At 71.7% G+C, this 56,100-nt stretch carries 53 protein-coding genes (2 of these 53 only partly in view); 27 read left to right on the forward strand and 26 right to left on the reverse strand.

All coding sequences use genetic code 11. The features are described 5' to 3' along the window. From F4553_RS36225 to F4553_RS36235, 3 genes are all read right to left on the reverse strand, one after another. Positions 1 to 1,670: the 5' portion of a non-ribosomal peptide synthetase/MFS transporter gene (locus tag F4553_RS36225; protein WP_184845586.1), read on the reverse strand. Its footprint begins 7,129 nt before the window's first position; 1,670 of the gene's 8,799 nt are visible here — the first part of the coding sequence; the start codon lies at positions 1,668 to 1,670; its stop codon lies beyond the left edge, outside the window. Between the two features lie 101 nt (positions 1,671 to 1,771). Further along, positions 1,772 to 2,986, reverse strand: coding sequence for a glycosyltransferase (locus F4553_RS36230; RefSeq protein WP_184845588.1), 1,215 nt, complete (start codon positions 2,984 to 2,986; stop codon positions 1,772 to 1,774). After that, a complete protein-coding gene (locus tag F4553_RS36235) occupies positions 2,983 to 5,037 on the reverse strand; it encodes an HAD-IIIC family phosphatase (RefSeq protein ID WP_184845590.1) in 2,055 nt (684 codons plus the stop codon). The genes F4553_RS36230 and F4553_RS36235 overlap by 4 nt, the downstream gene beginning before the upstream one ends. A gap of 144 nt (positions 5,038 to 5,181) precedes the next feature. Here F4553_RS36235 and F4553_RS36240 point away from each other — a divergent pair, with 144 nt between their 5' ends. The 4 genes from F4553_RS36240 (at position 5,182) to F4553_RS36255 (ending at position 10,603) form a co-directional block, all read left to right on the forward strand. Next, positions 5,182 to 5,598 carry a VOC family protein gene (locus F4553_RS36240; protein ID WP_184845592.1) on the forward strand — a complete coding sequence of 139 codons (417 nt, stop codon included), beginning with the start codon at positions 5,182 to 5,184 and terminating at the stop codon, positions 5,596 to 5,598. Positions 5,599 to 5,768: 170 nt separating this feature from the next. Continuing rightward, positions 5,769 to 8,930 (forward strand): fibronectin type III domain-containing protein, encoded by a 3,162-nt coding sequence (locus F4553_RS36245; RefSeq protein ID WP_184845594.1) that lies wholly within the window; start codon positions 5,769 to 5,771, stop codon positions 8,928 to 8,930. A 204-nt stretch (positions 8,931 to 9,134) separates the two neighbouring features. Then, on the forward strand, positions 9,135 to 9,839 hold the full coding sequence (locus tag F4553_RS36250; protein WP_184845596.1) for a ferritin-like domain-containing protein: 705 nt from the start codon (positions 9,135 to 9,137) through the stop codon (positions 9,837 to 9,839). After that, complete coding sequence (locus tag F4553_RS36255) at positions 9,836 to 10,603, forward strand: ferritin-like domain-containing protein (protein WP_221470621.1); 768 nt, start codon at positions 9,836 to 9,838, stop codon at positions 10,601 to 10,603. The genes F4553_RS36250 and F4553_RS36255 overlap by 4 nt, the downstream gene beginning before the upstream one ends. Before the next feature lie 152 nt (positions 10,604 to 10,755). On the opposite strand, the gene F4553_RS36260 is transcribed toward F4553_RS36255, so the two are convergent. Further along, entirely contained in the window at positions 10,756 to 11,598 is an 843-nt protein-coding gene (locus F4553_RS36260; protein WP_184845598.1) for a hypothetical protein, read from the reverse strand. An 84-nt stretch (positions 11,599 to 11,682) separates the two neighbouring features. Between F4553_RS36260 and F4553_RS36265 the strand changes: the two genes are divergently transcribed. Beyond that, on the forward strand, positions 11,683 to 13,203 hold the full coding sequence (locus F4553_RS36265; protein WP_184845600.1) for an RNA polymerase sigma factor: 1,521 nt from the start codon (positions 11,683 to 11,685) through the stop codon (positions 13,201 to 13,203). A gap of 4 nt (positions 13,204 to 13,207) precedes the next feature. Here F4553_RS36265 and F4553_RS36270 read toward each other — a convergent pair whose 3' ends face one another. Beyond that, positions 13,208 to 13,552: a hypothetical protein gene (locus F4553_RS36270; protein ID WP_184845602.1), complete on the reverse strand. Its 345-nt coding sequence runs from the start codon at positions 13,550 to 13,552 to the stop codon at positions 13,208 to 13,210. Positions 13,553 to 13,747: 195 nt separating this feature from the next. On the opposite strand from F4553_RS36270, the gene F4553_RS36275 reads away from it, so the two are divergent. Both F4553_RS36275 and F4553_RS36280 read left to right on the forward strand, forming a co-directional pair. After that, a complete protein-coding gene (locus tag F4553_RS36275) occupies positions 13,748 to 14,077 on the forward strand; it encodes a hypothetical protein (RefSeq protein ID WP_184845604.1) in 330 nt (109 codons plus the stop codon). Between the two features lie 112 nt (positions 14,078 to 14,189). Continuing rightward, positions 14,190 to 15,047, forward strand: a complete 858-nt coding sequence (locus F4553_RS36280) for a hypothetical protein (RefSeq protein ID WP_184845606.1) — start codon at positions 14,190 to 14,192, stop codon at positions 15,045 to 15,047. 66 nt (positions 15,048 to 15,113) lie between these two features. Here F4553_RS36280 and F4553_RS36285 read toward each other — a convergent pair whose 3' ends face one another. Then, positions 15,114 to 16,319, reverse strand: coding sequence for a cysteine desulfurase-like protein (locus F4553_RS36285; protein ID WP_184845608.1), 1,206 nt, complete (start codon positions 16,317 to 16,319; stop codon positions 15,114 to 15,116). A gap of 194 nt (positions 16,320 to 16,513) precedes the next feature. On the opposite strand from F4553_RS36285, the gene F4553_RS36290 reads away from it, so the two are divergent. Beyond that, on the forward strand, positions 16,514 to 17,353 hold the full coding sequence (locus F4553_RS36290; RefSeq protein ID WP_184845610.1) for an MHYT domain-containing protein: 840 nt from the start codon (positions 16,514 to 16,516) through the stop codon (positions 17,351 to 17,353). 131 nt (positions 17,354 to 17,484) lie between these two features. Here the strand turns inward: F4553_RS36290 and F4553_RS36295 are convergent, their stop codons facing one another. The 6 genes from F4553_RS36295 to F4553_RS36320 all read right to left on the reverse strand — a co-directional run bounded on the left by F4553_RS36295 (position 17,485) and on the right by F4553_RS36320 (position 25,162). Further along, positions 17,485 to 18,411, reverse strand: a complete 927-nt coding sequence (locus tag F4553_RS36295) for a 5'-3' exonuclease (protein WP_184847370.1) — start codon at positions 18,409 to 18,411, stop codon at positions 17,485 to 17,487. A 19-nt stretch (positions 18,412 to 18,430) separates the two neighbouring features. Then, a complete protein-coding gene (locus tag F4553_RS36300) occupies positions 18,431 to 19,057 on the reverse strand; it encodes a hypothetical protein (RefSeq protein ID WP_184845612.1) in 627 nt (208 codons plus the stop codon). Then, the gene (locus F4553_RS36305; RefSeq protein WP_184845614.1) at positions 19,054 to 19,518 is read right to left on the reverse strand and encodes a MarR family winged helix-turn-helix transcriptional regulator; all 465 of its coding nucleotides are present in this window, start codon (positions 19,516 to 19,518) and stop codon (positions 19,054 to 19,056) included. The genes F4553_RS36300 and F4553_RS36305 overlap by 4 nt, the downstream gene beginning before the upstream one ends. Before the next feature lie 99 nt (positions 19,519 to 19,617). Further along, positions 19,618 to 21,693: an Hsp70 family protein gene (locus F4553_RS36310; protein WP_184845616.1), complete on the reverse strand. Its 2,076-nt coding sequence runs from the start codon at positions 21,691 to 21,693 to the stop codon at positions 19,618 to 19,620. A gap of 245 nt (positions 21,694 to 21,938) precedes the next feature. Then, positions 21,939 to 23,717: a substrate-binding and vWA domain-containing protein gene (locus tag F4553_RS36315; protein WP_184845618.1), complete on the reverse strand. Its 1,779-nt coding sequence runs from the start codon at positions 23,715 to 23,717 to the stop codon at positions 21,939 to 21,941. An 83-nt stretch (positions 23,718 to 23,800) separates the two neighbouring features. Further along, complete coding sequence (locus F4553_RS36320; RefSeq protein ID WP_184845620.1) at positions 23,801 to 25,162, reverse strand: serine/threonine-protein kinase; 1,362 nt, start codon at positions 25,160 to 25,162, stop codon at positions 23,801 to 23,803. A 267-nt stretch (positions 25,163 to 25,429) separates the two neighbouring features. On the opposite strand from F4553_RS36320, the gene F4553_RS36325 reads away from it, so the two are divergent. The 5 genes from F4553_RS36325 to F4553_RS36345 all read left to right on the forward strand — a co-directional run bounded on the left by F4553_RS36325 (position 25,430) and on the right by F4553_RS36345 (position 30,322). Further along, the gene (locus F4553_RS36325) at positions 25,430 to 25,798 is read left to right on the forward strand and encodes a hypothetical protein (RefSeq protein ID WP_184845622.1); all 369 of its coding nucleotides are present in this window, start codon (positions 25,430 to 25,432) and stop codon (positions 25,796 to 25,798) included. Between the two features lie 71 nt (positions 25,799 to 25,869). Next, positions 25,870 to 27,015: an acyl-CoA dehydrogenase family protein gene (locus tag F4553_RS36330; protein WP_184847372.1), complete on the forward strand. Its 1,146-nt coding sequence runs from the start codon at positions 25,870 to 25,872 to the stop codon at positions 27,013 to 27,015. Positions 27,016 to 27,024: 9 nt separating this feature from the next. Further along, on the forward strand, positions 27,025 to 28,062 hold the full coding sequence (locus tag F4553_RS36335; RefSeq protein ID WP_184845624.1) for a zinc-binding dehydrogenase: 1,038 nt from the start codon (positions 27,025 to 27,027) through the stop codon (positions 28,060 to 28,062). Positions 28,063 to 28,108: 46 nt separating this feature from the next. After that, entirely contained in the window at positions 28,109 to 28,552 is a 444-nt protein-coding gene (locus F4553_RS36340) for an Lrp/AsnC family transcriptional regulator (RefSeq protein WP_376776336.1), read from the forward strand. A 132-nt stretch (positions 28,553 to 28,684) separates the two neighbouring features. Continuing rightward, a complete protein-coding gene (locus F4553_RS36345; protein WP_184845626.1) occupies positions 28,685 to 30,322 on the forward strand; it encodes an ABC-F family ATP-binding cassette domain-containing protein in 1,638 nt (545 codons plus the stop codon). Positions 30,323 to 30,408: 86 nt separating this feature from the next. Here F4553_RS36345 and F4553_RS36350 read toward each other — a convergent pair whose 3' ends face one another. Beyond that, positions 30,409 to 30,972 carry a histidine phosphatase family protein gene (locus tag F4553_RS36350; RefSeq protein ID WP_184845629.1) on the reverse strand — a complete coding sequence of 188 codons (564 nt, stop codon included), beginning with the start codon at positions 30,970 to 30,972 and terminating at the stop codon, positions 30,409 to 30,411. A 4-nt stretch (positions 30,973 to 30,976) separates the two neighbouring features. Then, complete coding sequence (locus tag F4553_RS36355) at positions 30,977 to 32,227, reverse strand: low temperature requirement protein A (RefSeq protein WP_184845631.1); 1,251 nt, start codon at positions 32,225 to 32,227, stop codon at positions 30,977 to 30,979. A gap of 196 nt (positions 32,228 to 32,423) precedes the next feature. Here F4553_RS36355 and F4553_RS36360 point away from each other — a divergent pair, with 196 nt between their 5' ends. From F4553_RS36360 to F4553_RS36370, 3 genes are read left to right on the forward strand one after another with little or no spacing between them, the layout of a single operon-like run. Next, positions 32,424 to 33,089 (forward strand): septal ring lytic transglycosylase RlpA family protein, encoded by a 666-nt coding sequence (locus F4553_RS36360; RefSeq protein ID WP_246467577.1) that lies wholly within the window; start codon positions 32,424 to 32,426, stop codon positions 33,087 to 33,089. 11 nt (positions 33,090 to 33,100) lie between these two features. Then, on the forward strand, positions 33,101 to 33,706 hold the full coding sequence (locus F4553_RS36365; protein WP_184845635.1) for a class I SAM-dependent methyltransferase: 606 nt from the start codon (positions 33,101 to 33,103) through the stop codon (positions 33,704 to 33,706). Positions 33,707 to 33,738: 32 nt separating this feature from the next. Beyond that, entirely contained in the window at positions 33,739 to 34,101 is a 363-nt protein-coding gene (locus F4553_RS36370; protein ID WP_184845637.1) for a VOC family protein, read from the forward strand. 1 nt (position 34,102) lies between these two features. Here the strand turns inward: F4553_RS36370 and smpB are convergent, their stop codons facing one another. The 3 genes from smpB to F4553_RS36385 all read right to left on the reverse strand — a co-directional run bounded on the left by smpB (position 34,103) and on the right by F4553_RS36385 (position 36,407). Continuing rightward, positions 34,103 to 34,594: an SsrA-binding protein SmpB gene (gene smpB / locus F4553_RS36375; RefSeq protein ID WP_184845639.1), complete on the reverse strand. Its 492-nt coding sequence runs from the start codon at positions 34,592 to 34,594 to the stop codon at positions 34,103 to 34,105. A 9-nt stretch (positions 34,595 to 34,603) separates the two neighbouring features. Then, positions 34,604 to 35,686, reverse strand: a complete 1,083-nt coding sequence (locus F4553_RS36380; protein WP_184845641.1) for a winged helix DNA-binding domain-containing protein — start codon at positions 35,684 to 35,686, stop codon at positions 34,604 to 34,606. Between the two features lie 85 nt (positions 35,687 to 35,771). Continuing rightward, positions 35,772 to 36,407 carry a GNAT family N-acetyltransferase gene (locus tag F4553_RS36385; protein ID WP_184845643.1) on the reverse strand — a complete coding sequence of 212 codons (636 nt, stop codon included), beginning with the start codon at positions 36,405 to 36,407 and terminating at the stop codon, positions 35,772 to 35,774. 116 nt (positions 36,408 to 36,523) lie between these two features. Between F4553_RS36385 and F4553_RS36390 the strand changes: the two genes are divergently transcribed. Beyond that, positions 36,524 to 37,294: an alpha/beta hydrolase gene (locus F4553_RS36390; RefSeq protein ID WP_184845645.1), complete on the forward strand. Its 771-nt coding sequence runs from the start codon at positions 36,524 to 36,526 to the stop codon at positions 37,292 to 37,294. A gap of 90 nt (positions 37,295 to 37,384) precedes the next feature. On the opposite strand, the gene F4553_RS36395 is transcribed toward F4553_RS36390, so the two are convergent. Then, positions 37,385 to 38,785: a KamA family radical SAM protein gene (locus tag F4553_RS36395; RefSeq protein WP_376776358.1), complete on the reverse strand. Its 1,401-nt coding sequence runs from the start codon at positions 38,783 to 38,785 to the stop codon at positions 37,385 to 37,387. 107 nt (positions 38,786 to 38,892) lie between these two features. On the opposite strand from F4553_RS36395, the gene kdd reads away from it, so the two are divergent. The 9 genes from kdd to F4553_RS36440 are packed head-to-tail and all read left to right on the forward strand — an operon-like array spanning position 38,893 to position 48,735. After that, positions 38,893 to 39,924, forward strand: coding sequence for an L-erythro-3,5-diaminohexanoate dehydrogenase (gene kdd, locus F4553_RS36400; RefSeq protein ID WP_184845647.1), 1,032 nt, complete (start codon positions 38,893 to 38,895; stop codon positions 39,922 to 39,924). Between the two features lie 5 nt (positions 39,925 to 39,929). Continuing rightward, on the forward strand, positions 39,930 to 41,483 hold the full coding sequence (locus F4553_RS36405) for an amidohydrolase (protein ID WP_246467579.1): 1,554 nt from the start codon (positions 39,930 to 39,932) through the stop codon (positions 41,481 to 41,483). Next, a complete protein-coding gene (gene kamD / locus F4553_RS36410) occupies positions 41,467 to 43,026 on the forward strand; it encodes a lysine 5,6-aminomutase subunit alpha (protein ID WP_184845649.1) in 1,560 nt (519 codons plus the stop codon). The genes F4553_RS36405 and kamD overlap by 17 nt, the downstream gene beginning before the upstream one ends. Next, positions 43,023 to 43,772 carry a lysine 5,6-aminomutase subunit beta gene (gene kamE, locus F4553_RS36415; RefSeq protein WP_184845651.1) on the forward strand — a complete coding sequence of 250 codons (750 nt, stop codon included), beginning with the start codon at positions 43,023 to 43,025 and terminating at the stop codon, positions 43,770 to 43,772. The genes kamD and kamE overlap by 4 nt, the downstream gene beginning before the upstream one ends. After that, positions 43,769 to 44,149 (forward strand): 3-aminobutyryl-CoA ammonia lyase, encoded by a 381-nt coding sequence (gene kal, locus F4553_RS36420; RefSeq protein ID WP_184845653.1) that lies wholly within the window; start codon positions 43,769 to 43,771, stop codon positions 44,147 to 44,149. Before kamE ends, kal begins: the two co-directional genes overlap by 4 nt. Further along, positions 44,146 to 45,627, forward strand: coding sequence for a glutamate mutase L (locus F4553_RS36425; RefSeq protein WP_312875523.1), 1,482 nt, complete (start codon positions 44,146 to 44,148; stop codon positions 45,625 to 45,627). Before kal ends, F4553_RS36425 begins: the two co-directional genes overlap by 4 nt. A gap of 51 nt (positions 45,628 to 45,678) precedes the next feature. After that, positions 45,679 to 47,337 (forward strand): apolipoprotein N-acyltransferase, encoded by a 1,659-nt coding sequence (gene lnt / locus F4553_RS36430; protein WP_376776359.1) that lies wholly within the window; start codon positions 45,679 to 45,681, stop codon positions 47,335 to 47,337. Continuing rightward, positions 47,327 to 48,142 carry a polyprenol monophosphomannose synthase gene (locus tag F4553_RS36435; protein ID WP_184845655.1) on the forward strand — a complete coding sequence of 272 codons (816 nt, stop codon included), beginning with the start codon at positions 47,327 to 47,329 and terminating at the stop codon, positions 48,140 to 48,142. The genes lnt and F4553_RS36435 overlap by 11 nt, the downstream gene beginning before the upstream one ends. Before the next feature lie 53 nt (positions 48,143 to 48,195). After that, the gene (locus tag F4553_RS36440) at positions 48,196 to 48,735 is read left to right on the forward strand and encodes an FxsA family protein (protein WP_376776360.1); all 540 of its coding nucleotides are present in this window, start codon (positions 48,196 to 48,198) and stop codon (positions 48,733 to 48,735) included. On the opposite strand, the gene F4553_RS36445 is transcribed toward F4553_RS36440, so the two are convergent. Beyond that, the gene (locus F4553_RS36445) at positions 48,732 to 49,073 is read right to left on the reverse strand and encodes an RNA polymerase-binding protein RbpA (protein WP_184845657.1); all 342 of its coding nucleotides are present in this window, start codon (positions 49,071 to 49,073) and stop codon (positions 48,732 to 48,734) included. The two genes, F4553_RS36440 and F4553_RS36445, sit on opposite strands and share 4 nt — an antisense overlap. A 198-nt stretch (positions 49,074 to 49,271) precedes the next feature. On the opposite strand from F4553_RS36445, the gene F4553_RS36450 reads away from it, so the two are divergent. Continuing rightward, positions 49,272 to 50,750 (forward strand): peptide MFS transporter, encoded by a 1,479-nt coding sequence (locus F4553_RS36450; protein ID WP_312875526.1) that lies wholly within the window; start codon positions 49,272 to 49,274, stop codon positions 50,748 to 50,750. A gap of 551 nt (positions 50,751 to 51,301) precedes the next feature. Here the strand turns inward: F4553_RS36450 and F4553_RS36455 are convergent. From F4553_RS36455 to F4553_RS36485, 7 genes are all read right to left on the reverse strand, one after another. Further along, positions 51,302 to 52,537, reverse strand: coding sequence for a hypothetical protein (locus F4553_RS36455; RefSeq protein WP_184845659.1), 1,236 nt, complete (start codon positions 52,535 to 52,537; stop codon positions 51,302 to 51,304). Beyond that, entirely contained in the window at positions 52,534 to 52,971 is a 438-nt protein-coding gene (locus F4553_RS36460; protein WP_184845661.1) for a hypothetical protein, read from the reverse strand. Before F4553_RS36460 ends, F4553_RS36455 begins: the two co-directional genes overlap by 4 nt. Positions 52,972 to 53,016: 45 nt before the next feature. Further along, complete coding sequence (locus F4553_RS36465; RefSeq protein WP_184845663.1) at positions 53,017 to 54,414, reverse strand: HAMP domain-containing sensor histidine kinase; 1,398 nt, start codon at positions 54,412 to 54,414, stop codon at positions 53,017 to 53,019. Further along, complete coding sequence (locus tag F4553_RS36470; RefSeq protein WP_184845665.1) at positions 54,414 to 55,118, reverse strand: response regulator transcription factor; 705 nt, start codon at positions 55,116 to 55,118, stop codon at positions 54,414 to 54,416. The genes F4553_RS36465 and F4553_RS36470 overlap by 1 nt, the downstream gene beginning before the upstream one ends. 43 nt (positions 55,119 to 55,161) lie before the next feature. Beyond that, positions 55,162 to 55,344 (reverse strand): hypothetical protein, encoded by a 183-nt coding sequence (locus F4553_RS36475; RefSeq protein WP_184845667.1) that lies wholly within the window; start codon positions 55,342 to 55,344, stop codon positions 55,162 to 55,164. 9 nt (positions 55,345 to 55,353) lie between these two features. After that, positions 55,354 to 55,746 carry a PPOX class F420-dependent oxidoreductase gene (locus F4553_RS36480; protein ID WP_184845669.1) on the reverse strand — a complete coding sequence of 131 codons (393 nt, stop codon included), beginning with the start codon at positions 55,744 to 55,746 and terminating at the stop codon, positions 55,354 to 55,356. Positions 55,747 to 55,873: 127 nt separating this feature from the next. Then, a protein-coding gene (locus F4553_RS36485; RefSeq protein WP_184845671.1) for an EF-hand domain-containing protein crosses the window boundary here: on the reverse strand, positions 55,874 to 56,100 show its end. The gene runs 304 nt beyond the window's last position; 227 of the gene's 531 nt are visible here — the last part of the coding sequence; its start codon lies off the right edge, out of view; the stop codon is at positions 55,874 to 55,876.

Raw genomic sequence — 56,100 nt, forward strand, 5'->3', positions numbered from 1 at the left:
CCCCGGCCGAGCCCGACCCCGACGATGTCGCCCCGGCCGACGCCGTGCGCCCGCAGGATCTCGGCGAGCCGGTCGGCCGACTCCCGCAGCTCGGCGTAGGTGAGGCGGTGCTCGCCGCCGACCAGGGCCGGTGCCGACGGCGTGGCGGCGGCGGTGGCGTGCACCAGGTCCAGCACGGTCCCGTCGGGCAGCGGCAGGGCTGGTCCGGCGGCGAGGGCCAGCAGTTCGTCGCGCTCGCCCGGCGCCATCAGGTCCAGGTCGGCGAGCGGGGTCGACGGGTCGGCCGCGACGGCGCCGAGCAGCGCGGTGAGGTGCCCGGCGAGGCGTTCGACGGTCGCGGGGTCGATGAGGTCGGTGCGGTACTGCAGGGTCAGCTCGACATGGGATGAATGCGGGGTGGCGACGAGGGCGAGGTCGTACAGGACATCGTCGATCTCGTGCGCCCACGGCGACTCGGAAAGGCCCGGCCAGTCGCGCCGCTCCTCGGCGAAGTTGTGCAGGTTCAAGGCGATCTGGAAGAGCGGGTGCCGGTGCGGGTCGCGGGCCTCGGCGAGGTGGTGCACCACCCGTTCGAAGGGCACCTCCTGGTGGGCCAGGCCGCCGAGCGCGCTCGCCCGGACCCGGCGCTGGGCGGCGAGGAAGCCCTCGGCCGGGTCGAGCCGGGTACGCAGGGCCAGCATGTTGACGAAGTTGCCGATGACCGGTTCGATCTCGCCCCGGTGGCGGCCCGCCAGCACCGTACCGATGGTGAGGTCGTGCTCGCCGGTGTGCCGCAGCAGCACCGCCTTGAACGCGGTGAGCAGCGTGACGAAGAGCGTCGTGCCCGGTTCGGCGGGGATCCGGTCGAGCACCGCCCGCGGCACCCGGAACGTGTGCTTGCCGCCGCGCCGCCCACCCTCCGATGTGGACGAGAGCGAGGCGGGCGGCAGCTCCAGCACCGGCCGGGGTCCGGCGAGCGACTCCCGCCAGTACGCCAGATCGCCGTCGAACCGTTCCCCGCCCAGCTCCCGGCGTTCCCAGACGGCGTAGTCGACCGGCTGCACCGGGACCGGCACCGGCGGCGCGACGGCCACCCCCAGGCGCCTGGCGTAACCGGCGGCGAGCTCGCCGATCGCCAGCGCCACGGACCACCCGTCCATGATGATGTGGTGCGCGACGACGAGCAGCGCGTGCTCGCGTTCGGTGATGCGGCACAGGGTGATCCGCAGCAGCGGCCCGGTCGCGAGGTCGAACGCCCGCCCCGACTCCTGCGCCGAGACGAGCCGGGCGGCCGCCGCCGGATCGTCCTCGCCGCGCAGGTCCAGCTCCCGCACCGGCACGTCGAACGTCTCGTGGACCACCTGCCGTGGCTCGCCGTCCACCTCGGTGAAGGTGGTCCGCAGGCTCTCGTGCCGCCCGACGAGATCCGCCACCGACCGGCGCAGTGCGGCGGGCTCCAGCGCGCCGACCAGCCGCAGTCCGAACGAGGTGTTCACCGCCGTGCTCTCCGGGTCGAGCAGGCCGGCGAAGAGCAGCCGCTGCTGTCCCGAGGAGAGGGGATAGGTGTCGGCGGTCCGCGGGACAGGCACCGGCCCGTTCGCCGTGGCGGCGGCCCGCTGGGCGAGCAGCTTCGCCAGGAGCTGCTGGCGCTGGGGGGAGAGCGCGGCGGCGCGGGTCGCGGCGGCGGTCATGATCGAGCCTTCCCAGGTGTGGTCACGTTTTGCAGCAAAGCGTGGCCTCGCGAAGCGAGATGCCACGTTTTGCTGCAAAACGTGACGAGGGTGGGGCGAGGTCAGAGCAGGGCTTCGAGTTCGGCGGCGACCCGGTGGGCGGACCGGTCGGCGTCGATCGTGGCGCCGAGCCGCGCCGCGCGCCGGGCGTACGCCGGGTCGCCGAGCAGCTGCTTGAGGAGCACCGCCGCCTGCGCCGGGTCCCACTGGGTCGACGGGAGCCACTCGGCCACCCCGAGCCGGCGCAGCCGGGCACCCGTGTCGGGCTGGTCGAAGCTGTGCGCGAGGACGAGCTGCGGCACCCCGGAGACGAGGGCGCGGCCGAGCGTACCGATGCCGCCGTGGTGGATCACCGCCGCGACCCGGGGCATCACCTCTCGGTAGGGCAGGCGCGAGAACCAGTGCACGCCGTCGGGCAACCGCTCGGGCAGCAGCTCCGGAAACGGGCTGACCAGGATCGCCTGCCGCCCGGCGACCTGGCACGCGTGCACCGCCGCCTCGTAGAACTCGTCGAACAGGATCGTGCCGCTGCTGCCCGCGATGAGTACGGGTGCCTGCTCGGCGTCGAGCAGCTCGGCGAGCCCGTCCGGGAAGGCCCCCGACTCGGCGTCACCGGCGAGCACGAAACCGGTCCGCACCACCTCGGCCGGGGTGGCGGTGCCGGAGCGCTCGAACCACTCCGGCCAGAGCCCGAGGTGGCTGTCGGCGGAGCGCAGCCACGCCGACCAGTCGGTGACCGGGCCGAGGCCGAACTCGTCGCGCAGCGCGTTGAGCGGGGCGGCCAGAGCCGTGCGGTGCAGGTATTCGGTGATCGGCAGCAGCAGGTGCTGGGCGGGGGTGAGCGCCACCCAGGCCGCCGGAGCGCCGAGGAACTCCGCGGCGATCAGCGCGGCGAGCCCGGAGGTGTGCCGCCCGACGATGACGGTGCCGCCCTTCTCGAAGCGGTCGGCGGCGGCCCGGATCGCGAAGCGGATGTGCTCGAACCACCCGGTCCGCTCGTAGTGGGCGAGCAGGTCCGGCGGGCTCGGGTTGCCCTGCCGGGCGAGCAGCACGTCGCGGGCGTCGTCGAGGTAGCGGGTGTACTCCGCCTCGGTGTCCAGCGGCACGAACTCCGCGCCCGTCGCCGCCGCCGCGGCGCCGAAGACGGCGTGGCTGATCAGGGTGACGTCGTGGCCGCGTTCGCGGAGCACGGTGGCGAGCTTGAGGAAGGGCAGCACGTCGCCGTTGGTGCCGTGGGTGATCAGGATCATCCGGCTGCGCCGGACCGGCCCGGTCACCGGCGGTCGCCCGTCTCCTCGGCGGCGAGCAGCGCCTCGAGCTCCTCCTCGGAGAGGGCCTCGATCTCGTCGAGCAGGTCGGCGGAGATCGAGGTGTCGAGCTGGTCGAGCTGCAGTGCCAGGATCGCGGCGCTCACCTCGGCGACGGTGAAGGCCGGGGTGAAGAGCAGGTCGACGGGGAGCTCGACGCCGAACGCCTGCCGGGCCCGGGCCATGAACTGCACCACCTGCAGCGACTGGCCGCCGAGGGCGAAGAAGTTGTCCGCCACCGTGGTCGGTGCCTCGCCGAGCAGCTCGGCCCAGAGCGCCATCACCTGAAGCTGCAGCGGCGTGGCCTCGGCGCTCGACGTGGTCGGCCGGACCGGGCCGCCCATCGCGGCGAGGACCGCTTCCGGGGTGCCGAGTTCGGTCGCGATCCAGGCGACGAGCTCGGCGTCGGAGCGCGGGGCCGCCGACCTCGGCGCGTCGGTCAGTGCGGAGGAAGAGGCGTCGACCGGAATGGCCTGCGTGGCCACGACAGGCCTGGCCTGCGCCGCGTCGGCTGCGGCCAGGGTGTAGCCGGTCGGGCCGGGTGCGGCCACCGAGGCGAGGAAGTCGCGGGCGGGCTGGTTGCGGTCGCCCTCGTGGAGGACGAGCTCGACCGTCTCGGCGCCGAGCTGCTCGGCGAGGGTGCCGAGGTGGGCCAGGACGCGGTGCTCGACACCCCGGCCGAGCACGCGGCAGCTCAGCATCAGCGCCTCCACCCGCAGCACGCTTCCGACGAGCCGGTAGCCGATGAGGCCGGTCATGCCGTAGTCGCCGAACCGGTCGGTGACGTGCACGGCGAGCCACGTGGCGGTGGAGTGTGCCAGGTCGGCGGCGGTGGTGCGTACCAGGCTGAGGTTGAACTGGTTGGTGCGCTGGGTGAGCTGCGCGGCGCGCTCGAGCTGGTCGGGGCGCGGCGGGGTGATCTCGACCGCGAGGTCGAGGCCGGCGAGGAAGTCGGCGAGCGACGGCGCGCTCGCCCGCAGCTCGCGGCGGTCGCGTTCGGCCTGGTAGCGGGCGGTGCGCTGGGTGTCCTCGGCGGTGACCCGGGCGATGTCGAGCGGCCAGCAGTGGCGCAGGAAGTCCAGGGCCTCGGCGGCGTCGCCGGGCAGCCGCAGCGTCAGCACCTCGGGCAGCGCGGCGGCGACCTCGGCGCACTCGACCGGGGAGTCGTCGAGGAAGACGAAGCTGTCGAGGCCCAGGTCGAGCTCCGCGGCGAGCGAGGCGATATTCGCCGACTTGGGCAGCCAGTTGATCCGGGTCGCGGTGAGGTGCTCGCGGCGCAGCGGCAGGTCCGGGTGGCGGTCGAGGACCGCGAGCACGTCGGCCTCCGCGTTGCGGCTCGCCAGGCAGATCAGTCGCCCGGCCTGCGCCTGCGCGGCGAGCAGCGCCATGATCGCTCTCCGCTCCGCGCCGATGTGTACGCCGTCAGCCCCCTCCTCACCGACCGCGCCGTCCCACAGCGTGTTGTCGCAGTCGACGACGAGGACCTTCGGCCGGGGCGTGCCGATCGCCTGCCCGGTGCGGTGAAGGGCGGTGCCGAGCGCGGCGAAGTAGGCGGGGGAGTAGGGCACCCCGCCGAGCTGCTCGGCGTAGGCGTCGTGGGGGTCGGGCACCCGGTACCAGCCACCGACCGGCACCGGGTGGATGTTGGGGACATCGGCGACCGCGTCGAGCAGCTCCCGGGCGGCCTGCTCGTCGGCGGTCTGCCGGGCCGGTGACGGCGGGCAGACGGCGAGCAGGACCGGGGTGGCGGCCCGCTGCGCGGCGGCGCGCAGCGCGGCGGCGAGCTCCGACACGGCACCGTCGAGGTCCTCGATCCGGACCAGGACGGCGGCGACGCCGGTGGCGGTGGCGAGGGCGCTGGCGGGGTCGAGGAGCTGCTGGAAGACCTGTCCGAAGGGGGCGAAGACCGGCTCGATCGGCTGGCCGAGGCGGTCGCCCCAGAAGGCGAGCGGGGCTGCGACCGGCTCGGCGGTGAAGGACGCGGCGATCACCCACCGCATCGGCACGGACTCCATCGACATGCGAACCTCCCAGCGCCACAACGGGTTCGGTCACCGGTGACCGTCGGCTACGTTATTGACCGGAAGGCAAATAGTCAAGATTATTAACAGTAACGGGAGAGAATGTGTCCCGATGTCTGAATGGATCGCTGAGGAGCGGATACATTGATCATTAAAATCGACCACATTGGACTTGCAACCATCGATATGGCGAGCGCAGCGGCCTCGCTGGAGCTCCTTTCGATGGTGAAATTCGACGAGGGAATCGCCGAGACCTACGGCGTCGACTGCCAATTCTGGGGCGTCGGTGCCGAACCCGGCGCGGCGGCGATCGAGCTGGTCGCGCCGAACCGTGACGACGCGGCCATCCACGGCCATCTACGCAGGTCGGGCGCCGGGCTCTACCACGTCGCCTTCGAGGTCGACGACATCGACGCGGAGCTGCGGCGGCTGCGCGACGGCGGCGCCACCCCCGTCGACCGCGGCCCGTGTGCGGGCGCCCGGGCGGGGATGCGCGTCTGCTTCGTCTATCTCGGCACGGCGACCGGACTGCTCGTGGAATTGGTTCAATATGACGCTTGATCATGCTATTTCCGAGAAGTAGTCCCACCGGGACTCCGTGACGGGATTGCTTCCCGGAGATGGCGGGCCGCGCTGCGAGTGGTGCAGATTTGGGGGTTGTTCGGCGATCTCGGCGCAATGAGTATCGACACTGCTGCAGCTATCGATATTCATCCAGCGAGAGGACTCCTGTGAGATCTACTCCGCTCTTCCGGCGCGGCCGCGGCGGCCTGCGCCGGGCCCTGGCGATGCTCTGCGGCGCGCTGCTCGTCACACCGCTCGTCGTCGTCCTCACCGGCGCGCAGACCCCGGCCCTCGCGGCCGTCCGGCGGGATGTCCAGGGCATCCAGGCCGGCTGGGTGCTCAACCTGCCCGACTGCAGCTGGACCGACTCGGCGGGCAAGCTCTTCGCCGACACCGAGGTGCAGTCCCGCAGCGGCTGGCTCCGGCTGGACTTCCGCGGCGCGCTCGGCACCTGCTCCAACGGCACGTCGGTGCACGACAAGTACGTCGAGTTCATCAACAACCTCGACCCGGGAATCCAGATCCTCGGACTGCTGACCAGGGAGTTCTTCGGTGGCAACGCGGTCGAGTTCGCCGATCACGCCGCCGCCTTCGCCTGCGACGCGGCCTTCGACCGGGTCGCCGCCTGGGAGATCCTCAACGAGCCCGACCTCGACGACGCCTTCGGCCACCTCGCCTTCGCCGAGTACCTCGGCCGGTCGTCGCGCAAGATCCACGATTGCAGCGCCAATGAGAAGGTGGTCAGCGGCGGTGTGACCGCGCGCTACCCGGTCTCCTACCTCAACGACGTCAGCGCCGACCTCGCCGCGAATCAGGACTTCGGCGGCTGGGCCCGGCTCACCGACGCGGTGCAGGGCATCGGCGTGCACCCCTACGTCGACGCGCTGACCAATCTGGACACCAAGGAGAACAGTCGGCACGCGATGCTCAAGGCGTACCTCGACGCGGTGCAGGGCGCCTTCCCCAACGAGCCGTTCTACATCACCGAATTCGGCTGGCGCGCCCCGGACGACGACGGCGTGCACCAGAACGACGAGGTCACCGACGAGCTCCAGTGCGCCAACCTCATCGACGCGTTCGCCATGCTCGCCAACCGCTACAACCTGGTCGCGGCGACCTGGTTCACGCTCGCGGACTTCGGCGACATCCACCGCAACTACGGGCTGTCGACGATGCCGCCGGAGAACCGCTTCCGCCTGGCCCACCAAGGCTACATCACCGGTGACTGCGGCGGTCCGACGGCCGGCGCCTACAACCCCGAGACCGACGAGCTCCAGTGGCAGACCACCGCGCTCGCTCGGACCGGGCTCGCCGGGGCGGGGCTCGCCGCGGTCAGCTACGAGGTGAAGCTGGCGCCGCAGGGGTCGCCGGTCTACACGATCTTCAAGACGGTGACCGACTCCAAGGTCCAGCTCGGGGCCTTCTACCCGCCGCTCGCGGTGGGCACCTACGTCTGGACCGTCACCAAGATCGTTGACGGCGTACGCTACCCGGCCGCCGACTTCTGGACGCTCAACTTCACCGGCAAGCCCAGCCCGCCCGCCTACGCCAACGTCGGCATCGTCAACGGCACCTCGCTGCGGATCTTCTGGTCCGACACCGCCAACAACGAGTCCGGGTTCGAGATCTCCACCGGCTTCGAGACCCGCACGGCACCGGCGAACACCAGCACCTTCGTCTGGACCGGGCTCACCCCCGGCGTGAAGGAGTGCTTCCGGGTGCGCGCCTACAACGCCTTCGGCGCGTCCTACTGGGCGACCGAGGTCTGCGGCACCCCGCCCACCCCGCCGCTCGCGCCGAGCAACGTCACCGCCACCGTGGTGACCGGCACCAGCGTCCGGGTGAACTGGACCGACAACTCCACCGACGAGGCCGATTTCGAGGTCTCCGACGGCACGACGAGCGTGATCGTGGCACCCAACTCGACGAGCTTCGTCTGGACCGGCATCGCCAACGGCGCCACGAAGTGCTTCCAGGTGCGCTCCCGCAACCTCGGCGGCAACTCCGCCTGGGGCGGCAGCGCCTGCGCCACCACGCCCGCGATCCCGGCGGCGCCGACCGGATCGAGCGCGACGATCATCACCGGCACCAGCGTCAAGGTGAGCTGGACCGACAACTCCGCCACCGAGTACGGGTTCGAGATCTCCAACGGCGTGACCTCCAACGTCGTCGGCGCGAACTCGACCAGCTTCACCTGGACCGGCCTCGCCCAGGGCAGCTACACCTGCTTCCGGGTGCGCTCCTACAACCTGGCCGGATACTCCGCCTGGACCCCGGACGTCTGCGTCACCACGCCGACGATCCCGCTGAACCCCAACGGGCAGACGGCTGTCGCGCTCAACGGCACCAGCGTCAAGGTGAGCTGGGTGGACCGGTCGCCCAACGAGATCGGCTTCGAGATCTCCAACGGCGTCACCTCCAACGTGGTCGGTGCCAACACCACCACCTACACCTGGACCGGGCTCGCCCAGGGCACCTACATGTGCTTCCGGATCCGCGCCTACAACCTCGCCGGATACTCCGCCTGGACGACGCCGGACGCGTGCCTCACCACCCCGGTGATCCCGGCCGCGCCGACCGGACCCGCGGTACTGATCCTGAGCGGGACAGCGGTGACCTTCACCTGGCAGGACCGGTCCGCGAACGAGACCGGATTCGAGCTCTTCAACGGCGTCAGCTACGTCAACGTCGGGCCCAACACCACCGCCTACACCTGGACCGTGGGGATGGGCAGCTACACCTGCTTCTCGGCGAAGGCGTTCAACCTCGCGGGGAAGTCGGCGGCGACGCCCTACGCCTGCGCGACGACACCGACGATCCCGGCCGCCCCGGCGGGCCAGGCGGCGGTGGCGCTGAACGGCACCCAGGTGCAGATCACCTGGCAGGACCGGTCCACCAACGAGACCGGTTTCCAGATCTACAACGGCGTGAGCTACGTCAACGTGGGCGCCAACGTCACCAGCTACATCTGGACCGTGGCGATGGGCAGCTACACCTGCTTCTCGATCAAGGCGGGCAACCTCGCCGGGCAGTCGGCGGCGACGCCCTACGCCTGCGTGACGACGCCGACGATCCCGGCCGCGCCGACCGGGCAGGCGGCGGTGGCGATCAGCACCTCGCAGATCCGGGTCACCTGGCAGGACAGATCGGGCAACGAGACCGGGTTCCAGATCTACGACGGCGTCTCCTACTTCACCGTCCCCGCCAACACGACCACCTTCGTCCGCTCGGGCCTGCCGTCGAAGAAGTACATGTGCTTCTCGATCAGGTCCTACAACCTGGCCGGGCAGTCCTCGGCCACCCCCTACGCCTGCGCCACGACCCTGTAACGGGATCGTGACCAGGTGAAACAGGCGGGGACCCGCGCGACCAGGCGCCGGGTCCCCGCTCTGCCGTACCGTGCCGGAGCCGACGCGCCTGAGGATGGGTGGATTCATCCCTTCGGGGGAGTTTGCCCATCCGCGCCCACCCCCGCCACCGAAGCACCCGTCGAGCGCGCCACCCCGGGCGCGCCGGACGGAAGGTATGCGCAGATGACCTTATTGGTCGATGAGAGGCAGCTCCGGGAGTTGATGGCGAACTCCGGTGACCTGCACGCCGACGCGATGCGCTCCGGTCGGGCCGACCTCACCGCGTTCGTCGAGGCTGCCCGCGCCATGGGCACCGAGACCGACATCATGGCGCTGCAGACCGCCGCGTCGCTGGAGAACCTCGCCGTCGCGACCTACAAGACCGCGCTGACGCTGCCCTTCATCGGCGGCAGCAGCGCCAACAAGGTGGTGCAGGCCTTCTCCACGAAGACGATGGCGCAGCACGTCGAGCACGGGCAGGCGTTCAACAACGCCGTCGTCGCGCTCGGCGGCAAGGCGCAGACGGCGGCGAACCCCAAGTACGCCCCCATCGTCAAGGCGGCCGTCCCGACGATCAAGGGCCCGGGCGACGTCGTCGGGCTCGCGATCACGCTGGAGGACGTCGCGGCGCAGACCTATGTCGCCAACGTCAGCCAGGTCTCCACGCCGGAGCTGCGGCAGCTCTTCGCGTCCGTCGCCGGTGTGGAGGCGCAGCACAAGGCGATCCTCCTCGCCGTACAGGCGCTGTTGAAGGCCGACGCGGCCAAGCTGATCGCCCTGCCTCCGAACGCCGCGGCACTGCCCGCCGCCGCCGGCAGCGTGGGTTTCCCGGACGGGTTCTACCCCGTCGCCAAGGCTTCGCCGGTGCAGGAAGGGGCGGTCAAGTGAGCCGCGACCAGTTGCAGATCTCCGAGGCCCAGCTCTCGGCCATGACCACCGACCTCGACGACCTGCACCGCAGCACCTTCCCGGAGGTGCTGGCGCGGGTCGCCGACTTCGCCTACCGGCCGTCGAGCCGCCGCTCGGTCCTGCTCGGCGCGGGCGGTGTCGCGGTGCTCGGCGCCGTCGCCGCCTGCGGTTCGTCCGACGACACGGCGACGCCGTCCACCTCGTCGGCGGCGAGCCCGACGAAGGCCGCCGGAGCCACCTACGAGGGCGACCTCAAGATCGTGGCGCTCGCGGCGGCGCTGGAGAACCTCGCGGTGACCGCTTACGGCGGCGCGCTGGCCGCGGCCGGCAAGGGGACCCTCGGCACGGTGCCGAAGGCGGTCGCCACCTTCATCCAGGTCGCGATGAAGCAGCACACCGACCACGCCGCGGTCTGGAACAGCGTGCTCACCAAGGCGGGCAAGCCCGCCGTGACGGGTGCGCCGCTCTCGATCACCGCCGACCAGGTCGCCAAGCTCGGCCAGGCGAAATCCGTCGGCGACGTGGCGACGCTCGCGCTGAACCTGGAGAACGCCGCGGCGCAGACATACACCTTCGCCACCGCCAACGTCTCCGACCCGGGCGGCATCTCCGTCGCGTCGACGATCCAGCCGGTGGAGGCGATGCACGCGGCGATCCTGTCGTTCGTGCTCGGCAAGTATCCCGTACCCGACGCGTTCGTCGGGGTCTCGGGCGCGGTCGGCCCGGACGCGCTGACGCTGTAGCGCACCCGATCCGCGGGCGGGAGCCGTTCCCCAGTCGGCTCCCGCCCGATCGCCTCGGCCACGTGGCGCCGGTCCTCGCAACCCGGCACCGCGGCCGGGGCTCGCGGTCGTCGCCGTCGCGGGTGGTCAGGACCCGCGACGGCGACGACCGGTCAGCTGGCGCAGATCGCGTAGACCCGGGTGAACCAGTCCCCGGCATAGCCGTCCACGTCCTCCGAGGTCACCGCCGTGGCGCTGGTCAGCGTCGACGACGGGGTGAGCCCGGTGTAGTGGGCCTGCCCGTCCGGCGAGCTCATCAGGCCGCCGAGCCCGAGCAGCTTCTTCGTGCCGGTGCAGGTGGCGGTGACGGTGTCGCCGGTCGAGTCGGTGACCGCCGTCGCCGACTTGAACTCCAGCCCGGCCGGTGTGTCGGCGCAGACGCCGTAGCTGTAGAAGCTCCAGTTGCCCGCGTAGCCGTCCTGGTCCTCATAGGCCGTGGCGGTCGTCGTGTACATCTCCGACGACGCGATCATGTCGTCGAGGAAGACCTCGCCACCGCCGTTGACGATGCGCGCACCGGTGCTGATCAGCTTCCGTTCGCCGGTCCCGCCGCAGATCGCCGTCGCCGACTTGCTCGCCGACGAGCTGGACGCCACCGAGAAGCCGATGTACTCGACCCCGGTCAATCCGGCCGAGCAGATCGCGTAGGCCTGCACCCGCCAGTTCGGCGTGAAGGTGCCGTGCTCGGCCGCGGTCACCGTGAACTGGTCGGTGTTGCCGAGCGGCTGCAGCCGGGTGAGGTGCACCTGGGCGCCGCCGCCCGTGATCGAGCCGCCGCCGCCGATCACCCGGGTGTTGTTGGGGCAGGTGGCGGTGGAGGACTTCTCCGCCACCGAGTCGTTCGCGCTGGCGGTGCCGCTGACGTAGACCGGGTTCACCGCGGCCGAGGCGGGCGCCGGGATCAGTACGCCGAGCCCCGCCACCATCGTGACGGCGAGCGCGAGACGTCGTTTCATCGTGTTCTCCTCTCACAGGGGATCTGTGTCGGCTAGGAGCACCGGGCTTCGCCGGGGACAACACTTTTATTTACTGTGGCGAATGTGGATGACGCGGCGGTTGCGGTCGGCCTGGCGGCGGGGGACCCCGGGGCGCTCGACGAGGCCTATCGCCGGTACGCCTCCCGGCTCACCGCCTACGCCGTGACGATCGTGGGGGACCGGCAGAGCGCTGCGGACGTCGTACACGACACGTTCGTCCTCGCCACCGAGCACGCCGCGGGGCTGCGCGACCCGGACCGGCTGCGGTCCTGGCTCTACGCCATCGCCCGCAGCGTGGGCCTGCGCGTGCTGCGCCAGCGGGCCCGGGTGCGCGTCGTCGACGCCGTCGCCGAGGCGGCCGCCGAACTGCCCGACCCGGCGGCGACGCTGCACGCCGCGACCACGGTCGAGCTGGTCTGGGCGGTCTACGGCGGGCTCGCGGCCGCCGACCAGGAGATGATCGAGCTCTCGGTGCGGCACGCGCTCGGCTCGGCCGAGATCGCGGCGGCCCTGGGGATCTCGGTGAAGCACGCCAACGCGCGGCTCTCCCGGGCTCGGGCGAGCTTCCGCGACGCGCTCGGTGCGCTGCTGGTGGCCCGGGCTCCCGGCGGCTGCGGGGAGCTCGCGGCGCTGCTCGGCGGGTGGGACGGCGCGCTCACCCCGCTGCTGCGCAAGCGGCTGCACCGGCACATCGAGGGCTGCGCCGTCTGCGCCGCCGAACGAGCGGACCGGATGGACCCGAGCGACCTGCTCCCGGCATACGCCGCGCTGCCCTTCGCCGCGCTGATCACGGGTGCGACCGGGCATCCGGCCACGGGAGTGACCGATCCTCCCACCGCGGCGGTGGCCGAGTCGCCGGGCGGGGTCGGGGCCCTGCACGGCCGGCGTCGCGGGCGGGAGGCGGGGCGCGTCGGCGGTCCGAGACCGAGCCGCCCGGCGGTGCCCGGCGACCACCGGACGGTGGAGATCCGCTGGGATCCGGCGACCGGATTTCCGCACCTCGCCGCGGCGTCTCGGCGGCGCCGGGTCTGGGCCGTCGCGGTCGCGGTGCTGCTGATCGCGGCGTGTTCCGGACTGGCTCCGGCGGTCTTCGGCGACCCCGCGTCACCGGTCACCGCGCCGCAGCCGACCGGCGGCACGCTGCCGATGGGCGAGGGCTCGTCGGAGCCGGGCCTGGCGGCACCGTCGTCCGCGCCGTCCGGACCGGCCCCGTCGCCGTCGGCGCGCCGGGTGACGCCGTCGCCGAGGCGGCCGTCCCCGTCCGGTGCACCGCGGTCGGCCTCGCCGCCGCCGGTGGGCACCGATGTCACCGCCGACCTCTCCTGCACCGCGGCGAACACGTTTCGGCTGGTGGCGCGGCTGCACGTCGACACCGCGCTCGCCTCGGCGACCCTGCGGTGGCGGTCGGTGCAGGCGATCACCCGACGCGCGACGATGACCGTCTCCGCGTCGGGTGATCAGGCGGTCGGCACCGGCACCGGTCCGGGCTCGACCCTGCGGATCACGTGGTGGATCACGGCGGTCGCGACCGACGGCCGGACGGTTCGCACCGCCGAGACCGTGGTCGACAACCCGTGCGCCTGAGGGATTACTGCCAGGGTCCGCTGCGGCAGATGAAGGAGCTCTGGTCGCTGTAGACGGTCGTGCCGCCGCTGACATAGCTGTAGCTCGCCCGGACCTGCTTGCCGATGCTGGAGTAGGGGCAGGAGGCGAACAGGGTGGAGCCGGCGGTGGTGAAGGTGCCGACGCTGCCACCCCACCAGGTGATCGACCAGGTGGTCGTCCCGGTGCTGTCGGCGTCGCAGAGGAACTGCGAGGCACCGGACTCGCAGTAGGGCGCGGGCGCGTTCGCCATGGCCGGACTGGCCGCGACGGTGGTCAGCCCGAGAGTGATCACGGCGGCGGCGATCACGGCCTTGAGGGCAGTACGCATGGGATCCTCCTGTTGCGTAGTGCGTCGATGACGTTCGGTGATCGCAGCCTAACCAGGAAATAGGTATTTACAAATGCCATGATGTGCCGGACCGTCCTAACGAGCCGGACCCGGGCGACGGCTCACCCTCCACAGAGGAGTATCGGCTGCGTCACGTTCGCTGCGCCCGTCACCGATCGGCGGTATGGTCGTTCGGTGACCATCGCCGCCCCGACGAACCGCTTGCGGTGGCTGGCTCGCCTGCCCACCCGCATGCTCGCCGGCTGGCTGCTGGTCGCGGTCCTGATGGGCGGCGGCGAGACCGCCGCGACTGAGACTCCGCTGCAGGTCACCGCCTCGGCGACGACGATCGCCACCACCACGGCGCGGCCACCGCTGGCCGAGACCGTGCGCGTGCTCAACACCGAGCTCGCACAGGCCGGCCCGGTCACCGAGGCCGCCGTCGTGGTCTGGCGCCCGGCCGATCGGCCGCGAAGCGCGACCCTCCCCGGCGGTCTGGTCCAGCGGGGCCCGCCGCGCGGCTGACGCGTCGGCTCAATCGCTCCCCGAGCGCGATGCGCGGCCACCCTTCCCCTGCCGCGCACCGGCCGGCGCAGACGGATTCCCCTCGTTGCGTCGATCGCGAAGGTCACCTCCCATGCGTTTCTTCACCGATTTCATGATCACCGGCGTTCTGCAGGTCACCGCGATCTGGTCCGCCCTCATCGCCGTCGCGGCGATCGCGTGCCTGCTCATCCTGCGGCCCGTGCACACCCACACCGCGAGCCTCGACGAGGCCCGGGCCCAGGCGCGCGCTCGGCTGCGCCTGCGCCGACAGGTCAAGGACCTCAGCCGGTACGCCGAGGAGGTGCACGTCGCCGCCGACCGCGCCACCGTCATGGCCGACCGGTTCCGCAGCCGCTGGCTCGCCGCCCACGACATGGTCGAGCGGGCCTTCGACCGGGCCGAGCACGCCAACGCCGCCGAGCGCAGGCTCGCCGTCGCGGCGCTGCTGCCCCTGCCCGAGCCGACCGAGGACCCCGCCGAGCTCGCCGACCGGGCCCGCTTCCTGCGCCGTGCGGTGATGGCCTCCTGCGCCCGCAACGAGCTGCCGCTGTTCGAGCTGAGCGAGGCGCTGGCGCACCGCAACGGCTGGGACCCCGCCCGGCACCCGGTGGAGCAGGAGCTCGCCGTGCAGCGAGCGGTGCTGGCGGCGATGGAGTCCGAGCACGCCGCCGCCCTGGCCCGGGAGCGGGAGCTGTGGGAGCAGGCGCAGGCGGCGCTCGCCCAGGCCCGGTCCCTGCGCGGCGAGGCGGCTGCGGCGGCGCTGCGCTGCGGCCGCCAGCGGGACCGGCTCGCCGAGTCGACCCGGCCGCGCCGCATCGCCCGGAAGGCTGCGATCCGGGCGGCGGCTCCCGTCGCGGCACGCCCGGCCGAGCAGCGTCCGGCCGAGTGGCGGGCCCGCTGGAACGGGCCCACCACCGTCATGCGCGTGATCTCCAGCCGCACTGCCTGAGGGTGCCGTCGGCGGAGCGCGGCCCCCTCGCGCGAGGAGGCCGCGCTCCGCCGCACACCGTGTCGGTCAGCCGGCCAGGCGCCGCACCGCCGCCAGCAGCACCGCCACGTCCTCGGCGCTGTTGTAGTGGTAGATGCTCGTGCGCACCGCTCCACCGCTGTCGCGCAGGCCCATCGCGGTGAAGTACTCGTAGGCGTAGTAGTCGCCGGAGAAGGCGCAGATGCCCTCGGCGCCCAGCGCCGCCGACGTCTCCGCCGGGTGCTGCCCCTCGATCCGGAAGGCGACGGTCGGGCAGCGGTCCTCGGGCGCCGGGCACAGCCACACGCCGTCGATCGCCGACAATCCCTGGACCAGCTCGGCGAAGAGCCCCTGCTCGTAAGCCTCGGCGGCGGTCATCGACGCGGTGAGGCGGGCGCGGCGGTCACCGGTGGCGGTGCCGTCCAGCCCGGCGAGGTGCTCCACGGCGGCGGTGACGGCGGCGAGGGAGGCGAAGCTCGGCGTACCGAACTCGAAGCGCTCGGGAACGTCGTCGCTGGAGGGGCGCAGCTTCTGCGGCTGCAGGCCGGACCAGCGGGCCGGGCTCGCGACACAGGCGGCGAGGTGCGGCCCGGACCACTTGTAGGCGCTGGTCACGTAGAAGTCGGCGCCGAGGGACCCGACATCGACCGGCTGGTGCGGTGTCGAGTGCACGCCGTCGACGTAGCAGGCCGCGCCGACCGCGTGGGCCAGTGCCGCGATCGCGGCCACGTCGGGGCGGGTGCCGATGGCGTTGCTCGCGGCGGTCACCGCGACGACCCGGGTGCGCTCGGTGATCAGGTCGGCATACTGCGCGACCGGCAGCTCGCCCGTCTTCGGGTCGAACTCGGCCCACCGGACGACCGCACCGGCGTCGGCCGCGACCTGCACCCACGGGCGGATGTTGGCGTCGTGGTCCAGCCGGGAGACGACGACCTCGTCGCCCGGCTGCCAGGACCGCGCGAGCGTGCGCGCGACGAGGTAGGTCAGCGACGTGGCGCTGTTGCCGAAGACGACGCCGCCGGGTTCGCCGCCGACCAGGTCGGCCACGGCCGCGCGGGCGGCATCGACGATCTCGACGGCCCGGCGGCCGGGCGCGAAGGCGGTGCTGCGGTTGGCGACCGCGCCGGTGAGCACGGTGTGGGCGGCGTCCGCCACCGGACGGGCGACGAGCGACCCGGCGGCGGCATCGAAGTGGCGGAATCCCTCGGCGAGCGCCGGATAGGCGGCGCGGACGGTCTCGATCTCAAAGGCCATGGTCCACCGTAACGCCGTGTCGGCTGTCGATCTCCACCTGGCCGATCCGGCAGGTGAATGGCCTGGTTATCCCCGCCAACGCCGCCGATCGGTTGAAACTTCATCGACCGGATGGGGCTGTCCTAGTCGTGAGTTATCCTCGCAACGTCCGCTAAATGATCTAGCTACGGGGCGTACCTGAGGGGGAACTCAACGTGTCCGAGGTGCAACACTTCGCCTACGGGCCCATCACGCCGATCCTCGCCTACGCGGTCTCGGTGCTGGGCTCCCTGCTCGGCCTCACCTGCACCAAGCGGGTACGCGAGGCGACCACGACCGGGAGCAAGATCTGGTGGCTGCTGCTCGCCGCCTGGGCTCTCGGCGGTACCGGCATCTGGACCATGCACTTCCTGGCGATGCTCGGCTTCGACGTGGTCGGCTCCCCGATCCGCTTCGACATCGGCACCACCGCCCTCAGTGCCGTCGCCGCCGTCGTGGTGGTGGGAGCCGGACTGCTCTTCGTCGGCCTCGGCCGGCCCACCGCAGTCAAGATCATCGTGGGTGGCTTCTTCACCGGGCTCGGCGTCGCCGGCATGCACTACATCGGTACCGCGGCGCTGCGGGTCGACGGGGACATCCAGCACGACCGGAGCCTGGTCATCGCCTCCATCGTGATCGCCGTCGTCGCCGCGACCGTGGCGCTGTGGTTCACCGTCATCGTCAGCAAGCCCGCCTACCTCTTCGCGTCGGCGCTGCTGATGGGCCTCGCCGTCTGCGGCATGCACTACACGGGCATGGCGGCGATGTCGGTCAGGGCACACGAACCGACCTTCGGTATGCACGGCGCGACGGCGAGCACGATGCTGCTGCCGATCATCGTCCTGGTCATCCTCGTGGTGATCGCGCTCTTCTACGCCCTGCTCTCGGGGCCGAGCGGAGAGGACGTGTCGGCCCGCGCCTACCTGGCGCAGACGCAGCAGGACCGCCTCGACGAGGAGCGCCGCGCGGCCGAACCGATCGCGGGTCGCCCCTACCGCCAGCGTACGCAGCGCTGACCCTGAATTTTAATGCTGGACACGCCGCGAAAACTGCAACAAACGTCAGGATCGACTCCGACGCGCCGGCGAGTCAGCATTAAAATTCAGGGAACACGCCGCGCGCCTGCCCGCATGCGGTCGCGATCGGGTTACTCCGGCAGGGCTGCCCGTGCGGCCAGCGCGTCCACCAGGCGTTTCGCCGCCCCGGCGAGGTTCCACTGCTCGGCCAGGGCGATCAGCGCGTCCGGGTCCGCCGGAGCCGCCGGGAGCGCGTCGTCCACCTCGGGCAGCGGCACGTCGGTGGCGACCTTGCAGACCGTCGGCGCCACCGCGAGGTAAGCCGAGGCGTCGCGCAGCTTGGTCCGCAGCCCGGGCTTGATCTCGGCCTTCGGGTCGTCGAGCGCCGCCATCAGCGTGTCGAGGTCGCCGAAGCGGGAGATCAGCCCGGCGGCGGTCTTCTCGCCGACCCCGGGCACCCCCGGCAGGCCGTCGCTGGCGTCGCCGCGCAGGGCGGCGAAGTCGGCGTACCCGCTCGCCGGGACGCCGTACTTCGCCTGGACCGCCGCGTCGTCGCAGACCTCCAGCTTCGCCACGCCGCGTCCACAGTAGAGGAACAGTGACCTCCGGTCGTCGTCCACGAGCTGGAACAGGTCGCGGTCGCCGCTGATCACCTCCACGGGGGCAGCGCGGGTGGACCGGGCCGCGAGCGTGCCGAGCACGTCGTCGGCCTCATATCCGGGTACGCCATAGGCCGGGATCCCGAACGCGCGCAGGAAGTCGAGCAGGATCTCGACCTGCGGGGACAGGAGGTCGGGGATCTCCTCGACCCCGGCGACCGGATCGGCGACCCGGTGCGCCTTGTAGGACGGGATCAGGTCGACCCGCCACTGCGGCCGCCAGTCGGCGTCGAGCGCGCAGATCAGCCGGGTCGGCCGACGGGTCTTCACCAGCGTCGAGATCATGTCGAGGAAGCCACGCACGGCGTTGACCGGCGAACCGTCGGGCGCCTTCGCCGCCGACTCGGGTACGCCGAAGAAGGCCCGGAAATAGAGGCTCGGTGCGTCGACCGCCAGCAGAGTCACACCGACCACCCTATTACGCCGGAGTGCTCGATCCCGCCTGCAGGTGCTCGCGGGCCCGATCGGCGAGGCCCCGATGGTCGTCGGCGAAGAAGCGCAGCTCGGTGACGGGCTCGCTGGTGCCGCTGGGCAGCCGCAACGCCATCGGCTCGCGCAGCACCACGTCGAGGTTGGTCTGGCTGGACATCGCGACGCTCAGGATCGAGGCGTCGGCGGCGTCGAACTGGAGGGTCTTGCCGGTGGGCAGCGACCGCATCCGGGTCCGGATCTCCGCGATCGCGTCCCAGGGCAGGTGGATCTCGATCGACGAGCCGTTGGCGATCCGCAGCCCGCTCGCGCCGACGACGTGCGGGTGGACCCGCAGGCTCGCCAGCAGCCCGATCATCCACAGCAGGCCCTGCACGCCGAGGACGAAGAGGATGATCCGCGCGCCCGACCAGGGCAGGATCAGGTGCATCACCGGGATCTCGATCGCGCTCACCACCAGGAACCCGATGAGGACGGGCGTGACGACGCCGGCGTAGCTGAAGGCGGTGGCGCCGGGCTCCAGGCGCAGCGGCCGGCGGAAGACCCAGCGGTAGAGGCTGCGCCACAGCCGCAGCTCGAACAGGGCGACCCGCTTGGCGAGGGCCAGGACGTTCATGTCTTCTCCTCCTCCGTGCTGGACAGGTGCACGCCGACCTCGCGGAGCCGGGCCAGGACCTCGTCGAGGCCCGCAACGAAGCAGTCGAATCGATGCTCGGACATCTGGCCGAAGAGCAGCGTGGCGAACCCCTGCTGGTCCCGGGCGAGCGTGGCGGCCGTGGCCGCCCCGTGCTCGGTGAAGGAGACGAGGGTCGCCCGGCGGTCGGTGGGGTGCGGCTCGCGGGTGACGAACCCGGTCGCGACGAGCCCGTCGACCAGCCCGGTGATGTTGCGGGCGCTGACGCGCAGGGCGTCGGCGAGGTCTCGCTGGGTCAGCGGCCCGCGGTGCTGCAGCTCCCACAGCACGTGCGCCCGGGACATGGTGAGGCCGTCGCGGGCCAGGCTCCTGGTCATGTCCTCGTTGAGCACCACGACCAGCTCCAGGATCCGGTCGAGCGCGACACCGTGACGTTCATTCATTGGTTACTGCCTTCATTGTGATGCATATTCACTATGTAGTGACATCACAAAGTTTCGCACACGGCGGTGCCAGGCCGCAACGGAGTGTGACGGACGCTCTCAGACGCGCCAGATGTCGACGCAGCTGCCCTCGTCGGAGCTGGAGCAGGCGAGCAGGTGCTGCCCGTCGGCGCTGAACGCCGTCCGGACCGACCGGGCCGAGCTCAGATCCGCCCGGAAGAGCTCCTGGCCGGTCTCGGCCTCCTGCAGCGAGACCGCCACCGCGCCCGCGGACTGCCGCGCCGCCGCGAGCAGCCGCCCGTTGGGGCTGCGCGTCTCGGCGGCGAACCCGTCGGCGCCGCTGTGATCGGCGAAGCCGCCGAAGCGCCGGTGCAGGTCCTCGCCGACCATCTCCTCGACGACGGCGCCGGTGCTCAGGTCCCACATCATCGCCACGTCGCGGCGGTAGCGCCCGACGTGGACCACCTTGTCGAGCTCGGAGATGAGCCGCCACATCGTCTCGTTGACGAGCACGGTCAGCGGTTTCGCCCCCGCCCGGAACTGCGAGCGCAGCAGGCCGGAGGCGATGTCCCAGACGAAGAAGCGGCCCTGCGGGTCCCACGCGACGAGGGTCAGGCTGCCGTCGGGTGCCACGAAGACGCGTCCGTGCTCGGGCTCCGGGCCCGGGTAGCTCGGCCGCAGCTCGCTCAGGACGGCGCCGGTCGCGATCGAGCGGGTCCGCACCCAGGCGCCCGTGCTCGGGCACTCCACCAGCACACTGCGGTCGGGGCTGAGCAGCCACTCGCCGTCGACGCGGAGCTGCACCCGCTTGTTGGGCCGGTCGCCGGAGATCACCTTCACCGAGCGGGCCATCCCGGCGATCACGTCGGAGTCGAGGAAGGAGCCCGGTCGGACCCGGTGCTCCGCCATGATCCCCTCGCGGGCGGCGGTGAGGTCGAAGATGCGGTCGTCGTCGCTGCGCACCTGGGCGAGGACGGCACCGCCGGGGTAGGACTCGCCCGGCCCGACGGTCCAGCGGACGAGCCGGGCCCGGCCGGTCGGCAGCGTCCAGGCGAGGGGTTCCAGGCGCCAGGCGGGCGGCACGGCGGCGATCCGGCGCCCGCTGGCCCGGTCGGCCCACCGGGCGGCACCGCGGACCACCGCGAGCTCGGGCTCGGCGGGCTGCCAGACCGGTCGCCCGAACTCCAGCCGCAGCGCCTTGCCGACGCCGGGCAGCTTGGCGGCTCCCCCGACGAGGGCGATCCCGGCGACCTCGCCGGGAGTGAATCCCGACCGGGCGATCATCGCCCGGCAGCTCGCGAGCAGCCAGCGCACCGACGGCTCCGCGAAGCGGTCCAGCGCCGCGCGGTCCAGAGAATAGGGGGGTACGCCGGCCGCGAGCCAGTCGGAGGCCTGCTCGTCAGCGGCGAGCCGGTGCTTGAGGCGGCGGACGAAGTCGGCGGCGGTGAACCGTGCCCGCAGCCCGTCGTCGCCGGGTGCCGAGAGCGCGGCGGGCACCCAGTCGGGCAGGGTGGCGGCGAGGTCCTGCAGCAGGATGGAGTCGAGGCTCTGCCCGCCGGAACAGGTGTCCTCGGCGAGCTGGATGGGGTGCTCGGCGTGCATCCGGTGCAGCGTCACCGTCCAGGAGGCGCCGAGGTCGCAGACGAGGACGATCGCGCCCTCGGCCGGATCGGCGCGCAGGAGCGGATCGCGCAGGGCCGCGACGGCGTCGCTGACGAGCTCGGCGGCGGGGAAGCCCGCCTCGGCTGCCATCGCCACCATCGCCTCGCGGCGGGGGTCGAGCGGGCCGTAGCCGGCCGGGACGGTCATGGCGAGCCGCTCGATCCGCTCGCCGTGCTGGCGCTCCGCCTCTGCGCGGACCACCGACAGGTAGCGGGCGAGCAGCTCACCCCCGGCGACCTGCCCCTCGCCGAGCGGGAGGGGAGTTCCCGTGTCGACGGAGGAGCGCAGGCCCGATGCGTACCACCGGGGTCTGGTGTCTCGGCGCTGCTGCGCGGCGGCGCCGATGAGCAGGGTCTCGTGATCGAGGAAGACCGCCGACGGCCAGCGCGGAGCGCCGGTCATCGGGCAGAGCACAGGCGTGACGACGGGTCCGGTGGCGACGACGGCCGACGTTTCATGCGTGCCGAAGTCCACGATCAACGTCGGTTGGTGAGCGGGCGTCGATTCAGCCATGCGTGCCTCCGGTGCCGTGACCGTGGACTATGCGCACCTCGTCGTGTGTGTCCTCGAACATAAACCGCAGTCATTGCCAGCCGGTTACGCCACCGTTCGGATGTGTTAAGCCTTCCCACTAGTCGCCGCCCTCTCCCCAATCGGCCCCCCGCCCCTCACCAATTCGCGTTGATCAAGGGAAGACTCGCCATCCGGGGTGTCCGATACGCGGCGAGTCTTCCCTTGATCAACGCGAATTTTGGGGGTTAGAAGGCGCTGACGAGTTTGACGAAGGCTTCGTTGATCTTCGTGGGGTCCTGGGCGTCGAAGGCCTTGCCGCCGGTTGCCTTCGCGATTCTCGTCAGGGTTTCCAGGTCGGACTGGTCGTCGAAGGCGATGCAGAAGATCTTCACCGGACGGTCGGGGTCCAGGGTGATGTCCTTCAGGAGCTTCTTCAGGTCGTTGTCGGGGGGATACTCGTTCTTGCCGTCCGTCAGGACCACCACGGCGTTGATGCGGTTGCGGTCGTAGTGGTCCAGGACGTACTGGTGGGCGGCTCGGACGGTGGCGTAGAGCGCGGTCCCGCCCTCCGGTTTGAGGGTCTTGAGCTTGCCGCCGAAGGCGCGGCTGTCGAAGCGGCCCAGGGTGATCTCGTTACTGTAGGGGGTCTTCCCGCGTCTGGGCGTCACCGAGGAGAAGGACCACAGGCCCACCCGGTCCTCGTCGTTGAGCAGGTTGACGCCGTTGGTCGCCGCGCCGACCGCGACCTGCAGCCGGGTCTGGTTGCCGATCATGCTCGTCATCGACCCCGAGGTGTCGACGGCCATCAGGATGTTGGCCTTCTTGCGCAGCGTGCTCCAGCCGCCGAGGATCGCCTGCACGACGGTCGGGTCCGGCGCGTCGAAGTAGCTGAGCTCGGCGTTGTCGCGTCCGCGCAGGGACTCGAACAGCGACTTCGAGGCGGTGCGCTCATGGTCGCGGAAACCGATGTCGGCGAAGCTGCGCTGCTGCTCGGGCTCCTGCAGGAAGGCGAGGAAGTCCTTGGCCGCGGCCTGCTGGCGGGCGTCGGCGGTGGGCAGCACCACGTAGGGGTGGTCCAGGTTGAAGGTGCCCTCCTTCGGGTAGAGCGCCACGAGCGGCACCTTCGGCTTCTCGCCGTACTTCGGGCTGAGCTTGCCCTCGTTGTAGAGGTAGACCAGCTCCTCCTGCATGACGATCGCGCTGACGTCGGTCTGGGGCGCGTCGGTCTCCACCGTGGTGAGATCGTTGGCGGCGAGGTTGCGCAGCAGGTCGACCACGTCGTCGCTGTAGTGCGAGACGTTCGCCTCGATCTCCCGGACGAACTTCGTCACGCTCGGCTTGGCCAGGTCGACCGTCATCAGGTCGCTGGAGGTGCCCATCGCGGCGTAGTAGGTGGCGATCGTCGCGGCGAGGCCCGAGGTCGAGAGGGTCGGGTTGTCCTTGCCGAAGGTGAAGCGGCCCCACTCTGGCTTGCCGAAAGCCGCCCAGCCCTGGTCGCCGGAGAGGCCCAGGATGTCGTTCCAGCCCAGCGCGCCCTTGCCCTGCACCAGCTCGCCCTTGGGCTGCTTCATCGCGATGACGAGCGGGCTGTTGGCGATCGACTCGAACTTGCCCGGCGTCTGCGCGGGCCGCCCGGCCGCCTTGTCGCGCAGCTGGAGCTGCCCGGTCCACAGGCTCGAGGTGGGGAGCCAGACCTGGGGCTGGGGGATCTTCGGCTGTGCTGCCGCCCAGCCCTTGTCGAGCGACTCCATCGCCTTGCCCGAGGTGACGCCGTCGACGGTGATGCTGGCGCAGAGGCCGTCGTCGAACTCGCGGTCGGCGGCGCCGTAGCGCTGGGCGAGCTCGCGGACGAGCACGTCCTTCTCCGTCGAGGAGACGACCTCCAGCTGTACGCAGTGCGACCGGTCGGCGCCGAACGTATCGGTCTTGACCACGACGTAGGCGGCGCCCATCACGGCTATCCCGGCGATGATCGCGATGGTGTAGGGCAACCATGTGCGGGATGACGACGGGCCCGAGGCCATGATTTTTCCTCCAGGGGGTGGACGGCGGACTCCATCATGCCGGTTGCCGTCCACTCCGCGACCGGTGGCCGCCGACACCCGGGCTATCCGGTGGTGTCCTCGCCGCTGTCGAGCAACGCCGCGGCGACCGCGCGGACGGCGTACACGATGGTGAACGTGGCGCCACCGACCAGCGCGGCGGTGCTGACCACAGTGGACGCGATGTAGCCGGTTGCGGCGCCGAGCGTACCGACGAAGATCGCGGTGGAGATGCCCCACGGATCGCCGAGCTGGCGGCCGAGCCGGGTCCCCAGCGATGCGGGCGGCCGGGCGACGGCGGTCGCGGCCCGCTCGGCGGGCGGCGCGGGCGGCGCGGGCGGCTCGATCGTGGCCCGGCGCTGCTCGCGGGGCGCGGTGACGGCCGTGACCACGGCCTGGTCGGTGCCGCGCGGCGACGACGGGGGTACGCCGACCGGCGCGACCGCGGCGGAGCCGACGACCGGCCCGGCGACGACCGGCCCGGCGACGACCGGCGGCGGAGCGGACGGCACCGGAGCGGCCACCGGCGGAGCCTGGACCGGGAGGGTCGGCAGGATGCTCGTCGCGGCGTCGGTGCCCTCCTGGAGCATCGTCTCCAGCGGCAGCGTCGCCGGGAGCCCGCCGCCGTGCCCCAGCAGCCGCAGCAGCACCTGCTGCGCGGACGGGCGGCGGTGCTGGTCCTTGGCGAGGCACTCGGCCGCGAGGTCCCGCAGCGGACCGGTGAGGCCGCTCAGATCGGGTTCGTCGTCCATGACGCGCCGCATCACGTTGGCGAGGCCGTCGTTGCCGAAGGGCGGCTTGGCGGCGGCGGCGAACGCCATCGTCGCGGCCCAGGCGAAGACGTCGCACTGCGGTCCGACATCGACGTTGCGGAAGCGCTCCGGCGCCATGTAGGGAACCGTGCCCATGACGTTGGTGTTCATCGAGTCGCTGCCGAAAGCCCGGGCGATGCCGAAGTCGATCACGCGGGGCCCGTCGGCGCCGAGGATCACGTTGTCGGGCTTGAAGTCGCAGTGCACCACCCCCGCCTGGTGGATCGCGGCGATCGCGGTGGCGGTGCCGACCGCGAGGCGGTAGAGCGAGTTCGCCGCGAGCGGGCCGTGCTCCTTGACCTGCCGGTAAAGGGTGTGCCCCTCGATGAACTCGCTCACCACGTAGGGCTGCTCGGCATCGAGGTCGGCGAAGAGGACCTGGGCCGTGCAGAACGGCGCGACCTGCTGGGCGGCGGCGATCTCCTTGGCGAAGCGGCGCTTGGACTGCGGCGTCCCGGTCAGCTCCATATTGATCATCTTGACCGCGACCCGGTGCCCGGCATCGTCCTCGCCGAGATAGACGATGCCCTGACCACCCGCGCCGAGTCGGCCGAGCAGGCGGTATCTCCCCGCCGATCGCGGCTCGTGAGCCGCCAGGGGGGTGACTCTCGGCATCGCTGCCCCTACCGGTCCTGACATTGCCACTCCACGCGTTTCACCAGGCCACCCAGCGAGCGGGGCCGACGGCGGGGGTCGGCCGACACGCGTATCGTGCCACGGTCGCGCCCGCCGTGCCGACAGCAGGACACCCCGGCCGGAGCCGGGTGGGACGCGATCGGGGGAATTCGTCCGGGTCCTTCGGCCCGTAAACTGGGATGGCCCTGGTCATCGGCTCGCCGACGGGCGCTTCGAGGCCAGGCTGGCGCATGAGCGGAGCGCACGATGGGCGGACCTCACCGGACCTTCACCCAGCACGACGCGGCGACGGGCACCACCTATACGCGGGCCGAGGACGCCGGTCCCGGACTGCGGCACGTGATGGAGCTGACGACCTACGCCAACGGCGACACCACGGTGGTCGCCACGACGGCGACGGGGCGCTACTGGACCGAGCACCGCACGGAGACCCGCCAGGGGCAGATCACCTGGGAATCGACCCGGCGCTACGACGCCGAGACCGGCTCGCTGTGCAGCCGTCGAGAGTGGACGGACATGGCCGGGGAGCGGCACGCGGAGGAGCTGACCGGGCACGTGCCGTGCCTCGGTTCCCCGATCGAGGGGCTCGCGGCGGGCGTCGGATATGTCGGATGAAAAGCGCGGCATGGGGACCTATCCTCCAGAACCCAAACGACCGTTAAACTGACCGGGTGTTCACCGATGAGATGAGCGGCCTGCCGGAGACCCCGGAGATCGCCGCGCTGATGGAGCTGACCTGCGAGCTCGCCGACAAGGAGCTCGCACCGAGAGCAGCCGACCACGAGGAGCGCGGCGAGTTCCCCCGGGAGCTGGTCCGCACCCTCGGCCGCAGCGGGCTGCTGGGGCTGCCCTACCCGGAGGAGTTCGGCGGGGCCGGGATCGCCTACACGGCGTACCTGCGGGTGCTCGAGATCCTCGCCTCGCGCTGGCTGGCGGTGGCCGAGGCCGTCAGCGTGCACACCCTCGCCTGCTACCCGCTGGCCCATCACGGCACCGATGAGCAGCGGCGGCGCTGGCTGCCGGAGATGCTCGGCGGCGAGCAGCTCGGCGCCTACGCCCTCTCCGAGCCGGCCGGCGGGTCCGACGCCGCCAACCTCACCACCCGGGCGGTCCTCGACGGCGACGCCTACGCGGTGACGGGGGTCAAGGCCTGGATCACCCATGCCGGGGTCGCCGACTTCTACAACGTCTTCTGCCGCACCGGCGGGCCCGGCAGCGGCGGCATCTCCTGCCTGCTCGCCGACGCCGACAACCCCGGCATCCAGCCGCAGGCCCGGGAGCGGACGATGGGGCTGCGGGCGTCGCCGGTCGCCCAGGTCGTCCTCGACGGCGCCCGGGTCGACGCCGACCGGCTGATCGGCCCGCTCGACGGCGGCTTCGCCATCGCCATGGGCGCCCTCGACAGCGGCCGCCTCGGCATCGCTGCCTGCGCGGTCGGCCTGGCCCAGGGCGCGCTCGACTACGCGATCGGCTATGCCCGCGACCGCCAGCAGTTCGGCCGGAGCATCATCGACTTCCAGGGCGTCGGCTTCCTGCTCGCCGACGCCTCGACACAGATCGCGGCGGCCCGGGCGCTGGTCCAGTCGGCGGCGGCGCTGCGGGACGCGGGCAAGCCCTACTCGCTCGCGGCGGCGCAGTCGAAGCTCTTCGCGACCGACGTGGCGATGAAGGTGACGACCGACGCCGTGCAGGTGCTCGGCGGGGCCGGCTACGTCACCGACCACCCGGTCGAGCGCTACATGCGTGAGGCGAAGGTGCTCCAGATCGTCGAGGGCACCAACCAGATCCAGCGGTTGGTGATCTCGCGCTATCTCGCCAAGGGCGCCGTTTAAGCTGGTGGCATGCGCGCCACTGTGATCTACGCACCGAAGGACATCCGCATCCAGGAGGTGCCCGACCCGCAGATCACCGAACCCGGTGACGCGATCGTCCGGGTCACCCACGCCTGCATCTGCGGCAGCGACCTCTGGGCCTACCAGGGCGTCGCCGGCCGCGAGCCGGGGCAGCGGATCGGGCACGAGTTCCTCGGCGTCGTCGAGGCGGTCGGACCGGGTGTCGCCACGCTGCGCCCCGGGCAGACCGTCGTGGCGCCCTTCGTCTGGTCCGACGGGACGTGCGAGTTCTGCCGGGAGGGGCTGCAGACCTCGTGCCCCGTCGGCGGTTTCTGGGGGCAGGTCGGCTCCGACGGCGGTCAGGGCGAGGCGGTCCGGGTCCCCGTCGCCGACGGCACCCTGGTGGCGCTGCCGGACGGGCTCGACGACGCGACCCTGGTCAAGGTGCTCGCGCTCGCCGATGTCATGTCGACCGGCCACCACGCCGCGCGGGCGGCCGGTGCCCGGCCGGGTGCCACCGTCGCCGTCGTGGGGGACGGTGCGGTCGGCCTGTGCGGTGTGCTCGCCGCCCGACGCCTCGGCGCCGAGCGGATCATCGCGCTCGGCCGCCACGCGTCGCGGACGGCGATCGCCCGGCGCTTCGGCGCCACCGACGTCATCGCCGAGCGCGGTGACGAGGCGATCGCGGCGGTCCAGGAGCTCACCGGCGGCACCGGCGCGCACGCGGTGATCGAGGCCGTGGGCACGGAGGAATCGATGCGTACGGCGATCGGCGCCGCCCGCGACGGCGGGTTCGTCGGCTACGTGGGTGTGCCGCACGGCGGCCCGGCCGGTGTCGAGATCGGGCAGATGTTCGACCGCAACGTGGGCCTGCGCGGGGGAGTGGCGCCCGCCCGCGCCTACATCCCGGAGCTCCTCGCCGACGTGCTCGCCGGGACATTGGACGCGTCCCCGGTCTTCGACATGTCGGTGGGGCTGGCCGGCGTACCGCAGGGGTACGCGGCGATGAACGACCGTTCAGCGCTGAAGGTCTTGATCAGGCCGTGACCTGCGCGGCTTCACGCAGTGGCGGGCGGCGGCTATCGTGACGGCCGTGGAGGAGACCGACCGCTCGATCGTGGCAGCCCTCTCCGCTGACGGCCGGATGTCCTACACCGACCTCGCGGAGAAGGTGGGCCTCTCGGTGTCCGCCGTCCACCAGCGGGTTCGGCGCCTGGAGCAGCGCGGCGTCATCACCGGTTACGCCGCGAAGGTCAACTTCGAGGAGATCGGGCTGCCGCTGACCGCGCTGGTCGCGATCCGCCCCTTCGACCCGGCCCAGCCCGACGACGCCCCCGAGAAGCTGGCGCACCTGCCGCAGATCGACTCGTGCTACTCGGTCGCGGGCGAGGATTTCTACCTCCTGCTCGTGCGGGTCGCCTCGCCGTCGGACCTGGAGAAGCTGCTCCAGGAGATCCGCACCTCGGCCAACGTCACCACCCGGACCACGGTCGTGCTCTCCACCCCCTATGAGCAGCGCCCGCCCAGCGTGAGCTGACCCGCGCCGCCGCCCTGACCCGCCTTGATCGTCGCAACTCTTCAAGAGTTGGTGCCATGGCGGTGCAGCGGCCGGGCCGATGACACCAACTCTTGAAGAGTTGCTGTTTTGGGGGGTCGGTAGGCTGCGCTGGTGAGCGCCACCCTTGTCGCCAAGTCCCTCGCCGCCGGTCACGGTGAGCGCGTCCTCTTCGCCGACCTCGACCTCGTCGTGGCGCCCGGCGACGTGATCGGACTGGTCGGCGTCAACGGCGCGGGCAAGTCCACGCTGCTGCGCCTGCTCGCCGGGATCGACACCCCGGAGGAGGGCGCCATCGCGCTGAGCCCGCCGACCGCCACCGTCGGCCACCTGCCGCAGGAGCCCGATCGCCGCGAGGGCGAGTCGGTCGGCGGGTTCCTCGCTCGGCGTACCGGTGTCGCCGCCGCTCAGCAGGCCCTCGACGCCGCCGCCGAGGCACTCGGGGTGGGCGGTCCCGGCGCGGACGACGCCTACGCCGACGCGCTGGAGCGGTGGCTCGCCCTCGGCGGCGCCGACCTCGACGAGCGCGCCGGGACCGTCGCGGCGGAGATCGGCCTCGGCGTGAGCCTGGACCACCCGATGACGGCGCTCTCCGGCGGCCAGGCCGCCCGCGCCGGGATGGCATCGCTGCTGCTCAGCCGCTACGACATCTTCCTGCTCGACGAGCCCACCAACGACCTGGACCTGGCGGGACTGGACCGGCTGGAGCGCTTCGTCATCGAGCTGCGCGCCGGGACCGTGCTGATCAGCCACGACCGGGAGTTCCTCGCGCGGACGGCGACCCGGATCGTCGAGCTGGACCTCGCCCAGCAGCAGGTGCGCGAGTACGGCGGCGGGTACGCCGGCTACCTCGTCGAGCGGGAGATCGCCCGCAAGCACGCCCGCGACGACTACGAGCAGTACGCCGACACCCGCGCCGCCCTCGTCGAGCGCGGCAACATGCAGCGCTCCTGGATGGAGAAGGGTGTCAAGAACGCCCGCCGCAAGGCGCCCGACAACGACAAGATCGGGCGCAAGTTCCGCAGCGAGGCGACGGAGAAGCAGGCCTCGAAGGCGCGCCAGACCGAGCGGATGATCGAGCGGCTGGAGGTGGTGGAGGAGCCCCGCAAGGAGTGGGAGCTGCGGATGGAGATCGCCGTGGCGCCCCGGGCCGGTGCCGTCGTCGCCACCCTCAACGGTGCCGTGGTGCACCGGGGCGGGTTCACCCTCGGCCCCGTGGACCTGCGCATCGACTGGGCCGACCGGGTCGCCATCACCGGCGCCAACGGCTCCGGCAAGTCGACGTTGATCGCGGCGCTGCTCGGTCGCGTACCCGTCGATGCAGGGAGTGCGGCGCTCGGACCGGGAGTCGTCGTCGGCGAGGTGGACCAGGCCAGGGCGCGGTTCTTCGGCGCGGAGCGCCTGCTGGACGCCTTCGGCGCGGCCGTGCCCGACACGGAGCCCGCGGAGGTCCGCACGCTGCTGGCGAAGTTCGGCCTGCGCGCGGCGCACGTGCTGCGACCGGCGTCGACGCTGTCGCCCGGCGAGCGGACCCGGGCCGCGCTCGCGCTGCTGCAGGCCCGCGGGGTCAACCTGCTCGTCCTCGACGAGCCCACCAACCACCTGGACCTGCCCGCGATCGAGCAGCTGGAGTCGGCGCTCGACTCCTTCCCCGGCACGCTGCTGCTCGTCACCCACGACCGGCAGCTGCTCTCGGCGGTGCGCACCAACCGGCACGTCGAGGTCGACGCCGGCCGGGTCACCAGCTCCTGAGCCGCGCCGATCACCAAGATCGCCGCAACTCTTGAAGGGTCGGTGTCATCGGCGCGCGGTGCCGCCGGTGCGGGGAGTCGGCGCCGTCAGGCGTTCCAGCGGAGCAGGACCGGAGTCTCGCGCTCGTAACCGAGCACCGACAGCGTGCCGGTCTCCAACCGGAACAACTCGCCGCCGGCGGGCGGCAGGCCCAGCCACCGGGCCACCAGGACCCGCAGCATGTGGCCGTGGCCGACGAGCGCGACATCCCCGCCCGGCAGCAGCGTCCGGGCCCGGTCCAGCACCCGGTCCGCCCGCGCGGCGACCTGGGAGGGCGCTTCGCCGCCGGGGCAGCCGTCCCGCCACACCGTCCACCCGGGACTCGTCAGCCGGATCTCCGGCGTGGTGATGCCCTCATAGGAGCCGTACTCCCATTCGCGCAGGTCGGTGTCGGTGTCGGTGACCTCGAGTCCGGCGAGCTTCGCGGTGCGCTGGGCGCGGGCCATGGGGCTGGCGTAGATCGCGGCGAACGCCCGCCCGGCCAGCCTCGGCGCGAGCGCGGCGGCCTGCCGCTCGCCCTCGGCGGTCAGCGGCAGGTCGGTGTGGGACGTGTGCCGACCGGCGAGCGACCACTCGGTCTGCCCGTGCCGGATGAGAACGATCTCGCGCATGGCCTCACCGTAGCTCCCCCGGAGGCACCTCGCCGGACAAGCGAGCCGCCTGCCGCTCGGCGAGCTTCGGGTAGGCGGCCTGCCACCCCGCCGCGGCGAGGAGCCCGACCGCGAGCGTCCAGGCCGGCAGCGCGCCGCCCGCCAGCCCCAGCAGCAGCGGCAGGGCCACGGCCGGGACCGAGAAGCCGACGATCCACTGTGCCGGTGCCTTCGTCGCGACACCGGTCGCGAGCAGGGTGGCGAAGTAGAGGGCCATCCCGCCGCAGAGGATCCAGCGCATGCTCGTGCCCATGTGCCCGTCGGGGTGCTCGGCCATCGAGCCCAGCCCGGCAGCGGTGGCGGTGATGCCGAGCGTCATCGCGAAGTGGGCCGGGATGGCGAGCCAGGGCGGCGTCTGCCGGGTGCCGATCGGCACGGCGCTGGAGCCGTAGGCCAGCGCCAGCCACCACAGGCAGACGAGCAGCCCGAAACCGGCGAGAGCGGTGAACCACAGCGCCCGGCTCCACTCGACCTCGGCGGCCGCGCCGACGACCTGGGCGACCGCCTCGCCGAGCACGATGATGATGAAGAGTCCGAGCCGTTCCCGCAGGTGGGAGCCGTCGACGACGGCCGGGATGAGGCGCAGCGGCTCCCGTTCGCGGCGCTGCGGCCGCCCGCGCTGCGCCTTGCGCGCCGCGTTGGTGATCCGGGCCCGCTCGCTGAACTCCTCCTTGGCCCGCGCCTCGGCGAGCAGGTGCGCCGGGTTGCGGCCCTGGGCCATCGAGAGCCCGATCTCCAGGGCGATGCCGACCGCCCAGAGCCAGTAGCGGGCCGGAGGCTCGACCCAGATCGAGATCACCCAGGGCACGAAGCCCGCCCCGAGCTGCGCGGCGGGCCAGGCCGTCAGAATCGTCCCGGTACGCCGCCAAGTGCCCATCGCCAGCCACTTGCACACGACGTAGGCGATCGCGAAGACCGCGCCCCGGTCGTGGGTGACCTCGGGGATCGAGGCGGCCATGACGGCGATCCCGAACATCGCCAGCAGCATCGACCGGGCCCTCGTCCGCCCACCCGCCACATTGGCGTAGAGAGTGAAGCTCGTCCACACGCTCCAGACGGCGTAGTAGAGCAGCACGAACAGGCCGACCTTGCCGATCCCCGGGCCGCCGTGCAGCAGGTGGGCGAGCTGCGCGACGGCGACCACGACGACGAGATCGAAGAAGAGTTCGAGCCAGCTCGCGTGGCGCTCGCTGGTCCCGACGGCGGCTTCGCTCATGATCGTTACTATGCCAGCCGGATCAGCCGCGGGGAGGCGCGGTGCGCATGGGGTGTTCGGGCCAGGCGCGGGTCGGCCGATCGGGTGATGAATTGCTGTCAAATCATCACCAAAGAGCATGATCACGTTGACATCGGAAGTGTCGCTTTCGTTAAAGTCCCACCTCGGCCCGTCGTCCCACCGAAAGGTCACGATCTTGCCAGGCAGACATACGGCTGAGTTCCCGAAGCCCGACTTCGACCAGAAGCCGGCCGACCCGAAGCCGACGTTCGACAAGCCGGCTCCCCGGCACGCCCGCAGTGGACCGCTGCTCCCGCTCGCCTCGGCGGCGGTGGCGACCGTGATCCTCGCCGGCGGCGCCTACAGCGTCAGCCAGATGAGCTTCGAGCCCGACGGCCAGGCCACCCTCGCCATCGACCGGGAGCCCGGGCACGTCTCCCGCAACCTGCAGCGCGACGCGGCCCCGTCGCCGTCGGCATCGGCGTCGCCCACGGCGATCCCGACGCCCTCGGTCACGCCGACGCCGTCGCCGACGAAGGCGGTCGTCAAGCCGTCCCCCACGCCGAAGAGCAGGGTCGTCTCCTCCGGCAGCTGCGAGGCGTCGTTCTACGACGAGCCGCAGGGCACCGCGAACGGCGAGGTCTTCGACCCGACCGCGATGACCGCCGCGCACAAGACCCTCAAGTTCAACTCCCGGGTCCGCGTCACCAACATCGCCAACGGCAAGTCGGTGATCGTGCGCATCAACGACCGCGGCCCCTACATCGACGGCCGCTGCCTCGACCTGTCGAGCGCGGCGTTCGCGAAGATCGCGAGCCTGGGCGCGGGCCACGCGGAGGTCAGGTACGAGGTGCTCGGCTAGCCTGTGCGGCTATGAGCGACGAGCTGATCGAGACCCGGGCCACCTATGACGTGATCGCACCCGAGTTCGCCAAGGTCGTCGCGACCGGCTATCCCGGCCTTCACCAGGACGTGGCCCGCATGCGCGAGGCCGTCGGACCGCAGGCGTGGGTCGCCGACATCGGCTGCGGCCCCGGCCGCGACTCCGCCCTGCTGCGCGAGTCCGGCCTGCGGGTCGTCTCGCTCGACCTCTCCGAGGGCATGCTGCGCGCGGGCGACCTCCGCGGCAAGGTCCAGGCCGACATGCGGGCCCTGCCGCTGCGCGGTGGGTCGCTCGACGGGATCTGGTGCCAGGCCGCGCTTCTCCACATTCCCCGGGGGTACGCCCCCAGCGTCCTCGCCGGATTCGCCTGCGTGCTGCGGCCGGGCGGGCGCCTGCACCTCAGCGTCGCGGCGGGGGAGTCGCAGGGCTGGGAGGTGGCGGAGAACTACGCCTCGCCTCAGCGTCGATGGTTCACCTATCACACCCGGCCGGGCATCGAGGCGCTGCTCACGGCCGCCGGGTTCGCCGTCGCCGAGGTGCGCGAGCACGAGCACCACCGGTCGTGGCTGACGATCGCGGCGCACACCGCCATTTGATCGATGGCCCGCTGTCGGCCACGATGGGCGTCATGGCCGACCTCGTGACGAAGCTCCTGCCCATCCTGCGCGTACCCGACCTCGACGCCGAGCGGCGCTTCTACGACTCGTTCGGGCTGCGCACGACCTATGCGGGCGAGGAGTACCCGGACTTCGTCGCGGTCGGCAACGACTCCGTCGAGTTCGGACTCTCCAAGGGCGCGGGCGCGGATTCGACGTCGTTCCAGTGGCAGCTCGGTGTCAGCGATGTGGACGCCGTCGTCGAGGTCTGCGAGCTGGGCGGCTTCGCCTACCGGGTGGAGGTCGAGGAGCCCGGTGACGGCTGGCTCTACCGCGTCGTCAAGGTGATCGCGCCGAGCGGTGCCGAGGTGTGGTTCGAGGGCGACCGGGAATAGGTCAGCGGTCGCGGCCCTTGGGGATGCCCTTGAGATGGCGGCCCAGCTCCCGGGCGATCTCCCGGTTGGCGTCGCGGGTGGCGAGGGTCTGCCGCTTGTCGAAGTCGCGCTTGCCCTTCGCCAGCCCCAGTTCGACCTTCGCCCAGCCGTTCTCGATATACATCGTCAGCGGGACGAGGGTCATGCCGCCCTCGCGTACCTTGGTGAGGATCTTGTCGATCTCCGACCGGTGCAGCAGCAGCTTGCGCGTCCGCCGGGGCTGGTGGTTGGTCCACGTGCCGTACCAGTACTCCGCGATGTAGAGGTTGTGCAGCATCAGCTCGCCGTCGCGCTCCTGGCCGAAGGCGTCGACCAGCGACACCTTGCCCTGGCGGACCGCCTTGATCTCGGTGCCGCGCAGCACGAGCCCCGCCTCGTAGGTCTTGACGATGGCGTAGTCGTGCAGCGCCTTCCGGTTCGAGGCGATGAGCTTGCGACCGGTCTCTCTTCCCACGGTCCCAGGCTATCGGTCCCGGTCGCCGGAGTTGAACCGCACGTCATGGGCGGTCGCGTCGGCGGCGGCGAAGGCGAGCAGCCGGTAGCCCTCCTCGATCAGCTCGCTCCGGTCGACGGTGGGGATCTGGCTGAACGGCCGGACCACCAGCGTCGCGGCGCCCTTCAGCCAGGTGATCTTCCAGATGGCGCGGACGAACCCGTCGACCAGCACCGTCCCCGGAATCAGGCCGGGAGTCTTGAAGATGGTCCGGTACTGCTCCTGCGTCATGATCCGGCTCGGGTCGTCGTGGGCGAGCAGGATGTTGTCGAAGTCGGCGATGAAGCGGCCCGGTGCCGGGGTCTCCGGATCCGGCAGCGGTGCGTCCGGCAGGTCGAAGAGCTCGTCGCCGTCCTCGCCGCGGTGGGTCACCAGCCTGTCGCCGAGCAGCTCGGTCACCTCGTGCAGGTGGGTCAGGCCCGACCAGGCCTCCATGTCGTCGACCGTGGCCGGTCCGAAGGCGGTGAGGTAGAGCGTGATCAGGTCGGCGACCGTCATCGAGGGCGCGGCGGGCTGGTCGCCGAGCCACGACTCCATCGCCGTGTAGACCGGCTGCCCGACGGCGCCCCAGAGCCCGCTCGGCGGCACCTGGACCAGCGGTACCGCCACCCGGGCGGACGCACCGAGCGCGTTCGCCTTCAGATCCGGCCAGCGCTGCGCGAGCAGGGTGCCGAGCTCGCCGAGGGTCAGCGGCCGGTCCGCGAGGTGCTCCCGGGTCAGCCGGGCCACCTCGGCGAGGTCGAAGCCGGGCAGGCCGCCGTACTGCGCCGCCTGGACCAGGGGTCGGATCGCCACGGCGTCGCGGGCGCTCACCAGGTGCACCGAGGAGCGCATGAGCGCCACCCGGACGGCCTGCCGGCTCTCCAGCAGCCCCGTCAGCTCGCCGAGCTCGAACTGCGCCAGCCGCGACCACAGCCCGACGTAGGGCGGGTTCGGCGACTGCGCCTGGAGCCCGACGAGGTGCTCGATCGCGTCGAGCGGTCCCATCGCCGACCGCTCCAGCAGGAGCTGGCGGGCGAGCAGGGCACGGTTGAGCGCACGACGGGTCAGCATCCAGCGATCCTCCCACCCCCGTCACGTTTTGCTGCAAAGCGTGGTCATTTCGCGCGCCGAGGCCACGCTTTGCAGCAAAACGTGACTAGGCGCCGAACATGTGGCGGCAGGGGGGCAGGTTGTCGATCCGGACCCCGTGGTCGGGGTGGCGCGCCTGCCACTGCGCCCGGGTCATGCGGAGGCGGACCATGTCGTCCGCGCCGGTGCCGCGGCGGTGGCGGGTACGGCCGTTGTCGGCGTACCCGACGGCGGTGGAGACGCCGAGTGACGCGGCGTTGTCGTGCCACGCCTCGGTCTGCGCCGCCTGGGCCGCGAGGCCTTCGAAGGCGAGCGCGAGCACCGCGATGCGCATGCGTTTGCCGAGGCCGCGACCCTGCGCGGACGGGGTGAGCCAGGACGACGTCTCGACCGTGCGCAGGGCGGCGAAGTCGCGGGCCTCCAGCTCCTGCCAGCCGACCAGCGCGCCGCCCGTGAAGACGGCGAAGGGGAGCTTCCAGTCGTCGGGCCGCCAGCCGCCGACCCGCTCCCAGTAGGACTGGAACACCGTCATCGCGTGCCGCTGCGCGGGATCGTCGCTGAGCGCGGGCAGGCCCGGGTCGGTCTCCAGGTCGGCGGGCTGGATCCGGGCGAGCGGCACCAGGTCCGCCTCGGTGACCGGGCGCAGCATCAGGTCACCGGCGGTGAGGCGAAGATCGAAGAGCGGCCAGTACGGGTGCGGCATGGCCGCATCGTCCCAGGAAGCCGCCGACCGGCGCAGGTGATGTACACCCGGGGGACAGTACGATTTTTGCACGGATCCTTTGATTCCTTGCGAGAAGGTGATCTACCCTTCGGCCCATGCTGAGAAGACTGGGGACCGTGGCGGTGGCGCTGGCCGCCCTCGCCGCGTGTAGTTCACCTGCGGAACCTGTGCCGACACCGAGCCCGTCGGCGCTCGCCACGGCCGCACCGGCCGGGCTCGCCTGCCCGGATCTCGTCCAGGGCGGCACCGTGGTCGCCTTCGGCGCGCCCGGCGAGCACAACCTCGCCGGGGTCGTCATGGGCGACGGCCCCGCCGGGGTGATCCTGGCGCACCAGTCCAACGGGTCGGTCTGCCAGTGGCTGCCGTTCGCCAAGACCCTCGCCGAGCGGGGCTTGCGGGCCTTCGCCTTCGACATGAACGGCGGTGCGTCGTCCGCCTACAGCGGCGCGACGGTGGCGCAGGACGTCGCCACCGCCACGGCCTACCTTCGCGGCCAGGGTGTGACGTCGGTGGTGCTCGTCGGCGCGTCGATGGGCGGCGCCGCGGTGATCAGCGCGGCTGCCGCGATCACGCCGCCGGTGGACGGGGTCGTCTCCGTCTCGGGTGCGCCCACGTGGACCGGGATCGACCCGCTCGCGGCGGCCGGGAAGCTGGCGGTGCCGGCGCTCTTCCTCTGCGCCAAGGGCGACGCGGCCTTCGCGGATGCGGCGACCGCCTTCGACGCGGCGGTGCCGAAGGGTGTCGACCACAAGCTCGTCATCGTCGACGACGTCGGCCACGGGGTCGCGCTGGTCGATCCGGCCGGCGGCAACGCGCAGATCCGGGCCGAGCTGCTCGCCTTCATCACGAAGCACGCCCGGAAGTAACGGCAAGATCGCCGCAACTCTTCAAGAGTTGTGGGTTCAGGCCGCCAGGCCTTAACCGCAACTCTTGAAGAGTTGCGGCGATCTTGGGAACTACGCGGCGGTGAGCTGCTCCTGCTTGGCCCACCAGCGGCGGCCGGACTCGGGCAGCGTGTCGATCGGGTCGTAGTAGGCGTAGCGCTTGGTCAGCGCGTCGGCCTCGGTCGCCTCGATCGAGGTGCGGTAGTTCTTCGTCCAGTAGGAGATGCCGTTGTCGCGGTCGTACTCCGTGACCATGTGCACCCAGCGCTTGCCGACGAACGGCACGTCGCAGATGATCCGCGGGGTGGCGTATCCCGGCAGGTAGCCCATGATGTCGTGCTGGAGCTGCTGCGCCTGCCAGACCGCCACCCGCCAGTGCTCGGCGGACGGGATCATGTCGCACATGTAGAAGTAGTAGGGCAGGATGTTCGCCTCGCCCTGCAGCGCGAAGCACAGGTCGAGCAGGTCGGCCGAGGTGGCGTTGACGCCGCGCATCAGCACGCCCTGGTTGCGCACGTCGCGCACGCCCGCGTCGAGCGCCGCCCGGGCCGCCGCCGCGACGAGCGGGGTGACCGAGTTGGCGTGGTTGACGTGGGTGTGGATGGCGAGGTTGACGCCGCGGGCGCGGGCGGTCCCGGCGACGCGGCCGAGACCCTCGACGACCTCGGGCTGCAGCCAGTGCTGGGGCAGCGCGGCCAGGGCCTTGGTGGCGAGCCGGATGTCGCGGATCGTCTCGACCTCGAGCAGCCGCATCAGGTAGGACTCGAGCTGCTTCCACGGCACGTTGGCCACGTCGCCGCCGGAGACGACCACGTCGCGGACGCCGGGCTGCGCCTTGAGGTAGTTGATGTGCGCGTCGTAGCGGTCGACCGGCTTCAGGGTGAGCTTGAGCTTGCTGACGGCGGGCGTGGAGTTGCCGACGAGGTCCATCCGGGTGCAGTGGCCGCAGTACTGCGGGCAGGTCGACAGCAGTTCGGCGAGCACCTTGGTCGGGTAGCGGTGGGTGAGGCCCTCGGCGACCCACATGTCATGCTCGTGCAGCGAGTCGCGGCTGGCGTGCGGGTGGCTGCGCCACTCGGTGAGCCGGTCCGACGCGACCGGGATCATGTAGTGGCGGACCGGGTCGGCGTAGAACGCCTCGGTATCCGGCTCGGCGTGCGGGACCATCGTGTTGATCATCTGCGGCGGGACGAGCATCGACATCGTCGCGGACTGCTGCTGATCGGTCACGAGGTCGGCGTAGAAGCGCTCGTCGAGCAGGTCGCCCATCACCTTGCGGAGCTGGGCGATGTTCTTCACGCAGTTGACGCGCTGCCACTGCGCGTCCTCCCACTGCTCGCGGGTCACGTCGCGCCACCCGGGGAAACGGGTCCAGTCCGGCTCGACGAGCTCGACCCGCCGGTACTGGTAGGGCTGTCCGGCCTCGTTGATGGCGGTGGTCACGGTTCCTCCTCGTTGAGACGGTGACGCGATGTGTGGGTACTGTTGGCTTCGCAGGAGACTACTGGAAATTATCCCGCATACAAACTAGTCTGCCGAAGAATTTGCGAAACAATCACGTTCTGGAAGAAGGATTGACAATGACGTCTCCGGTCGGGTTGCACCGTGTCCTCGCGCCGCAGGGTGTGCTGCCCCAGGCGGCCGCACGGCTCGACAACCGCCCGGAGATCGGGCCGGACGAGGTCCGGATCTCGGTCGAGAAGCTCAACCTCGACGCGGCGAGCTTCCGGCAGCTCTGGACCAAGCACGACGGGGACGGCGCCGCGGTCAAGGCCGAGGTGCTGGAGATCATCGGAAGCCGTGGCAAGATGCAGAATCCCGTCACCGGCTCCGGCGGGATGCTGATCGGCACCGTCGACGAGGTCGGGCCGGAGTCGCCGCTCGGGCTCAAGCCCGGTGACCGGGTCGCCACGCTCGTCTCGCTCACCCTGACGCCGCTCGCGATCAGCGACGGGCTCGCCCGCTGGGACGGCGCCTCCGAGCAGGTGCCGTGCGCGGGGCACGCCATCCTCTTCGGGCGCTCCATCGCCGCGGTGCTGCCGGACGACCTCGACCCCGAGCTCGCGCTCGCGGTGCTCGATGTCTGCGGTGCGCCGGCGCTGACCGAGCGGGTGGTCCGCCGCTACGCCGCGACGCGCACCGATGTCTCCGTCGCCGTCATCGGGGGCGCGGGCAAGAGCGGGTCGCTGTCGCTGGCCGCGGCGAAACGGGCCGGCGCCGTGCGTACCGTCGGGGTGGTTCCCACCGCCGACGAGCGCGACCGGCTCCGCGAGGCCGGACTCGCCGACGAGGTCGCCCTCGCCGACGCCCGCGACCCGGTGGCGCTCGCCGCCGCGATCGGCGCGCCGGTCGACGTCACCGTCGTCTGCGTCGACGTGCCCGGCTGCGAGCACGGCGCGATCCTCGCCACCGGTGAGGGCGGCACCGTCATCTTCTTCAGCATGGCGACGAGCTTCAGCGCCGCCGCGCTCGGCGCCGAGGGGCTCGCCGCCGACGTGACGATGCTGGTCGGCAACGGTTACGTGCCAGGCCATGCCGATGTCGCGCTGGGCCTGCTGCGCGAATCACCGGCGGTGCGTCGGCTCTTCGAGGCACGCCTCGCGGCACACTGATCGTCATGACACCCCGCAGTGATGTGCTCTATGTCAATGCCGACGTCCGGACCCCGGCCGTCCCCGTCGCCGACGCCATGCTGGTCCGCGACGGGCACGTCGCCTGGGTCGGCCCGCGCGCCGAGGCACCGGCCGCGACCCGGACCGTGGACCTCGACGGCGGCCTCGTCACCCCGGCCTTCGTCGACGCGCACGTGCACGCCACCGACACCGGCCTCGCCCTGACCGGGCTCGACCTGTCGTCGACCCGGTCGGCGGCCGAGATCCTCGACGCCGTCGCCCGCCACGCCGAGCTGCTGCCGGCCCAGGCGGTCGTCCTCGGCCACGGCTGGGACGATTCGACCTGGGGTGCCGCGCAGACCCCGCCCGACCGGTCCGCGCTGGACCGGGCCTCGGGCGGCCGCCAGGTCTACCTCTCCCAGGCCTCGATCCACTCCGCGCTCGTCTCCAGCGATCTCGCCGCGCTCGCCGCCGGCTCCCCGGGCCATGACAACAGCGGGTGGGTAAGCCGGGACGCGCACCACGTGGTCCGCGAGCGTGCCTTCGCCGGGATCACCGCCGACCAGCGCCGCGACGCCCAGCGGGCGGCCCTGCGCCACGCCGCCGCCATGGGCATCGCCGCCGTGCACGAGTGCGGCGGCCCCGGCACCTCGTCGGAGGAGGACTTCCTCGACGTGCTGGCGCTGTCGGGTGCCGGGCTGCCGGAGGTCTACGGCTACTGGGGCGAGCTGATGGGCGCCACCAAGGCCCGTGAGCTGGGCGCCGTCGGTGCCGGCGGCGACCTCTACGCCGACGGCGCGCTCGGTTCCCGGACCGCGCACATGCGCCACGCCTACCTCGACGGGGAGTCCGACGGCTGCGGGTTCGGCTACGTCACCGCCGAGCAGGTCACCGAGCACCTGCTCGACTGCCACCGGGAGGGGATGCAGGGCGGCTTCCACGCCATCGGCGACGCCGCGATCAGCACCGTCCTGGACGGGTTCACCGCCGTCGCCCGCAAGCTCGGCGTCGAGGCGGTCCGCGACGCCCGGCACCGCATCGAGCACGCCGAGATCGTCGACAAGGCGATGATCGCCAAGTTCGTCGACTACGGCATCCACGCCAGCATGCAGCCCGCCTTCGACCGCCTCTGGGGTGGCGAGCACCAGATGTACGCCCAGCGCCTCGGCGTCGCCCGCTCCCTGGCGAGCAACCCGATGGGGCAGATGCACGCGGTCGGCGTGGCGCTGGCTTTCGGGTCGGATTCGCCGGTGACGCCGCTGGACCCGTGGGGCTCCGTCCGGGCCGCCGCCAACCACTTCAACCCGGCGCAGCGGATGAGCGTGAAGGCCGCGTTCGCAGCACACACGCGTGGTGGCTGGCACGCCGTCCACAAGGACGGTGAAGGGGTGCTCGCACCCGGCAAGCCTGCCACCTTCGCCGTCTGGGACACCCCCGGTGGACGGACCGGCACCCTGCCCGACCTGCTGCCGGTCCACCCCGATGAGCCGCAGCCCGAATCGCCCCGGTGCGTTCGCACCGTCCTACGTGGAGAAGAAATCTATGCGCAGCAAGCTTGACCTGGATCCGTCGCTGGTCGCCCGTGCCCGTGCGCTCGCCGCGCGGGCCGGTGGACCCGTCGTCGAGATGGCCCGCTCGCACACCACCGCCTCGGTGGAGCGGGCCGTGCTCCGGCTCGCCGGGATCACCGGCGCCGACGCCGAAGGGATCCCCTGGGTGAACCGGCTCGTCGACGCGGTCGGCGCCGACATCGGCCTCGGCCACGGCGTCGCGCTGCCGGTCTTCCACGAGCTGCTGCGCTCCGGCGACACCGATCTGACGGTGCTGGCGCAGAAGGCGGCGGCGGGCTCGATCCGCTTCGAGGTGCCGACGGGCCGTGCCCTCACCGCCGCCCGCTCGGCGGCGAAGAAGCAGGTCAAGGCCGGGATCACCGTGATCGACAAGAACCGGGTGCAGCGCGAGAAGCTGATCCGCAAGCACGGCGATCCGAAGCAGCGGCCGTGGATCTACCTGATCGTCGCGACCGGCGACATCTACGAGGATATCCCGCAGGCCCAGGCCGCCGCCCGGGCCGGTGCCGACGTGATCGCCGTGATCCGCTCCACCGGGCAGTCGCTGCTCGACTACGTCCCCGAGGGCGCCACCCGCGAGGGCTTCGCCGGGACCTACGCCACCCAGGAGAACTTCCGCCTGATGCGGGCGGCCCTCGACGAGTCCTCCAGGGAGCTGGGCCGCTATGTCCGGCTCACCAACTACGCGTCCGGGCTCTGCATGCCGGAGATCGCCACCCTCGCCGGGCTGCAGCGGCTCGACATGATGCTCAACGACTCGATGTACGGCATCCTGTTCCGCGACATCAACCCGATCCGCACCTTCGTCGACCAGCGCTTCTCCCGGCAGATCCACGCCCGCGCCGGGATCATCATCAACACCGGCGAGGACAACTACCTCACCACCGCCGACGCGGTCGACGAGGCGCACACGGTGACGGTGTCGCAGCTGCTCAACGAGTATTTCGCGCACGAGGCGGGCCTCGCCGACTGGCAGCTCGGCCTCGGGCACGCGTTCGAGATCAACCCGGACATCAAGGAGTCGTTCCGGCTGGAGCTGGCGCACGCGATGCTCGCCCGGGAGCTCTTCCCGGACGCACCGCTGAAGTGGATGCCGCCGACCAAGCACATGACCGGCGACGTGTTCCGGGGCAACCTGCTCGACGGCTTCTTCAACCTCGTCGGCGCCATGACCGGGCAGGGCATCCTGCTCGTCGGCATGATGACCGAGGCCGTGGTGACGCCGTGGATCTCCGACCGCGACATCGCGCTGCAGAACGTGCGCTACGTCCTCAACGCCTGCGGCGGGCTGCACGAGGACTTCGTCCCGGCGCCGGGCGGCTTCATCCAGAACCGCGCCCACCAGGTGCTCGACGAGGCGATCACGCTGCTGGAGCGGATCACCGACCAGACGCTGCTGACGGCGATCGCGCACGGCACCTTCGGCATCATGAAGCGCCCCCCGGACCGGGGCAAGGGCCTGGCCGGCGTCGCCGCCCACGAGGCCGGTTACTACAACCCCGCGACCGAGATCCTGGAGAGCGTCAAATGAACGTCGTACGCCCCTACGGGGACACCACCGGGGACGGGATGGTGCAGACGTCGTTCACTCTGCCGATCCCGCACGACAAGAAGGCCGAGGGCGCGGCACTCCAGCTCGCCGCCAAGATGGGGATGGACCCGGCGATGCTGGTCCACGCCAGCCAGGTCGGCGACGGCTTCACCTTCTTCGTCGTCTACGGCCGGGTCAACCACCTCGTCGAGCTCGACAAGGTCGTCGTCGTGGAGCGCGACTTCCCGCTGCTCACGGCGAAGGAGGTCAACACCCTGGTCAAGCAGAAGATGCGGCGCAAGCTCTCGGTCGTCGGCGCCTGCATCGGCACCGACGCGCACACCGTCGGCATCGACGCGATCCTCAACCTCAAGGGCATCGCCGGTGAGAAGGGCCTGGAGTACTACCGCGAACTCAAGGTCGTCAACATGGGCGCCCAGGTCACCGTGCCCGAGCTGGTCGAGACGGCACGCAGGGAGAAGGCCGACGCGGTCCTCGTCTCGCAGGTCGTCACCCAGCGCGACGCGCACCTGCACAACACCCGGGAGATGTCGGCGGCGTTCCGCGAGGCGATGCCCGCCGGCAAGCGGCCGCTGCTCATCGTCGGCGGGCCGCGCTTCGACGAGCTGATGGCCGAGGAGCTGGGCGTGGACCGGATCTTCGGCCGGGGCACGACCCCGCGCGAGGTGGCGAGCTACCTGGTGCACACGTTGGCTGTTTCCAAGAAGGAGAAGGTGTCCCTATGAGCGTCGGACTGACGGTCGTTCATCGGCGCTACGTGCCCTACAGCCATGCGCACTACGCGGGCAACCTCGTCGACGGTGCCTACGCGGTGGCGGCGTTCGGGGACGTGGCGACCGAGGTCTGCATCCGCACCGACGGCGACGAGGGGCTCTTCGCCTCCTACTCCGACGTGCAGTTCAAGGCACCGATGCGGGCCGGGGACGTGCTGGAGATCAGCGCCACCGTGACCCGGATGGGGACGCGGTCGCGCACGATCGACTTCGAGGCACGGGTGGTGTGCCGGGGGCGGCCGGACCGGTCCGAGTCCGCCGCCGAGGTGCTCGATCCGCCGATCGTCGCGGTCACCGCGACCGGCACGGTCGTCGTACCGGCCACGTGATCGTCGGCTGCGTCGATGTCGGGTCCACCTTCACGAAGGTGGCCGTCGTCGACGTGCCCAGCGGGAAGCTGCTCGCCACGGCAGCGCACCCGACGACCGTCGGGACGGATGTGCTGCACGGGCTCGACGCGGCGCTGGCCGCGGCCGGCGTACCCGTCGATGAAGTCAGGGTCTGCTCGTCCGCCGGCGGCGGGCTGCGGCTCGCGGTGATCGGCTATGAGCGGCTCGTCACCGCGCAGGCCGGGCACCGGGTGGGGCTCTCGGCCGGGGCGAAGGTCGTCCACGTCGCCGCCGGGCGCCTGGACCGCGACGCGCTCGCGGCCCTGCGCGCCGCGAAGCCCGACGTGGTCCTGCTCGTCGGCGGCACCGACGGCGGCGACGAGGAGACCATCGCCCACAACGCGCGGCGCCTGGCCGCGGCGCGCTGGCGGGTCCCGGTGGTCCTGGCGGGCAACGCGGGGGTACGCGACGAGCTGGCTCACCTGCTGCGCGACGCGGGTGTCCCGGTCACCGCGACCGACAACGTGCTGCCCCGGATCGGGGTCCTCGCGCCCGGACCGGCCCGGTTGGCGATCCGCGAGGTGTTCCTGCGCCACGTCATCGGCGGCAAGAAGCTGTCGAAGGGGCCCAGGTTCGCCTCGCTGGTCCGCGCGGCCACACCGGACGCGGTGCTCGCCGGGGTGGAGCTCTGGGCCGACGAGATGCGCTGCGACCTGGCGGTGGTCGACATCGGCGGCGCCACGACGGACGTCTACTCGGTCCTGACCCCCGATGCCGAGCGAGCCCAGGTCAACGCCGAGGTCGCCGGGACCCTGTGGCGCGGCCGCACGGTCGAGGGCGACCTGGGCATGCGCTGGAGCGCCGTCGGCGTCTACGAGGCCGCGCTCGCCGAACGCATGATCATCGACGACCGGGAGCTGCTCACCGCGGCCCGTCTCCGCACCGCCGACCCGGACTTCCTCGCCGTCGACGGCGCCGCTGACTTCGACGCGACCCAAGATCGCCGCAACTCTTCAAGAGTTGGTCCTAAGGACGGCGCCGCTGGTGGCGCTGCTGACCGGGGCACCGGTCAAGATCCCACCAACTCTTCAAGAGTTGGTGCTAAAACGGACGAACCGCCGGTGGATGGCGATCCGCGGTCGATCTGGTGGGATCGGCGCATCGCGACCCTCGCCGCGACGATCGCGCTGCGGCGGCACGCCCGGGGCGAGGTGCTGGAGGCCGGCGGGGTCCGGCGGGGCGGGGTGGACCTGCGGGACGTACGCATCGTCGTCGGCTCCGGCGGGGTGCTCCGCCACAGCCCGCCCGACCTGGCCCGGGCCGTGCTCGCCGTGGCCCTGCGCGACACCGCCGGGGGCTGGGTGCTGCCCCGCGACCCGGCGATCGTGATCGACTCCGCGTACGTCCTCGCCGCCGCCGGGCTGCTCGCCGAGGACCACCCCGAGGCGGCGCTGGGACTCCTGCGCGACCACTTGTAGGGTTGCCCGGTGACCACCCTCACCACCAGCGACGATACGGGGACGGCCGGCGTGCCAGAGCTCAACGCACCCGCCGTTCCGGCGCCGAGACCACTGCCCTTCCTCGTCGGGCTGGCGCTCGCCGCCGCCTCGGGGCTCGCCATGCTGCTCGCGTTCCCCTCCTATGACCTGTGGTGGCTGGCGCCGGTGGCCGTGGCGCTGCTGGCGCTGGCCTGTCACCGCCGCCGGCTGCGGACCGGGGCGCTGTTCGGCCTGATCAGCGGGGTGGTGTTCTTCGCGCCGCTGCTGAGCTGGACCAATACGCATGTGGGCAATGCGCCGTGGATTCTGCTGGTGGGGCTGCAGGCGGTGTATTTCGCGCTGCTGGGTGCCGCGCTGGCGTGGGTCTCGGTCGTGGCCGATCGGTGGCGGTGGTCCTGGCCGGTGCTGGTGGGGCTGCTGTGGGTCGGTCAGGAGGCGATGCGGGGGCGGACGCCGTTCGGGGGCTTTCCGTGGGGGCGGGTGGCGTTTTCGCAGGGTTCTTCGCCTGTGCTGTCGTTGGCTGCTGTGGGCGGGGCGCCGTTGGTGACTTTTGTCGTCTGTCTGTCTGGTGGGCTGCTGGCTGGTTCGCTGTGGTCGCTGTCCGGGTGGTTGCGCATTGGCAGGGGGCGTGCTGTTGAGCCGCCGCTGTCGACGTCGTCTCCTTTCCGCGGCGGCTCAACAGCACGCCCCCTGCTTCTCGCCGGTCTCGGGGTGGTGGCGGCCGTAGGGTTGGTTCTTGCTCCGGGGGTTCTTCGGACTTCGGGCCCCGGGGGGCCCGGTGTCGTGGTGGCTGTGGTGCAGGGGAACGTGCCTCGGATGGGGTTGGATTTCAACGCTCAGCGGGCTGCGGTGCTGGAGAACCACGTGCGGGCGACGTTGGAGCTGGCCGCTGATGTGAAGGCGGGCACGGTGCACCGGCCGGATTTCGTGGTGTGGCCGGAGAATTCGTCGGACATCGATCCGTTGCGGAACGCGGATGCGGGCGGTCGGATCCAGGCGGCCGCCGATGCGGTGGGGGTGCCGATCCTGGTGGGTGCGGTGCTGTCGGGGCCGGGGGAGGGCCATGCGCGGAATGCGGGCATCGTCTGGCTGCCGGGGACCGGGGCCGGGGAGACCTACGTGAAGCGGCATCCGGTGCCGTTCGCCGAATACCTGCCGCTGCGGCCGCTGGTGGAGCCCATCGCCAAGGCCATCACCGACAAGGCCGGGCTGCTGCGCACGGACTTCCTGCCGGGGGAGACCGACGGGGTTCTCACCATGGGGCCCGCTCGGGTGGGGGACATCATCTGCTTCGAGGTCGCCTATGACGGGCTCGTGAAGGAGACCGTCGATGCCGGGGCACAGTTGCTGGCGGTGCAGACCAACAACGCGACGTTCGATGTGGACGAGGCCCGGCAGCAGCTGGCGATGGTGCGGCTACGTGCCGTCGAACACAATCGCGACAGCCTGATGGCCTCCACTGTGGGCGTCTCCGCCCTGGTCACCGGCGATGGCGTGGTGCACCGGGCCACCGACTTCTTCACCCCGGCCGTCATCGTTGGCGAGCTGCATCCGTCGACAGCACGTACGCTGGCCACGAGGCTCGGCGCCGCGCCGGAGACCGTGATGGCAGCCCTAGCGCTCGCAGCGCTGGTGCTGGCCGGTATCGTCCGTAGGTCGGCGCGCAGGGCTGCGCAGCATGGAAATTGAGCCAGGAGGCAGTGTGAGCGGCAGCAACGCGACGGGCTACCCCGGTGTGGGCAGGGTGTTGGTGATCATCCCCACCTACAACGAGGCTGACAACGTCCGCGTCATCGTCGATCGGGTCCGCACCGCGGTCCCCGCCGTCGACGTGCTCATCGCCGACGACAACAGCCCCGACGGGACCGGCGCCATCGCCGACGAGCTCGCCGCCGCCGACAGCCAGATCCACGTGCTGCACCGGGCCGGCAAGGAGGGCCTCGGCGCCGCCTACGTGGCCGGCTTCGGCTGGGCCCGCGATCAGGGCTACGACGCCGTCGTCGAGATGGACGCGGACGGCTCGCACGCCCCGGAGGAGCTGCCCAAGCTGCTCGACGCGCTCAAGAACGCCGATGGCGTGATCGGGTCGCGCTGGGTCAAGGGCGGCTCGGTCGTCAACTGGCCGATGCACCGCTTCGTGCTCTCCCGCGCCGCCAACATCTACACCCGGGTCGCGATCGGCATGCCGGTCAAGGACGCCACCGGCGGCTACCGGGCCTATCGGATGCCGCTGATCGACAAGATCGAGGTCGACGAGGTGGCATCGCAGGGCTACTGCTTCCAGGTCGACATCACCCGCCGGGCGCACAAGGCCGGGTTCCGCCTCGTCGAGGTGCCGATCCGGTTCGCCGAGCGGGAGCGGGGCGCCAGCAAGATGGGCTCCAACATCATCGGCGAGGCGCTGTGGCGGGTCACCGTCTGGGGCGCCCAGGACCGGCTCGCCGCTGTGAGCAAGGTCTTCGGCGGCCGTCGCGGCGGCGGCCAGTGGCCGTGACGGGATAGGCTGAGAGTCTCATCAGCCGGTCGCCGGGAGGTCGGGTGGACCCCATCACGGGTGGCAGTGCGGCAACGACGAGTGCGCGCCCCGCAAGCGCCGCACCCAAGCGTGGCCGCCTGCGTTACGTCCCGCTCATCGCCCTCGTCGTCTTCCTGGCGGAGCTCGCCGTCTTCGTCGCCGTCTCGAGGTGGATCGGTGTCGGCTGGGCGGTTCTCGCCGGGCTCGCCTTCACGCTGCTCGGTGCCTACCTGCTCAAGCGGGAGGGCGTGAAGAGCTGGCGTCGCTTCCGCGAATCGGCCAAGCAGGGCGTTCCGGCCGGCAACCAGGTCCTCGACGGGGTGGTGGGGCTCGGTGCGGCGCTGCTGCTGTTCGTGCCGGGTTTCCTGACCGGGATCGCCGGTCTCGCCCTGCTGATCCCGCCCGTCCGGCGGCTCGCCTCGGGCCGGTTGCGGGGGGCGACGGAGAAGCGCGTCTCGTCGCGTACCGCCGGGGATCTGTTCGGACCGCGACAGGTCAAGGTGCAGCGACCCACGAAAGCCTCGACGACCCCGTCGAATGACGAGGTCGTCGAGGGAGAGATAGTCGACTAGCCGCGGCCGCGACGGGTGCGGATCTCCTGCAGGCGCTCGTTGAGGATCTCCTCGAGCTCCTCCATCGAGCGACGCTCCAGCAGCATGTCCCAGTGCGTGCGCGGCGGCTTGACCTTCTTCTGCTCGGGCTCCGTGCCGTCGACCAGCCGCGCGACGCTGCCGTCGAACTTGCACTCCCAGGTGATCGGGACCTCCGCGTCGATCGCGAACGGAACCTCGAACTGGTGCCCGTTGGCGCAGAGATATTCCCTGGTCTGTCGCGGAGCCAGCTCGGTGTTACGGTCCGATTCGTAGCTGACGGCACCAAGACGGCTTCCCCGCAGCATGCGTTCGCCCATGTCGGCTCACTCCTTGAAGATCGCGTGCGATTTGCTCAGGTGTTGCAACGACGCGGCGGGGTGGAAAGATTCCCGGCCGCGACGAAGCGGGGTCCAGCGTAGCCGGAGCTCGGTATTCGTGACTCGCCTCACCCCTGGCCCGAACTGTCGTAATGTCGGTTTATGGCTGATTTGGTGGGCGGTGGCGACCCTTCGCCAGTGACGGGAGTAACGCAGACGGCCGAAGCGATGGGCGATACCGCCTTCTTCGGCCATCCCCGGCCGCTCTCCACGCTCTTCCTCACCGAGATGTGGGAGCGGTTCAGCTTCTACGGCATGCGCGCGATCCTGATCCTCTTCCTGACCGCCACGGTGGCCAACGGGGGGATGGGACTCTCCACCGGTACGGCGACCGCGCTCTACGGCCTCTATGTCGGCATGGTCTACCTGACGGCGCTGCCGGGCGGGTGGATCGCCGACAGGCTCATCGGTGCCCGTCGCTCCGTGCTCTACGGCGGCATCATCATCGCGCTCGGCCACTACGTGCTCGCGGTCCCGGCGAACTGGACGGTCTTCCTCGGCCTGATCCTCATCGTCGTCGGCACCGGGCTGCTCAAGCCCAACATCTCCTCGATGGTCGGCAACCTCTACGAGAAGGACTCGGCGAAGCGCGACGCCGGCTTCTCCCTCTTCTACATGGGCATCAACCTGGGCGCCTTCATCGCGCCGCTGATCACGGGCTGGCTCGCCGACAACTACAGCTACCACGCGGGCTTCGCCGCAGCCGCGATCGGCATGACCTTCGCCGTGATCCAGTACATCGTCGGCTCCAAGCGGCTGCGTGAGAACGGCGCGGCACCGACCTATCCGCTCGTCGGTGCCGCCCGTAAGAGCGCCTTCATGAAGATCGGCATCGGGGTGGCGGTCGCCGTGGTCGTCTTCGCCCTGATGGGGCTGCTCGGCTGGCTCTCCGTCGACTCCGTCGTCAACGTGCTCGCCGGGTTCACCGTCGCCGTCGCGGTCGTCTACTTCGCCCGGATCTTCCTCGACAAGGGCCTCACCGAGGTCGAACGCAGCCGGATGAAGGCGTACGTCTGGCTCTTCATCTTCGCCGCCGCGTTCTGGCTCATCTACGACCAGGCCGGCAGTGTGCTCAACACCTTCGCCGACGAGCAGGTCGACCGGACCGTCGGCGGATACACCTTCCCGGCGGCGTGGCTGCAGTCGGTGAACCCGATCCTCGTCATCATCGGCGCGCCGCTCGCCGGTGCGCTCTGGCTCAAGCTCGGCCACCGGGTCTCCACGCCGTGGAAATTCGCCGTCGGCCTCATCTTCAACGGCCTCTCCTTCATGCTGATGGCGGCGGCCGCCGCGCAGGCCGTCGGCGGCAACCTCGTCTCGCCGCTGTGGCTCGTCGCCGTCTACGCCCTCCAGGTCGCCGGTGAGCTCGCCCTGTCGCCCGTCGGCCTCTCCGCGACGACGAAGCTCGCCCCGGCCAACTACGCCGGGCAGATGCTGGGCCTGTGGTTCCTCGCCACCGCCGTCGGCGACGCGATCGGCGGGCAGGTCGGACGGCTCGCCGAGACCTGGTCGCAGACGACGTACTTCCTCACCTTCGGCCTGGCGTCGGCGGTGCTCGGCCTCGCCGCGCTGATGTTCGCCAAGAGCATCAAGACCCTGATGCGAGGCATCCACTGACCAGCCGGCCGCCGCTGCGGCGGGCCTCGATGCCGCGCATGATCGCGCTGTTTCCCGGAAGCCGTCCCCTCCCACAGGACGCGAAGGGCCAGCTTCCCGGAAACAGGGCGATCATGACGCGCGTGCCGTTCGGCGTGCGCGCGCCCTCCCGGCTTGCCTGAGGAGTGGACCTCCGCCGCTGGTCAGGCCCCGATGCCGGGTGTGATCGCGCTGTTTCCCGGAAGCAGGCCCTACCGACAGCCTCGGAGGGGCCGACTTCCGGGAAACAGCGCGATCACGCGCGTTGGTAGGGGCAGTTTCCCGGAACGTGCGCGATCACCGCCGAGCCCGCGTCGCGGTGCGGGCTGGGAAGGGCGAATGGCGCAGGGTGCAGTGCCACCCGTGCCCCGACCCTCCCGGGCACCTTCTCGCCGAGCTCTTGATCGTGCCCGCGGTCAGACGCCAGCTGCTGATCACACGGCGCTGCGTGCGCATCCCGCTGCGTGGGCCGTGCGCATGCCGCGGTGCGTGGGCCGTGCGCATGCCGGTGTGCGTGGGCCGCCGTCCGGTGATCACGCGGAGGCGTGCCAGGGCTTGCCGTGCTCGGCCAGGTAGGAGCGGATCCAGCCCGCGTCGAGACCCTCCACATAGGGTCCGCCGGGGTTGTCGGCGGTCCAGATGTGCATCATCTCGGCGATCGTCGTCGTCACCGCGAGCGCCGGGCAGCCGCCGAACGGCGAGACCACCCCGATCCCCGGCGGGAGCAGCGTGAAGCAGATGTTGTGCGAGTGCCACCGGGTGATCGGCCCGCCCGGTGTCGGCCCCGGCGTCCCCGCGTCGGGCATCCGGAAGACCGCCCCGAGCAGCACGGCCCGACCGCCCTCGATGGCGAAGACGAGGGCCTCCGGGCGCTGCGGGTCCAGCACGTGGCCGTCGTCGGCGAAGGCCTTGTTCTCCAGGTGGACGTCGGTGCCGGTCATCGCGGCGTCCGCCTCGTAACCGGCGTCCAGGGCCGCCTGGAGATCGGCGAACCGAGCCACGGCGGCCTTCGTCGCGGTGGCGAGTTCGGTCGCCGCGCGTACCTGCGAGGGGGTTGCGTGGTGGTCCTCGCCGAGGGGACGCATGACGACCCCGGCCTGCGCGCGGGCCGCGTGGTCGTGCTCGTGGCCGTGCGCGGGCGGGGCGGCGGCGCTGCCCACCGTGACGCCCGCCCCGTCCGGGAGGGCGGTGCCGACGTCGGTCGCCGCGTGGGCGGCGAACGCGCCGATCCAGGTGACCGTGCCGACGAGCAGGACCGCGGTGATCGTGCCGGTGGCACCCATGACCCGGGCGAACCGCTTGCGCCGGTCCGGTCGCCGGGCCGGGGTGAGCGCGAAGCCGATCAGCATCAGCTCGTCCAGCGCCGTGACGATGCCGACCTGGTCGGGCTCCTCGCCACCGGCGGTGGTGACGATGAGGTAGGCGATCAGCGTGCCGACGGCGAGCAGGCTCGTCATCGTCTTCCAGGACCGCCCGTGCCGGACCCGCACGGCGAGCCACGCGAACGCGATGCCGCTGATCACGAATCCGGCCGTCAGCCAGGCGTTGTCCCGGTGCCCCAGCGGCAGCCCCACGTGGATCGCGGCGGTGAAGACCAGCAGGCCGATCACGTACCTGTCGTTGAGCGGCACGGGCGGCTGTGTCGACTGTGGAGCCGGGCCGCTGAGGGCTCGGTAGAGCCACCACAGGCCGGGGAGCAGCACCGCCACGATGAGCGCGGGTGCGTGCTCGGGCGCGATGCCGACCCAGAACGCGTCCCACGGGTTCATGACGCGGTCCCGGCGGGCACGCGCAGGATCATCGTGGGCGGCACCAGCGCGGCCTTCCGGCGCCGTGGCGTCGCGCTGAGCAGCCGGGCACAGACTACGATCAGGGCCACCGGCAGCGCGACCTCGGTGATCAGCCCGGTCAGCGTGATCGTGCGGTCGAGCTGCGGGAGCAGGCCGAGCAGGACGCCGATCCAGAAGCCGATCAGGCCGAGCACCTGCACCGCCATCGTGGTGATCATCGCCCAGCGGCGGCAGGCGGCGACCGTGCGGGCCAGCACCAGCAGGAGGGCGGCCTTCGCGATCGGGAGCACGGCATAGATCGGGCTCGCCATCAGTGCGATCTCGCCGAGCATCGCCACCAGCACGAATCCGGCCTGCAACAGCAGGAGCAGCCGGGCCAGGTCCGCGGGCCCGCCGCGCGCGTCATCAGTCATGCCGTTCAGCATCGACGACGGTGGTGATGCGCCGATGAGCCGAGATTAAGAATCGGATGAGAGCGAGCCGGCCGGCAGCTCGATGGTGATGACGGCGCCGCCCAGGGAGTTGGCCGCCGCCCGGATCCGGCCGCCGTGCAGGTGCACCGTCGAGCGGGCGATCGCCAGCCCCAGTCCGGAACCGTCGGAGCGGCGGCCCGGATCGGCGCGGACGAACCGGTCGAAGACCCGCTCCTCCAGGCCCGCCGGGATGCCGGTGCCGTTGTCGGAGACGTGCAGCACCACCCGGCCGGGCGTGGTGGCGACCGCGATCCAGATCCGGCCGCCGTCACCGGTGTGCGCGACCGCGTTGCGGATGAGGATCCACAGCAGCCGCCGCAGGCTCTCGGCGTCGCCGTGCACCGGCGCGGGTTCGCCGCTGGGGAAGAAGAGCCGGTCCGGGTGCGCGCGGCCGGCCTGCCCGGCGACGTCGCGTACCAGCTCGGCCAGGTCCAGGGCGGCGAGGTCGACCGGCTGGCCGCCGTCGGCCCGGGCCAGCGTCAGCAGGTCGTCGACGAGGCCCGCCATCCGCGTGCTCTCCGAGTCGATGTCGGCGAGCGCGGCCTCCCGGTCCGCCGGTGCGGCGTCCGGGTGGGCCAGCAGGAACCCGGCGTTGCTGCGGATCGTGGTGAGCGGGGTGCGCAGCTCGTGCGAGGCGTCGGCGGTGAACCGCTGCTGCGCGGCGAGGGCCGCCGCGAGCCGGACATACGCCTCCTGCAACCGGTCCATCATCGCGTTGAAGCTGCCGGTGAGCCGGCCCAGGTCGTCGCGGTGCCGCACGGCCGGCAACCGCCGCGACAGGTCCGCGGAGCGCCCCACCTCGTCGGCGGTCGCGCCGAACTGCCGCAGCGGGCGCAGCGCCCGACCGGCCGCGAGCCAGATCGCCATCGCCGCCGCCACCAGCGCGACCAGGTCGGAGATGACGATGATGGTGAGTACGCCCACCTGGTCCGAGATCCGCCGCTGCCCCGCCTGCGCCGTCACCACATAGCCACGGCGCCCCAGACCGGGGTGCTGCCACGGCCGCACGTGTATCCGAAGCTCGGCGACGGTCGCCGTCACCGACCCGTCCCGGTCCGCCCGGGCGAGCAGCTCCGCCGGGACGCCCAGCGGCGCACCGTCGACGAATCCGGTCGTCGTGAGGACGGCGCCGCCCTCGTCGAGGACCATGACGACGATGTCCTTGCTGGTCCCGGCATCGACCGGGGTGAGGCTCGGCTGGGCGGAGATCTCGGTGGCGGTCCGCAGGCTCGCCAACGCGACCGTGGCCCGATCCCGGAGCTCCTCGTCCTGGCCCAGCGGCACGCTCCCGGCGAGCAGGCCGCCGAAGAGGCCCGAGACGACGAGCAGGACGAGGCTGACGACGCCGATGCCGTACCAGGTGACCCGCGCCCGGATCGACATCAGCTGACCGCTCGCAGGACGTAGCCCGCGCCGCGGACGGTGTGCAGCATCCGGGGTTCGCCGCCGGCCTCGAGTTTCGCGCGGAGGTAGCCGACGTAGACGTCGACGACGTTGCTGGTGGCGGCTGATCCGCCGCCCCAGACGGCCTGGAGGACCTGGTCGCGGGAGAGCACGTGCCGGGGGTGCCTCACGAAGTAGGCGAGCAGGTCGAACTCCAGGGCGGTGAGGGTGATCTCCCGGCCGTTCCGGCGGACCTCGCGGGCGGCCGGGTCGATGGTGAGGTCGCCGATGGCGAGGCCGGGGGCGGTCGTCGCCGGTCTGCGCCGGAGGAGGGCGCGCACCCGGGCCTGGAGCTCCTCGAAGGCGAAGGGCTTGACGAGGTAGTCGTCGGCGCCCGCGTCGAGGCCCGCCACCCGGTCGGCGGTGGAGTCCCGCGCGGTCAGCATGAGGACCATGGGCGCGGTGTGGTCCCAGGCCAGGCCACGGAGGGCTTGGCAGACGGCGAGGCCGTCGAGGCCGGGCAGGCCCAGGTCGAGCACGACCACGTCGGGGGCGAATCTCGCGGCGTGGGCCAGCGCCGAGGGCCCGTCGTGGGTGACGGTGACGGCGAAGCCCGCGTACTCCAGGGCTCGGCGCACAGCGGCGGCGACGGCGCGGTCGTCCTCGACGACGAGCACGTGTGCGGCGGGCGGCTGCGCGGTCACAGCGCTGAAGATAGACCGTGATTACCGCATGCGCGACAGCCGATCAGCGCCGGCGCTCGGCCCGGCCGGTGCCCCGGTCCCGGCCGGTCGCGTCGCGTCCCGCCTTGTCGCGTCGCAGCGCCGCCCGCATGGCCAGGTAGAAGACGCCGTAGAGGGCGGCGAAGACCAGCACGATCAGGACCGCGAAGCCGGCCAGTAGCTCCCAGCCGCTGAGGTTCTCCAGCATGCGCGCCCCCTACCGCGAGCCGATGATCTTCTCGGCCTCGATGGTCAGGAGGACCCGGACCTGGTCGCGCCCCTCCCACCACGGGTACGCCGTCCCCAGGTAGCGCTGCGCCAGCTCCTCGATGTGCGCCGCCGCCCCCTCGGTGGCGACGTCGAGCACCCGCCCCCGGACCTCGAAGTAGCGGAACTGGTCGGCCGGGTCCGTGACGGTGAGCGCCACCCGGGGGTCGCGCCGGATGTTGCGGACCTTCTGGTGGCTCTCGACCGTGTTGATCAGGACGTGCTTGCCGTCCGTGTCGACCCAGGTCAGCGTGACCTGCGGCGAGCCGTCGGGCATGAGCGTGGCGAGGTAGCAGTTGCTGCGCTGCTGGAGCAGGTCGACGAGCCCATCGGGAAGATCCATGCCGCTACGCTACCCGCGACCGCGGACCGCGGCGCGCTCCCCGTCCCGCTTTGCGGCAAAGTGTGCCCATGTCGCGCCGCGAGACCACGCTGTGCTGCAAAGCGGGACGGATGGCGGCGGGCTGGCGTCAGGCGTACGGGTTGCGGGGCTGGTCGCTGGTGTAGAAGACGACCGCCGAGTGCAGCGCCGCGTCGACGTGGATCGGGCCGCCCTGTGCCGGAACCAGGTGCCGTAGCTCCCCGGCGGCACCCTGCGGTGTGCAGCCCATCGCCCGCAGCATCCGGCTCCATTCGTCGGGGCTGACGCGGCCGTCCCCGTCGGTGTCGGCGATCGCGATGACGCTGCGCGCCCAGG

The sequence above is a fragment of the Allocatelliglobosispora scoriae genome (assembly GCF_014204945.1).
GTDB lineage: Bacteria > Actinomycetota > Actinomycetes > Mycobacteriales > Micromonosporaceae > Allocatelliglobosispora > Allocatelliglobosispora scoriae.

What these genes read in the sequence shown, in the direction of transcription:
- F4553_RS36285 (WP_184845608.1), bottom strand. Translation starts at nt 16,319, where the DNA reads ATGGCCTTTGAGATCGAGACCGTCCGCGCCGCCTATCCGGCGCTCGCC.
- F4553_RS36435 (WP_184845655.1), top strand. Translation starts at nt 47,327, where the DNA reads ATGGAAATTGAGCCAGGAGGCAGTGTGAGCGGCAGCAACGCGACGGGC.
- F4553_RS36235 (WP_184845590.1), bottom strand. Translation starts at nt 5,037, where the DNA reads ATGTCGATGGAGTCCGTGCCGATGCGGTGGGTGATCGCCGCGTCCTTC.
- F4553_RS36380 (WP_184845641.1), bottom strand. Translation starts at nt 35,686, where the DNA reads ATGCTGACCCGTCGTGCGCTCAACCGTGCCCTGCTCGCCCGCCAGCTC.
- F4553_RS36390 (WP_184845645.1), top strand. Translation starts at nt 36,524, where the DNA reads ATGCTGAGAAGACTGGGGACCGTGGCGGTGGCGCTGGCCGCCCTCGCC.
- F4553_RS36460 (WP_184845661.1), bottom strand. Translation starts at nt 52,971, where the DNA reads ATGACTGATGACGCGCGCGGCGGGCCCGCGGACCTGGCCCGGCTGCTC.
- F4553_RS36250 (WP_184845596.1), top strand. Translation starts at nt 9,135, where the DNA reads ATGACCTTATTGGTCGATGAGAGGCAGCTCCGGGAGTTGATGGCGAAC.
- F4553_RS36365 (WP_184845635.1), top strand. Translation starts at nt 33,101, where the DNA reads ATGAGCGACGAGCTGATCGAGACCCGGGCCACCTATGACGTGATCGCA.
- F4553_RS36405 (WP_246467579.1), top strand. Translation starts at nt 39,930, where the DNA reads ATGACACCCCGCAGTGATGTGCTCTATGTCAATGCCGACGTCCGGACC.
- F4553_RS36300 (WP_184845612.1), bottom strand. Translation starts at nt 19,057, where the DNA reads ATGAACGTCCTGGCCCTCGCCAAGCGGGTCGCCCTGTTCGAGCTGCGG.
- F4553_RS36325 (WP_184845622.1), top strand. Translation starts at nt 25,430, where the DNA reads ATGGGCGGACCTCACCGGACCTTCACCCAGCACGACGCGGCGACGGGC.
- F4553_RS36455 (WP_184845659.1), bottom strand. Translation starts at nt 52,537, where the DNA reads ATGAACCCGTGGGACGCGTTCTGGGTCGGCATCGCGCCCGAGCACGCA.
- kamE (WP_184845651.1), top strand. Translation starts at nt 43,023, where the DNA reads ATGAACGTCGTACGCCCCTACGGGGACACCACCGGGGACGGGATGGTG.
- F4553_RS36355 (WP_184845631.1), bottom strand. Translation starts at nt 32,227, where the DNA reads ATGAGCGAAGCCGCCGTCGGGACCAGCGAGCGCCACGCGAGCTGGCTC.
- F4553_RS36280 (WP_184845606.1), top strand. Translation starts at nt 14,190, where the DNA reads ATGCGTTTCTTCACCGATTTCATGATCACCGGCGTTCTGCAGGTCACC.
- F4553_RS36315 (WP_184845618.1), bottom strand. Translation starts at nt 23,717, where the DNA reads ATGGCCTCGGGCCCGTCGTCATCCCGCACATGGTTGCCCTACACCATC.
- kamD (WP_184845649.1), top strand. Translation starts at nt 41,467, where the DNA reads ATGCGCAGCAAGCTTGACCTGGATCCGTCGCTGGTCGCCCGTGCCCGT.
- F4553_RS36270 (WP_184845602.1), bottom strand. Translation starts at nt 13,552, where the DNA reads ATGCGTACTGCCCTCAAGGCCGTGATCGCCGCCGCCGTGATCACTCTC.
- kal (WP_184845653.1), top strand. Translation starts at nt 43,769, where the DNA reads ATGAGCGTCGGACTGACGGTCGTTCATCGGCGCTACGTGCCCTACAGC.
- F4553_RS36310 (WP_184845616.1), bottom strand. Translation starts at nt 21,693, where the DNA reads ATGGCTGAATCGACGCCCGCTCACCAACCGACGTTGATCGTGGACTTC.
- kdd (WP_184845647.1), top strand. Translation starts at nt 38,893, where the DNA reads ATGACGTCTCCGGTCGGGTTGCACCGTGTCCTCGCGCCGCAGGGTGTG.
- F4553_RS36320 (WP_184845620.1), bottom strand. Translation starts at nt 25,162, where the DNA reads ATGCCGAGAGTCACCCCCCTGGCGGCTCACGAGCCGCGATCGGCGGGG.
- F4553_RS36260 (WP_184845598.1), bottom strand. Translation starts at nt 11,598, where the DNA reads ATGAAACGACGTCTCGCGCTCGCCGTCACGATGGTGGCGGGGCTCGGC.
- F4553_RS36465 (WP_184845663.1), bottom strand. Translation starts at nt 54,414, where the DNA reads ATGTCGATCCGGGCGCGGGTCACCTGGTACGGCATCGGCGTCGTCAGC.
- F4553_RS36330 (WP_184847372.1), top strand. Translation starts at nt 25,870, where the DNA reads ATGAGCGGCCTGCCGGAGACCCCGGAGATCGCCGCGCTGATGGAGCTG.
- F4553_RS36305 (WP_184845614.1), bottom strand. Translation starts at nt 19,518, where the DNA reads ATGAATGAACGTCACGGTGTCGCGCTCGACCGGATCCTGGAGCTGGTC.
- F4553_RS36445 (WP_184845657.1), bottom strand. Translation starts at nt 49,073, where the DNA reads ATGGGCGAACGCATGCTGCGGGGAAGCCGTCTTGGTGCCGTCAGCTAC.
- F4553_RS36370 (WP_184845637.1), top strand. Translation starts at nt 33,739, where the DNA reads ATGGCCGACCTCGTGACGAAGCTCCTGCCCATCCTGCGCGTACCCGAC.
- F4553_RS36475 (WP_184845667.1), bottom strand. Translation starts at nt 55,344, where the DNA reads ATGCTGGAGAACCTCAGCGGCTGGGAGCTACTGGCCGGCTTCGCGGTC.
- F4553_RS36335 (WP_184845624.1), top strand. Translation starts at nt 27,025, where the DNA reads ATGCGCGCCACTGTGATCTACGCACCGAAGGACATCCGCATCCAGGAG.
- F4553_RS36350 (WP_184845629.1), bottom strand. Translation starts at nt 30,972, where the DNA reads ATGCGCGAGATCGTTCTCATCCGGCACGGGCAGACCGAGTGGTCGCTC.
- F4553_RS36385 (WP_184845643.1), bottom strand. Translation starts at nt 36,407, where the DNA reads ATGCCGCACCCGTACTGGCCGCTCTTCGATCTTCGCCTCACCGCCGGT.
- F4553_RS36480 (WP_184845669.1), bottom strand. Translation starts at nt 55,746, where the DNA reads ATGGATCTTCCCGATGGGCTCGTCGACCTGCTCCAGCAGCGCAGCAAC.